Source organism: Robertmurraya korlensis (genome assembly GCF_023715225.1).
Lineage (GTDB): Bacteria > Bacillota > Bacilli > Bacillales > Cytobacillaceae > Robertmurraya_A.
The window spans coordinates 1-57,671 of the sequence record NZ_JAMBNS010000006.1 but is presented as its reverse complement, the minus strand read 5'-3'; the positions used below and the strand labels follow the sequence as shown (position 1 = coordinate 57,671).

General features: G+C 36.0%; 59 protein-coding genes and 2 other annotated features (1 of these 61 running past the window's edge). Of the genes, 23 read left to right on the top strand and 36 right to left on the bottom strand.

Going from position 1 to position 57,671, the window contains the following annotated elements; translation table 11 throughout:
* A protein-coding gene (locus M3175_RS12280; RefSeq protein WP_251519359.1) for a DUF2705 family protein crosses the window boundary here: on the bottom strand, nucleotides 1-894 show its 5' portion. It extends 54 nt beyond the left edge of the window; only the first 894 of its 948 coding nucleotides appear in the window; it begins with the start codon at nucleotides 892-894; its stop codon lies beyond the left edge, outside the window.
* Entirely contained in the window at nucleotides 891-1,829 is a 939-nt protein-coding gene (locus M3175_RS12275; RefSeq protein WP_251519358.1) for an ABC transporter ATP-binding protein, read from the bottom strand. Before M3175_RS12275 ends, M3175_RS12280 begins: the two co-directional genes overlap by 4 nt.
* A 256-nt stretch (nucleotides 1,830-2,085) precedes the next feature.
* On the opposite strand from M3175_RS12275, the gene M3175_RS12270 reads away from it, so the two are divergent.
* Nucleotides 2,086-3,441 carry a TrkH family potassium uptake protein gene (locus M3175_RS12270; protein ID WP_251519357.1) on the top strand — a complete coding sequence of 452 codons (1,356 nt, stop codon included), beginning with the start codon at nucleotides 2,086-2,088 and terminating at the stop codon, nucleotides 3,439-3,441.
* A 38-nt stretch (nucleotides 3,442-3,479) separates the two neighbouring features.
* Here M3175_RS12270 and M3175_RS12265 read toward each other — a convergent pair whose 3' ends face one another.
* Nucleotides 3,480-4,718: a hemolysin family protein gene (locus tag M3175_RS12265; protein WP_251519356.1), complete on the bottom strand. Its 1,239-nt coding sequence runs from the start codon at nucleotides 4,716-4,718 to the stop codon at nucleotides 3,480-3,482.
* Between the two features lie 281 nt (nucleotides 4,719-4,999).
* Nucleotides 5,000-6,361, bottom strand: coding sequence for an aspartate kinase (locus M3175_RS12260; RefSeq protein WP_251519355.1), 1,362 nt, complete (start codon nucleotides 6,359-6,361; stop codon nucleotides 5,000-5,002).
* Between the two features lie 189 nt (nucleotides 6,362-6,550).
* Between M3175_RS12260 and M3175_RS12255 the strand changes: the two genes are divergently transcribed.
* On the top strand, nucleotides 6,551-6,997 hold the full coding sequence (locus M3175_RS12255) for a YndM family protein (RefSeq protein ID WP_251519354.1): 447 nt from the start codon (nucleotides 6,551-6,553) through the stop codon (nucleotides 6,995-6,997).
* Between the two features lie 51 nt (nucleotides 6,998-7,048).
* Here M3175_RS12255 and M3175_RS12250 read toward each other — a convergent pair whose 3' ends face one another.
* From M3175_RS12250 to M3175_RS12230, 5 genes are all read right to left on the bottom strand, one after another.
* On the bottom strand, nucleotides 7,049-7,570 hold the full coding sequence (locus tag M3175_RS12250) for an RNA polymerase sigma factor (protein ID WP_251519353.1): 522 nt from the start codon (nucleotides 7,568-7,570) through the stop codon (nucleotides 7,049-7,051).
* A 29-nt stretch (nucleotides 7,571-7,599) separates the two neighbouring features.
* Nucleotides 7,600-9,591 (bottom strand): DUF6449 domain-containing protein, encoded by a 1,992-nt coding sequence (locus M3175_RS12245; RefSeq protein ID WP_251519352.1) that lies wholly within the window; start codon nucleotides 9,589-9,591, stop codon nucleotides 7,600-7,602.
* Entirely contained in the window at nucleotides 9,566-10,465 is a 900-nt protein-coding gene (locus M3175_RS12240) for an ABC transporter ATP-binding protein (RefSeq protein WP_251519351.1), read from the bottom strand. Before M3175_RS12240 ends, M3175_RS12245 begins: the two co-directional genes overlap by 26 nt.
* Nucleotides 10,449-10,847 carry a GntR family transcriptional regulator gene (locus tag M3175_RS12235; RefSeq protein ID WP_251519349.1) on the bottom strand — a complete coding sequence of 133 codons (399 nt, stop codon included), beginning with the start codon at nucleotides 10,845-10,847 and terminating at the stop codon, nucleotides 10,449-10,451. Before M3175_RS12235 ends, M3175_RS12240 begins: the two co-directional genes overlap by 17 nt.
* Nucleotides 10,848-11,012: 165 nt before the next feature.
* Nucleotides 11,013-11,993: a zinc-binding dehydrogenase gene (locus M3175_RS12230; protein ID WP_251519348.1), complete on the bottom strand. Its 981-nt coding sequence runs from the start codon at nucleotides 11,991-11,993 to the stop codon at nucleotides 11,013-11,015.
* 255 nt (nucleotides 11,994-12,248) lie between these two features.
* On the opposite strand from M3175_RS12230, the gene M3175_RS12225 reads away from it, so the two are divergent.
* Nucleotides 12,249-13,175 carry a MerR family transcriptional regulator gene (locus M3175_RS12225; protein WP_251519347.1) on the top strand — a complete coding sequence of 309 codons (927 nt, stop codon included), beginning with the start codon at nucleotides 12,249-12,251 and terminating at the stop codon, nucleotides 13,173-13,175.
* Between the two features lie 90 nt (nucleotides 13,176-13,265).
* Here M3175_RS12225 and M3175_RS12220 read toward each other — a convergent pair whose 3' ends face one another.
* A complete protein-coding gene (locus M3175_RS12220) occupies nucleotides 13,266-13,676 on the bottom strand; it encodes a GtrA family protein (RefSeq protein WP_251519346.1) in 411 nt (136 codons plus the stop codon).
* Between the two features lie 146 nt (nucleotides 13,677-13,822).
* Here M3175_RS12220 and M3175_RS12215 point away from each other — a divergent pair, with 146 nt between their 5' ends.
* Nucleotides 13,823-14,281, top strand: a complete 459-nt coding sequence (locus tag M3175_RS12215; RefSeq protein ID WP_251519345.1) for a DinB family protein — start codon at nucleotides 13,823-13,825, stop codon at nucleotides 14,279-14,281.
* Between the two features lie 48 nt (nucleotides 14,282-14,329).
* On the opposite strand, the gene M3175_RS12210 is transcribed toward M3175_RS12215, so the two are convergent.
* Both M3175_RS12210 and M3175_RS12205 read right to left on the bottom strand, forming a co-directional pair.
* Nucleotides 14,330-15,049: a YebC/PmpR family DNA-binding transcriptional regulator gene (locus M3175_RS12210; protein ID WP_119708731.1), complete on the bottom strand. Its 720-nt coding sequence runs from the start codon at nucleotides 15,047-15,049 to the stop codon at nucleotides 14,330-14,332.
* Nucleotides 15,050-15,296: 247 nt separating this feature from the next.
* Nucleotides 15,297-16,088 (bottom strand): TIGR00266 family protein, encoded by a 792-nt coding sequence (locus M3175_RS12205; protein ID WP_251519344.1) that lies wholly within the window; start codon nucleotides 16,086-16,088, stop codon nucleotides 15,297-15,299.
* Between the two features lie 423 nt (nucleotides 16,089-16,511).
* Here M3175_RS12205 and M3175_RS12200 point away from each other — a divergent pair, with 423 nt between their 5' ends.
* Nucleotides 16,512-16,865: a hypothetical protein gene (locus M3175_RS12200; RefSeq protein WP_285852267.1), complete on the top strand. Its 354-nt coding sequence runs from the start codon at nucleotides 16,512-16,514 to the stop codon at nucleotides 16,863-16,865.
* A 211-nt stretch (nucleotides 16,866-17,076) separates the two neighbouring features.
* A complete protein-coding gene (locus tag M3175_RS12195) occupies nucleotides 17,077-18,384 on the top strand; it encodes an ATP-binding protein (RefSeq protein WP_251519343.1) in 1,308 nt (435 codons plus the stop codon).
* A gap of 33 nt (nucleotides 18,385-18,417) precedes the next feature.
* Here M3175_RS12195 and M3175_RS12190 read toward each other — a convergent pair whose 3' ends face one another.
* The 3 genes from M3175_RS12190 to M3175_RS12180 are packed head-to-tail and all read right to left on the bottom strand — an operon-like array spanning nucleotide 18,418 to nucleotide 21,086.
* Entirely contained in the window at nucleotides 18,418-19,398 is a 981-nt protein-coding gene (locus M3175_RS12190; RefSeq protein ID WP_251519342.1) for an ABC transporter permease, read from the bottom strand.
* Nucleotides 19,391-20,299: an ABC transporter ATP-binding protein gene (locus M3175_RS12185; protein ID WP_251519341.1), complete on the bottom strand. Its 909-nt coding sequence runs from the start codon at nucleotides 20,297-20,299 to the stop codon at nucleotides 19,391-19,393. Before M3175_RS12185 ends, M3175_RS12190 begins: the two co-directional genes overlap by 8 nt.
* Nucleotides 20,300-20,309: 10 nt before the next feature.
* On the bottom strand, nucleotides 20,310-21,086 hold the full coding sequence (locus tag M3175_RS12180) for an SGNH/GDSL hydrolase family protein (protein WP_251519340.1): 777 nt from the start codon (nucleotides 21,084-21,086) through the stop codon (nucleotides 20,310-20,312).
* 170 nt (nucleotides 21,087-21,256) lie between these two features.
* Here M3175_RS12180 and M3175_RS12175 point away from each other — a divergent pair, with 170 nt between their 5' ends.
* The gene (locus tag M3175_RS12175) at nucleotides 21,257-21,475 is read left to right on the top strand and encodes a hypothetical protein (protein ID WP_251519339.1); all 219 of its coding nucleotides are present in this window, start codon (nucleotides 21,257-21,259) and stop codon (nucleotides 21,473-21,475) included.
* A gap of 216 nt (nucleotides 21,476-21,691) precedes the next feature.
* Here the strand turns inward: M3175_RS12175 and M3175_RS12170 are convergent, their stop codons facing one another.
* Both M3175_RS12170 and M3175_RS12165 read right to left on the bottom strand, forming a co-directional pair.
* A complete protein-coding gene (locus tag M3175_RS12170; protein ID WP_251519338.1) occupies nucleotides 21,692-22,450 on the bottom strand; it encodes a DUF2161 domain-containing phosphodiesterase in 759 nt (252 codons plus the stop codon).
* A 181-nt stretch (nucleotides 22,451-22,631) separates the two neighbouring features.
* On the bottom strand, nucleotides 22,632-24,125 hold the full coding sequence (locus M3175_RS12165; protein WP_251519337.1) for an alanine/glycine:cation symporter family protein: 1,494 nt from the start codon (nucleotides 24,123-24,125) through the stop codon (nucleotides 22,632-22,634).
* 298 nt (nucleotides 24,126-24,423) lie between these two features.
* Between M3175_RS12165 and M3175_RS12160 the strand changes: the two genes are divergently transcribed.
* Nucleotides 24,424-25,110 (top strand): TVP38/TMEM64 family protein, encoded by a 687-nt coding sequence (locus M3175_RS12160; protein WP_251519335.1) that lies wholly within the window; start codon nucleotides 24,424-24,426, stop codon nucleotides 25,108-25,110.
* Between the two features lie 149 nt (nucleotides 25,111-25,259).
* A complete protein-coding gene (gene purU, locus M3175_RS12155; RefSeq protein WP_251519333.1) occupies nucleotides 25,260-26,141 on the top strand; it encodes a formyltetrahydrofolate deformylase in 882 nt (293 codons plus the stop codon).
* 50 nt (nucleotides 26,142-26,191) lie between these two features.
* On the opposite strand, the gene M3175_RS12150 is transcribed toward purU, so the two are convergent.
* Complete coding sequence (locus M3175_RS12150; protein ID WP_251519331.1) at nucleotides 26,192-26,731, bottom strand: competence protein ComK; 540 nt, start codon at nucleotides 26,729-26,731, stop codon at nucleotides 26,192-26,194.
* A 387-nt stretch (nucleotides 26,732-27,118) separates the two neighbouring features.
* On the opposite strand from M3175_RS12150, the gene M3175_RS12145 reads away from it, so the two are divergent.
* Entirely contained in the window at nucleotides 27,119-27,493 is a 375-nt protein-coding gene (locus tag M3175_RS12145) for a nucleotide excision repair endonuclease (RefSeq protein WP_119708743.1), read from the top strand.
* A 46-nt stretch (nucleotides 27,494-27,539) separates the two neighbouring features.
* Here the strand turns inward: M3175_RS12145 and pssA are convergent, their stop codons facing one another.
* Nucleotides 27,540-28,238, bottom strand: a complete 699-nt coding sequence (pssA, locus tag M3175_RS12140) for a CDP-diacylglycerol--serine O-phosphatidyltransferase (RefSeq protein WP_251519665.1) — start codon at nucleotides 28,236-28,238, stop codon at nucleotides 27,540-27,542.
* 141 nt (nucleotides 28,239-28,379) lie between these two features.
* Entirely contained in the window at nucleotides 28,380-28,838 is a 459-nt protein-coding gene (locus M3175_RS12135) for a BsuPI-related putative proteinase inhibitor (protein ID WP_251519329.1), read from the bottom strand.
* 220 nt (nucleotides 28,839-29,058) lie between these two features.
* On the opposite strand from M3175_RS12135, the gene M3175_RS12130 reads away from it, so the two are divergent.
* The 8 genes from M3175_RS12130 (at nucleotide 29,059) to qoxD (ending at nucleotide 36,489) form a co-directional block, all read left to right on the top strand.
* Nucleotides 29,059-30,327 (top strand): ATP-binding protein, encoded by a 1,269-nt coding sequence (locus tag M3175_RS12130; RefSeq protein ID WP_251519327.1) that lies wholly within the window; start codon nucleotides 29,059-29,061, stop codon nucleotides 30,325-30,327.
* A gap of 77 nt (nucleotides 30,328-30,404) precedes the next feature.
* Nucleotides 30,405-30,587, top strand: coding sequence for an alpha/beta-type small acid-soluble spore protein (locus M3175_RS12125; RefSeq protein WP_119708747.1), 183 nt, complete (start codon nucleotides 30,405-30,407; stop codon nucleotides 30,585-30,587).
* 147 nt (nucleotides 30,588-30,734) lie between these two features.
* The gene (locus M3175_RS12120; protein ID WP_251519325.1) at nucleotides 30,735-31,520 is read left to right on the top strand and encodes a formate/nitrite transporter family protein; all 786 of its coding nucleotides are present in this window, start codon (nucleotides 30,735-30,737) and stop codon (nucleotides 31,518-31,520) included.
* Between the two features lie 41 nt (nucleotides 31,521-31,561).
* Complete coding sequence (locus tag M3175_RS12115; protein WP_251519323.1) at nucleotides 31,562-32,239, top strand: DUF421 domain-containing protein; 678 nt, start codon at nucleotides 31,562-31,564, stop codon at nucleotides 32,237-32,239.
* 414 nt (nucleotides 32,240-32,653) lie between these two features.
* Nucleotides 32,654-33,625 carry a cytochrome aa3 quinol oxidase subunit II gene (gene qoxA, locus M3175_RS12110; protein WP_251519321.1) on the top strand — a complete coding sequence of 324 codons (972 nt, stop codon included), beginning with the start codon at nucleotides 32,654-32,656 and terminating at the stop codon, nucleotides 33,623-33,625.
* Entirely contained in the window at nucleotides 33,615-35,591 is a 1,977-nt protein-coding gene (qoxB, locus tag M3175_RS12105; RefSeq protein WP_251519664.1) for a cytochrome aa3 quinol oxidase subunit I, read from the top strand. The genes qoxA and qoxB overlap by 11 nt, the downstream gene beginning before the upstream one ends.
* Entirely contained in the window at nucleotides 35,581-36,186 is a 606-nt protein-coding gene (qoxC, locus tag M3175_RS12100) for a cytochrome aa3 quinol oxidase subunit III (protein WP_119708751.1), read from the top strand. Before qoxB ends, qoxC begins: the two co-directional genes overlap by 11 nt.
* Nucleotides 36,187-36,489 (top strand): cytochrome aa3 quinol oxidase subunit IV, encoded by a 303-nt coding sequence (qoxD, locus tag M3175_RS12095; RefSeq protein WP_251519319.1) that lies wholly within the window; start codon nucleotides 36,187-36,189, stop codon nucleotides 36,487-36,489. It abuts the gene before it with no gap.
* A gap of 36 nt (nucleotides 36,490-36,525) precedes the next feature.
* Here qoxD and M3175_RS12090 read toward each other — a convergent pair whose 3' ends face one another.
* On the bottom strand, nucleotides 36,526-36,738 hold the full coding sequence (locus M3175_RS12090) for a hypothetical protein (RefSeq protein WP_119708753.1): 213 nt from the start codon (nucleotides 36,736-36,738) through the stop codon (nucleotides 36,526-36,528).
* Between the two features lie 137 nt (nucleotides 36,739-36,875).
* Between M3175_RS12090 and M3175_RS12085 the strand changes: the two genes are divergently transcribed.
* Together M3175_RS12085 and M3175_RS12080 are read left to right on the top strand one after the other, a co-directional pair.
* Entirely contained in the window at nucleotides 36,876-37,553 is a 678-nt protein-coding gene (locus M3175_RS12085; RefSeq protein ID WP_442638228.1) for a LysE family translocator, read from the top strand.
* A gap of 273 nt (nucleotides 37,554-37,826) precedes the next feature.
* Complete coding sequence (locus tag M3175_RS12080) at nucleotides 37,827-39,515, top strand: metallophosphoesterase family protein (protein WP_251519315.1); 1,689 nt, start codon at nucleotides 37,827-37,829, stop codon at nucleotides 39,513-39,515.
* A gap of 19 nt (nucleotides 39,516-39,534) precedes the next feature.
* Here the strand turns inward: M3175_RS12080 and M3175_RS12075 are convergent, their stop codons facing one another.
* Nucleotides 39,535-40,206 (bottom strand): GNAT family N-acetyltransferase, encoded by a 672-nt coding sequence (locus M3175_RS12075; RefSeq protein WP_251519313.1) that lies wholly within the window; start codon nucleotides 40,204-40,206, stop codon nucleotides 39,535-39,537.
* A gap of 22 nt (nucleotides 40,207-40,228) precedes the next feature.
* Complete coding sequence (locus tag M3175_RS12070; RefSeq protein ID WP_251519311.1) at nucleotides 40,229-41,086, bottom strand: carbon-nitrogen hydrolase family protein; 858 nt, start codon at nucleotides 41,084-41,086, stop codon at nucleotides 40,229-40,231.
* A 220-nt stretch (nucleotides 41,087-41,306) separates the two neighbouring features.
* On the opposite strand from M3175_RS12070, the gene M3175_RS12065 reads away from it, so the two are divergent.
* On the top strand, nucleotides 41,307-41,543 hold the full coding sequence (locus M3175_RS12065; RefSeq protein WP_251519309.1) for a helix-turn-helix domain-containing protein: 237 nt from the start codon (nucleotides 41,307-41,309) through the stop codon (nucleotides 41,541-41,543).
* Between the two features lie 43 nt (nucleotides 41,544-41,586).
* On the opposite strand, the gene M3175_RS12060 is transcribed toward M3175_RS12065, so the two are convergent.
* Together M3175_RS12060 and M3175_RS12055 are read right to left on the bottom strand one after the other, a co-directional pair.
* The gene (locus M3175_RS12060) at nucleotides 41,587-43,305 is read right to left on the bottom strand and encodes an ABC transporter ATP-binding protein (RefSeq protein WP_251519307.1); all 1,719 of its coding nucleotides are present in this window, start codon (nucleotides 43,303-43,305) and stop codon (nucleotides 41,587-41,589) included.
* A gap of 113 nt (nucleotides 43,306-43,418) precedes the next feature.
* Nucleotides 43,419-45,350: a beta-propeller domain-containing protein gene (locus M3175_RS12055; RefSeq protein WP_251519305.1), complete on the bottom strand. Its 1,932-nt coding sequence runs from the start codon at nucleotides 45,348-45,350 to the stop codon at nucleotides 43,419-43,421.
* A 193-nt stretch (nucleotides 45,351-45,543) separates the two neighbouring features.
* Here M3175_RS12055 and M3175_RS12050 point away from each other — a divergent pair, with 193 nt between their 5' ends.
* Entirely contained in the window at nucleotides 45,544-45,645 is a 102-nt protein-coding gene (locus M3175_RS12050; RefSeq protein WP_119708760.1) for a YjcZ family sporulation protein, read from the top strand.
* 64 nt (nucleotides 45,646-45,709) lie between these two features.
* Here the strand turns inward: M3175_RS12050 and M3175_RS12045 are convergent, their stop codons facing one another.
* From M3175_RS12045 to M3175_RS11995, 11 genes are all read right to left on the bottom strand, one after another.
* Entirely contained in the window at nucleotides 45,710-46,810 is a 1,101-nt protein-coding gene (locus tag M3175_RS12045; RefSeq protein WP_251519302.1) for an AI-2E family transporter, read from the bottom strand.
* A 74-nt stretch (nucleotides 46,811-46,884) separates the two neighbouring features.
* Nucleotides 46,885-47,481, bottom strand: coding sequence for a sporulation-specific diadenylate cyclase CdaS (gene cdaS, locus M3175_RS12040; RefSeq protein WP_285852265.1), 597 nt, complete (start codon nucleotides 47,479-47,481; stop codon nucleotides 46,885-46,887).
* A 67-nt stretch (nucleotides 47,482-47,548) separates the two neighbouring features.
* Nucleotides 47,549-48,346, bottom strand: a complete 798-nt coding sequence (locus tag M3175_RS12035) for an MBL fold metallo-hydrolase (protein ID WP_251519298.1) — start codon at nucleotides 48,344-48,346, stop codon at nucleotides 47,549-47,551.
* 64 nt (nucleotides 48,347-48,410) lie between these two features.
* Nucleotides 48,411-49,193: a tryptophan synthase subunit alpha gene (gene trpA, locus M3175_RS12030; protein ID WP_251519296.1), complete on the bottom strand. Its 783-nt coding sequence runs from the start codon at nucleotides 49,191-49,193 to the stop codon at nucleotides 48,411-48,413.
* 2 nt (nucleotides 49,194-49,195) lie between these two features.
* Nucleotides 49,196-50,395 carry a tryptophan synthase subunit beta gene (gene trpB, locus M3175_RS12025; RefSeq protein ID WP_251519294.1) on the bottom strand — a complete coding sequence of 400 codons (1,200 nt, stop codon included), beginning with the start codon at nucleotides 50,393-50,395 and terminating at the stop codon, nucleotides 49,196-49,198.
* A complete protein-coding gene (locus M3175_RS12020) occupies nucleotides 50,392-51,015 on the bottom strand; it encodes a phosphoribosylanthranilate isomerase (protein ID WP_251519292.1) in 624 nt (207 codons plus the stop codon). The genes trpB and M3175_RS12020 overlap by 4 nt, the downstream gene beginning before the upstream one ends.
* Entirely contained in the window at nucleotides 51,012-51,800 is a 789-nt protein-coding gene (gene trpC / locus M3175_RS12015; protein ID WP_251519290.1) for an indole-3-glycerol phosphate synthase TrpC, read from the bottom strand. Before trpC ends, M3175_RS12020 begins: the two co-directional genes overlap by 4 nt.
* 2 nt (nucleotides 51,801-51,802) lie before the next feature.
* Nucleotides 51,803-52,831, bottom strand: a complete 1,029-nt coding sequence (gene trpD / locus M3175_RS12010) for an anthranilate phosphoribosyltransferase (protein ID WP_251519287.1) — start codon at nucleotides 52,829-52,831, stop codon at nucleotides 51,803-51,805.
* The gene (locus M3175_RS12005) at nucleotides 52,803-53,414 is read right to left on the bottom strand and encodes an anthranilate synthase component II (protein ID WP_251519285.1); all 612 of its coding nucleotides are present in this window, start codon (nucleotides 53,412-53,414) and stop codon (nucleotides 52,803-52,805) included. The genes trpD and M3175_RS12005 overlap by 29 nt, the downstream gene beginning before the upstream one ends.
* Nucleotides 53,411-54,799: an anthranilate synthase component I gene (trpE, locus tag M3175_RS12000; RefSeq protein ID WP_251519284.1), complete on the bottom strand. Its 1,389-nt coding sequence runs from the start codon at nucleotides 54,797-54,799 to the stop codon at nucleotides 53,411-53,413. The genes M3175_RS12005 and trpE overlap by 4 nt, the downstream gene beginning before the upstream one ends.
* A 52-nt stretch (nucleotides 54,800-54,851) precedes the next feature.
* Nucleotides 54,852-55,062: a binding site (T-box leader), on the bottom strand.
* Between the two features lie 31 nt (nucleotides 55,063-55,093).
* Nucleotides 55,094-55,351: a binding site (T-box leader), on the bottom strand.
* A gap of 75 nt (nucleotides 55,352-55,426) precedes the next feature.
* Nucleotides 55,427-56,068 (bottom strand): MOSC domain-containing protein, encoded by a 642-nt coding sequence (locus M3175_RS11995; RefSeq protein ID WP_251519283.1) that lies wholly within the window; start codon nucleotides 56,066-56,068, stop codon nucleotides 55,427-55,429.
* A gap of 188 nt (nucleotides 56,069-56,256) precedes the next feature.
* Between M3175_RS11995 and bcbE the strand changes: the two genes are divergently transcribed.
* Nucleotides 56,257-57,522 carry a bacillibactin exporter BcbE gene (gene bcbE / locus M3175_RS11990; RefSeq protein ID WP_251519282.1) on the top strand — a complete coding sequence of 422 codons (1,266 nt, stop codon included), beginning with the start codon at nucleotides 56,257-56,259 and terminating at the stop codon, nucleotides 57,520-57,522.
* Nucleotides 57,523-57,671 lie beyond the last annotated feature (149 nt).

Genomic DNA, 57,671 nt, shown 5'->3' with positions numbered 1-57,671 from the left:
AATATAATATGCAGTAAGAATCAGTAGGGAACCTGTTAAGGTAATATTTTGCAAAATCTTATCTTGGAATGCAAACACGGTTAAGTCTAGATGAGGAAAAATAAGGAACTTTGCCCAAGTATACTCTTCGGCGAGCATGATAATAAGTCCACCTAATGTAGTTGAAACAAATAGAACAAAAATCCCTACCCCTACAGCTACAGCCTGGCTTTTAAAAAGAGTGGACAGCATAAAAGAAATCGTTGTGATCATTAGCAAACTAGGAAGAAAATAGACTGTCTTCAAAAGAAACTGTGTACCAAGTACGGCCTCTTTTTGTCCATCTAGCGTATATTCAAAAAATGGTGTATGAAAGTCTCCTAGACCAAAAAATACAATCCCTACTATGAGTCCTGAGACAAATAATGTGGCCATTAATATAATTGCGTAAAATAAAACCGCAACATATTTTGACAATAAGATTTTCCATCTTTTATGTGGTCTAATGAGCAGCTGTTTTATTGTTCCATCTGAAAACTCTGCAGCGACTACCGCACTTGCTACAATAACAGAAAACAAGGTGACAAGAGTTGTTACACCTATCACGACATCGTTCATAAAATGCCAATTGGATTTTGTCGTTGGATTTATATTTTTCTCAAGAAATCTCTCATTTTGTTTAATTTGATCTTTTAGCCATGTTGGATCTTGGTCGGCGGGAGTTTGTTCAATTTCTTGTCTATACTGAGCATTCAGTACTTCTAAATTTTCACGCCAATTTTCATCGGCTTCTCCATTAATTCTTTGATAAATAAATCCACCAATCAGCATTGCAACAATTAGTATGGCCATATAAATCCAGCTTGCACGTTTCTCGAAGATTTTTATCATTTCATTTTGAATCAATCCGATCATATCGATTGCTCCTTCTTTTCTTTATTTGTAATCTCAAGGAAGCGATCTTCAAGCGATGCTTTTAAATAAGAAATTTCATATACTTGTAATCCGTTAGAGACGAATAGCTGATTTGCCTTAGCAACTGTTTCCCGATCCATAGATGCATAAATAAAACCAGCCTCTATGTTCCAGCCTTCTCCCAAATTTTGATTTACTAGTAGGTTAAATGCCTGCTCAGCGTTATCAACCTCAAACATCACATGTTGCTTTGTTTGACTGCCTAGTTGGACTGTTTCATCCATACGGGAGATATGAGTCAGCCTACCTTTTTCTATAATGGCAAACCGATCACACATCAGTTCCATTTCTGAGAGCAAATGGGAGGAGACTAATACAGAAATACCTTGATTCACTAATAATCTTAAATAATCACGAAATTCTCTTATTCCTTGTGGGTCAAGCCCATTTGTTGGTTCATCAAGAATGAGAATACTTGGACTATGTAACAAAGCCTGAGCTACACCAAGTCTTTGTCTCATACCTAGCGAATACGTTCTTACTTTCTGATGGATTGCTTGTTCCAGACCAACCAAACGTATGACCTCTTCAAGCCGTTCAACCGAAACATCCTTTGTGGCCATTCTCATATAATGCTTAAGATTTTTCATCCCACTCATATATTTATAAAATTCAGGATTTTCTACAATGGCCCCTATTTCTCCCAATGCTTCTTTGAAGGATTGATCTAAATCATATCCATTTATCATGACTTTTCCTTCTGTGCGATTAATTAAGTGGACAATCATCCGAATGATGGTTGTTTTCCCCGCTCCATTTGGTCCTAGTAAACCAAAGATTTCTCCTTTTTCAATTTGAAAAGTTACATTTTCAACAATCAATTTTTTTCCTATTTTCTTTGTAAGGTTATGAACTTCTAGAGCATATTGAGTCATTTTCGCCCTTCTTTCTTTCCTTATTTAGCACTTGTAGTAAACTATACGATTAGAATTGGATAAAGTTACAAATAATATGATATTTACCATTATTTCTATATATACTCTGTTAAAATAATAATAGATTCATATATTAGGAGGTTCCTTACCTATGATGGGGTATTAAACAAACTACTTCCCGATTACCCATATCTTTTGTATAATTGGAACTTATGGGAACAACAATAAGTTTAGAATATTTTTAAAGAGGTTTATTATGAAAATTAGCTCGAAAATCTTTATGGAAAAGCTATCATCTGTTCAAATCATTGTGTTATTTTACGTACTTGCAGTGGTTATCTCAACTGTACTATTAATGCTTCCAGTTACATTGAAACCCGGAGAGGACATTTCCTTTATAGATGCATTGTTTACCTCCGCTAGTGCGGTAAGTGTTACAGGACTTTCTACCATTTCTATCTCAGAAAAGCTAAGTGTGACAGGTACATTCATTTTTGCTTTCATCCTTCAATTCGGTGGAATTGGGATTATGACACTAGGCACATTTATTTGGCTTCTAATGGGAAAGAAAATTGGACTTCGTGAACGAAAGTTAATTATGACAGATCAAAATCAGTCTACTCTGTCAGGTCTGGTTCAACTGATGAGACAAATTCTTTATCTTATTATCTTTATCGAGATCATTGGAAGTGTAATACTCGGCATTTACTTAGTTAATTATTATCCTAATTGGCAGGAAGCTTTTTTACATGGCTTTTTCATGAGTGTCAGTGCGACCACGAACGCTGGATTTGATATTACCGGTCAGTCCCTACTTCCATATGCTAATGATTATTTTGTTCAACTCGTTAACATCATCCTTTTAATTCTTGGTGCTATCGGTTTTCCTGTTCTAATTGAGGTTCGACACTTTTTATTTCGTAGAGGAGATAGCCTTTTTCGATTTAGTTTATTTTCAAAAGTTACATCCACAACTTTTTTCCTTCTAGTTATTGGTGGAACTTTACTCATTATTCTTTTTGAGTATAACCATTTTTTCTCAGGGAAATCTTGGCATGAATCATTTTTTTACGCATTGTTCCAATCGGTTACGACTAGAAATGGTGGTTTAGCGACCATGGATGTAAGTGAATTTACAACACCTACCCTCCTAGTTTTATGTATTCTCATGTTTATCGGTGCCTCACCAAGCAGTGTAGGTGGAGGGATTCGAACTACCACTTTTGCAATAATGATGTTAAGTATATTTACATATGCAAAAGGTCGAGATACGATAAAAGTGTTTAAAAAAGAAATATTGCAAGAAGACATTCTTAAATCATATATTGTTATCACAACGGCAGTAATGATTTGTTCAGCTTCTGTCATTATATTGGCTATTCTAGAGCCTTCAATTGGTTTAATGGAAATTATTTTTGAAGTTAGCTCAGCTTTTGGTACAACGGGATTATCAATGGGGATCACAGCTGATTTAAGTACCGCCAGTAAGCTAGTCATCATTTTGGTCATGTTTATTGGTCGTATCGGCATTTTCTCCTTCTTATTTATCATTCGTGGAAACCCTGTTAAAGAAAAATTCCATTATCCTAAAGAACGTATTATTATTGGTTAGTTATAGTAAAAACTCCGTTGCTAAGGCAACGGAGTTTTTTACACTAATGGGGGAGTTTTCTTTTTAATTTCAATTTGCTTGATTTTATTATCCTCTACTACAAGCATTTCAAAGTGGAGGTGATGGTATTCAAATGTTTCCCCTTCTTCTGGGAAATGTCCCATCTCTTTTAATAAAAATCCAGTTAATACATCTTCATCTTCAGGAATTTTGGTTTTGAACACTTCATTTAATCTTCTTAATGCTAGTTTTCCATTACAAATAATATGAGAGTCCGTTAATTCATCGATTAATATTTCTTCATTTTCATCCGTCTCATCTTTAATTTCAAGGCCAATCATGGCTTCTATAATATCCTCGTTTGTAATAATACCCTTGGTTCCCCCGTATTCATCAAGCACAATTGCAAGATGCTTGCGTTCCTTTAGCATCATTTTAAATATCTTTTCTATTGAGTGAAACTCAAATACAAATAATGGGGAATTATCAGTGAAATCCTCTAATGGTTTATCTGGTTCAACAGACCAAGATAATAAGCCCTTTGAATGAAAGACTCCTACAATATTATCCATATTTTCTTTGTAAACCGGATATCTCGTATATTGATTGTTTATTACTACTTCTCTCGCTTCCTCAAAAGTTGAGTCAAAAGGTATCCCTTGAATTTCCATTCGTGGGGTTTTTAATGCATCTCTAACATCTAAGCTATAAAAATCAATAACTCCTTTTATACTTTTCGTCTCATCATTTTGAAACGTACCTTCTGTCGCTGCAATGTCTACCATAGTAATTAGCTCTTCTTTTGAAATAGACACTCCATCCTTATCTTCCTTTTCTAAAAGCTTAATGACAGTTCTTGTAAAACGTGACAATAGAAACGTTAATGGTTTTAGTATGATCATAATAGAATGAATGACTGGAAATACGAGAAAGGCAATTTTATCAGCAAAACTAGCAGCAATCGACTTTGGCAATACTTCAGCAAATACAATTAATACAACCGTTAAAATTCCTGTCACAATCCCCACGTTCCAACCGTACTCAATTGCAATAATGGTAACCAATGTAGGAAGCATAATATTAGCTATATTGTTACCTATTAATATCGCTGTAATTAGTTCGTCTAAATTAGACACAAGTGTTAAAAGCTTTTGCGCCTTTTTGTCGCCGCCTTCTGCCTTTGTCTTTAGTTTCATTTTATTCACCGCAGTTAGTGCCGTTTCACTTCCTGATAGAAAAAAAGACATGAGCAGAAAAAATATGATAGCTATAAACACAAACCATCCTCCAAACAAATATGATGAGTATAACATTACCAAATTCCTATTCATTTTGCCACTATCATGTTATCTCTCATGCCAATGATTTAGTGTATTCTTTCGTAAGATTACTAATACTCCGATAGCAGTAAGGATAAATACACTAATTAATATGACCCAATGAATTCCCGTTTGTTCGAGCATATCTGACCTCTTGATTTTCATTTATTTTAAACTAAAACAAGAATATTATTTCAAAAAAAGAAGCATGAATATTCATGCTTCTCTCGTGCCTTACTTTATACCGGTACACCGACAAAGAATTCATTATAAAGTGCCTTAACTGCATGCTTTTCATCGGCTTCTTTTACCCCAAACATCATGCTCACTTCAGACGACCCTTGGTTAATCATCTCAATATTCACACCAGCATCGGCGAGTGCCTTAGCAGCTCTTGCCGTTGTTCCAACATTTTGTCTCATACCTTCTCCAACAATCATGATTAAAGCCAAGTCGTGTTCAACCTTCACTTCATCTGCATGCAACTCTGTGAGAATAAGGTTAACAATACGTTGTTCTGTTTCGTAATCCATTTGGTCCTGACGTAAAATAACAGAAATATCATCAATTCCTGATGGTGTGTGCTCATAAGACATACCATGTTCTTCTAATATTCTTAATAATCTACTTCCAAAGCCAATTTCTCTGTTCATTAAATATTTTCCTACATAAATGCTACAAAAGCCTTTATCACTTGCAATTCCTGTTACAGGACCATTTTGAACACTGCGCTCATGAACAATTAAAGTCCCTGGTGAGAGCGGGTTATTCGTGTTTTTCACCTGCACTGGAATTCCTGCCCTAAAAGCTGGAATTAATGCTTCATCGTGAAAAACAGAAAAGCCAGCGTAAGAAAGTTCTCTCATTTCACGGTAAGTTAGTTCTTTTATTTCTTTTGGGTCTTGGACAAGATTGGGATTTACTGAATAAACAGCATCTACGTCTGTAAAGTTTTCATACAAATCTGCTTTTATACCATTCGCTAAGATTGAACCTGTAATGTCGGAACCGCTTCTCGAAAAGGTTACAACATTTCCATCTTTTGTATACCCGAAAAATCCAGGGAAGATTAAAATCCCCTCTTCTTCTCGTAGTTTATATAAATTGTCATAAGATTCCTGTAGTACTTGAGCATTTCCTGTCTCATCAGTAACAAACAATCCAGCGTCCTTTGGATTGATGTATTTTGCCTGCACTCCTTTTGATTGAAAGAACTTCGCAACTAATTTTGCATTATTGTCTTCACCAGCTGCTTTCAGAGCCTCCATATAATGGTCTGGATTGGACTTATCTGCAGATAATAAAGAGTGTAGTGTGTCTGTAATCTCTTCTGTAATATCTAATGAGAGATGGAGTTCCTTAACAATACTATCGTAACGATCAATTATTTGCTCAAGTGTAGCACTTGTATCTTCACCATTTAATCCCTGCTCTGCGCAATGTATCAACAAGTCGGTCACTTTTATATCATCTGATTTTCTCTTACCTGGTGCTGATACAACAATTACCTTTCGGCTAGGATCAGCTGTGACGATTTGAAATACTTTTTGTAACTGCTCTCCATTTGCTAAAGATGATCCTCCGAATTTTGCTACCTTCATGTAAACATCCCCTGATAAATAAAATTTATATTTATTATCGCTTCAAAGTAGTAAAGAATCAAGCATTTTTTCCTCATTAGATGGACAAATGTATTTTTAGAGAGGACATATCCGTTTTTTCATGTTTCTTTTCCTCTGGCGCATGGAATATGAACTTACGTTTACAATATGTAAAAAGGAGTGAAAGCTATGCGTACAAATTTTCGAATCATTCTTCTTAAGTTCATTGTCTGTATAATTATATTTACCGTTGCCTTTGACCTGTTCTTTGAAGCAGGAGTAACTGAAGTCTTGTCATTCAGTATTTTGGTTACTATAGTTTCTTATTTCATTGGAGATAAAATAATCTTGCCAAGGGTTGGTAACCGTGCCGCTGTTATCATCGATTTTTTCACTGTCTATGGAATTGTGTGGATTTTTGGAAATATTCTTCTACACAGCTATGAACAGATTGCATGGGGAAGTATTATAGCAGCAACATTGATTGGAATATCTGAAGTGTTTGTCCATTTATTTCTTTTAGGGCGGTTTGAAGCACCGACTACTACAGAGAGGAAAAGACCTCTACGTACGTCTCAGAAGCTAGCGTTTGGTACAGAATTTGCGGAAGAGTCAGATCCTCGAAAGAAAAACTAAAAACGTTACTGCTATAGGGCAGTAACGTTCCTTCTTAATATTTCTTGCATGCTATGCATAGTTTTTTTCTTCTAAATACATGGATAATTTTTTTCTCGCTCGATATAACACGGTTTTGACATTGTTTTGATTAAGATGCAAGGCTTCGGCAATTTCTTTTTCCTTCATTCCTTCGACAACTTTTAAATGAAGCACAGATTTTTGATTGGCATTAAGTACATCAAAGGCTTTTGTAATCTCATTCTGTAATAACAAGGAATTCACTTCTTCTTCCACATTTTTATGAGATGCAACCTCTTGGTAAGTGGTTTCCGTTTCAAGTACTTCTTTTCTTCTTTTTTCTTTTCTTACAAAATCAATTGCTGTTCTTGAAGTAATTGAGGCTAACCATGAGCGGAGCTTTGCCTCATCAACAATGGTATCTATTTTCCGAAATGCTTTTAAAAACGTTTCTTGTACTACGTCTTGTGCTAAGTGGTAATCTCTTGTGATACCGAAGGCGATATGAAAGAGAAGTTTTTGATGACTAAAACAAATCGTCATCATATCTTCCTTCGATAATTCCTCATTCATGATCACTCCCTCCCTTTCCTCGTAATCCATTATTTAAACATTTCATTTACAAATGCAGGAGCATCGCTTTTATCAAACGTTCCTAAATATGGGTCCTGTTGACCTTTAAATTTATAGGCGACTACATATGTCTTTTTACTGTCTGGTAAATAAGCATCTTCTGTAATATCCATCATTTCTTTTATTTCCTCTTTCGTTTTGAAAGTTCTCACGTTTGAATGATTATTCATATTAGTAAAAACTTCATGGTTCGAATATCCCTCATGATTAATTTCAAGATCCTCTTTTTCTAGAACCACAGCATAATCAATGTCCTCCTCCGAAATAAAGGCATTATCATGCAGTTCTTTCTCGACTAACCAATTTTCAAGCCTTTTGTAGGTAGCTAAGGCAGGTATATCTGCGTATCCATAGTATTCCTTACTATTATTCAAGGAAAAGGAAATATGAGACTGAAAAGAGTTTGAGCTGTACATCTCCTCATAAGTGGAGGCTAATATATCTTCCTTTATAATAGATAAAACTTCCTTGATATCAGCTTTCTCAGCAATGACCGCACGATCATTTTTATACCCCATTGACTCAATTGTTATCATGTTAATTTCATCCGTTGTTAAATTGAACACTGGATAGCTTACTTCTTTATATTCTTTTGATTCATGAATAGGTTTGTAAAATGCCAAATAATCATCCTTGTTTATATCGTATTCACGAACCAATTTCTTTCCGTTCTTTAACTCATACACAAAAAAGGCGGTTTCGTATGGTTCATCTAATGTTTTTTTACTATCTTTATTAGAAATAATTTGTTTATGCAAATCATGAACTAATTGAATATTGTTGTTTTCATTTAAGTAGAAGGTATCTTTTGTGAAGCCACTTTGCTCAGGATTCAAATAAAGATACGGCCCATCGCTTAAATGCACTCTTTGAATATCCTCTATCTCTGGGATTCGGTTCTCATAGTTAGTGAGATCAAACTGAAAAATAGCAATGATAACTATTAAAATACCACCATAGTATAGATAGCCTTTAAGATGACCAAAGACCCTCCATGTTTTATGGAGTAGGATTTCAGCTAGTACATAACCAAAAAAGGATCCAAAAAGATAACCGAAAAATATCCAGGCTTCCGATAACCCACGATAGTCGTCACCGAAGTAAGCTGCTGCCAATAATGCACAGCAAACAGTCATACCAAATTTCAAAATTGGTTTTAAAATTGGGAAAATAACCGCTTGGGACACAGACTCCGGCTTTCTCTTTTTATAAAGCACTAAACTAAGAAAATACAATAATACAGAAATACCAGTATAAATCCCTAAAAGCATTCCATTAGAAATATCTTGTATTCCTTCTATCAGGGTTAACGGAGATAAATATTGCACTTTTCCATTTAAATGATAACTATCAGGAAAACCAAACATAAAAAACTGAAGATTAAATGCGCTTAATACAAATAACCCAGCTGGCAGAAGCAAAAATATATACGATAGAATTCCCTGAACAATCGAAATACCTGTGATCATGCCGATAAACACTGTACTAATATATATGATCGTATTAAAAAGAATTGTCATCCCTAACCAATAAAAAATAGAGTCAATTACTAAAATAGATTGGAGATCCAAAACACTTCGCTGAACGAGAACAATCATTGCAATCACAACGACTGGTAAATTTACCATTAACCAACCAAAAAGGGTGTATTGATGGAATAACGTTTCTCTTTTTATTGGTAAACTATGAATAAGATCTGAACTTTGTTTTGATTGCATAAAGTGGAATAAGAACAATGGCAATAAAACAGGAACGGATCCTAGTAAAATATATTGAAGTTCCATATTGTATTGAAATACATTCATGGCTTCAAACGTCAAACGTTCTTGTGTAGTCCTGGCTAATATTTCAAATGGGATAGCAAACAACAATACAATAAAATAAATAATAGATACCCAGCCTGAGCTTCTAAGCATTAACTTTAATATCTCAGGGTTAAGCAAAGATGTTTTTAATGGCATATCCGACACCCTCCATTTCATAAATAAAAATTTCTTCTAATGTTAGTGGGAGAATATCGAGAATTACAGGTTGATATTTCATGACTTTATCTACTATTTCCGCTTCTTTTCCTTTAACAATACAGATAAAGACACTTCCTCTTTTCTCTTGATGCAAAAGTTTAACACCAGTAAATAGATTCTCCGGGACATTTTCCTTGAATGCTACTTGGATTTTATGTGTGTCGGACTTTAAGTCATCTAGTTCCTTCTCAATCAATAGCTCTCCTTTATGCAAAATGCCAATATAATCACATATGTCTTCTACCTCGCGCAAATTATGGGAAGAGATAAGAACAGTCATTTCCCTTGAAGCGACATCTTCAATTATTAAACTTTTAATATTTTTCCGTACCACTGGATCGAGTCCATCCATAGGCTCATCTAAAAGAAGGATATCAGGCATGGAGGACAAAGCTAGAATAAACGCTGCTTGCCTTTGGACACCTTTTGAAAATTTATGAAGTTTTCTTTTTTCATCAATTTTAAATGCATCCACTAGTAATTTATATCTCTCTTGATTCCAGTTATGGTAAATTTTCTGATAAAACTTCGCAATATCAGCAAGGGAATATTGTGAAAAGAAGAATGGTTGGTCAGGAATAAAAAATACTCTCTGTTTTATGTAACTATTTTCAAATACGGAGCTCTCCTCAACCAATACAGATCCGTTGTCAGGAACATAAATTCCAGCTAAAAGCTTTAATAAAGTAGTTTTCCCCGCTCCATTTGTTCCCAGCAAACCATATATTGATCCCTTTTGAATATGGAGGCTTATATTTTCAACTGCATCGGTTCCTTCAAAGGATTTACTTACCTTACTGAATTGAATCACTCTTACTGCCTCCCCCTATTGTGGATTCCACTTCCTTAATGATCTCAACGAGTTGATCACTTGTGATTCCAAGATACATAGCTTCTGACAAAAGTTTTATTAACTCAGTTTTAATTGTCTTCATTTTTTCACTGTTTTGCTTTGGAGTATCCGGACTCACAAAGCTCCCCTTTCCTTTGATTGAATAAATATATCCTTGAACCTCAAGCTCTCGATAAGCTTTTTGAATGGTATTCGGGTTTATCGTCAGTTGCTGTGCCATTACCCGAACGGACGGTAGCTGTTCATCCGCTTTCATAACTTCACTTATAATAAGCTCTTTTAACTTGTCTACCAGCTGCTCATATATCGGCTTTCGACTTCTTATATCTAGCTCAAACATGGTCATCCTCCAATCTGTACCTAGTGTACTATTAATCGTAATACAGATGGTACAGTTGAATTATATTTTAAATGCCCAAAAATTAGAAGAGTTTTTTAAAAAAAATAAAAAAATACTCTCATTTTGTTAAAATGAGAGTATTTCTTATGCAAAAATAGCTATAACTTAACTGGATATCTTCAACACAACTTTTCCAAAATTGCTCCCTTTTTCTATTCGATCTTGGGCTTGTTGTATTTCTTCTAAAGAATAAACCGAATCTATAGCCGGGCGTAATTGATAGTCTTCATACAGTTTCAGCATATTCGTAAAATCTTTTGGTGAACCCATGGTGGAACCAAGTATATCCAAGTGTTTAAAAAATATTTTTGGCATGACGATTTCTGGGATTGGTCCAGCAGTTGCTCCGAAGCTTACAATTCTTCCACCATTACTTACTACATTGATTAGTTTAGAAAAACTAGAGCCTCCCACACTATCAACAATAAGATCTGCCGAATCTTTCATTTTTTCCTTAAGTAGCCGATCCCAACCTTCTTCTTTATAATTTACACCACCAGTAGCTCCCATGCTTATCGCATTTCTAATCTTCTCGTTGCTACTAGACGTAACAAATACTTTTGCTTTTACAGCAACAGCCATTTGTAGAAGAAAGGTTGCCACTCCACCACCAATCCCAGGAATTAATACAGTCTCACCTTCTTGAAGTTTTCCTCTAGTAAATAATGCACGGTAGGCTGTTAACCCTCCTAATGGGAGCGCTGCAGCTTCTTCCCAGCTAAGGTATGCGGGCTTGGGGAATATATTTTCTTTAGGTACTTTTATGTATTCAGCAAAGGTTCCATCTGAAGGAACACCAATAATATGAAACCCTTTTGAATAGAAGTTTTCATTTTCTCCCCAATTTAATGCAGGATAGATTATGACTTCAGAACCGTCTTCTAACACCCCAGCCCCATCAGCTCCTGGTATTGCAGGTATCTTAATTCCTGGATATTGTCCCATTCGAACATATATATCACGACGGTTCAAAGCTGACGCCTTTAACTTTACAAGAACTTCATGAGTATTCGGTATCGGCTTCTCTACTTCCTCTAGTCGAAATTGCTCTGGTCCGCCTTGCTCACGTAATACGATCGCTTTCATCCCTTACCCTCCCCGTTTTTCTTTGACTCTACTTTTAGTTTAGCGATTGACCCTTACAGTTTCTACCTTCTTTTTTCGAGGTTTTTTATTCATTTCGACTCTCTAATCGCAAAATACCAAACTTTCCCTCAGCTTTTAGGGAAAGAACACTAGTTTTGATAGCTTTTGTCTTATGGCAGGAATCTAACTAGTTTCATAGAGAATAACAGTTAATAATAGCACCTCACTAAATTTTTATAAGAAAGGAACGTCACTATGATAAATCATGAAATTACAAGAGCCTATTCCATCCAAGAGGTATCAAAACTACTTGGAATTCCTTCTGGAACAATTAGACAGTGGGAAAAAGATTTAAGTGGACTTTTAGTCATTCCGCGTACAAAGCAAGGTGCGCGATACTATACAAGTGTTGAAATTAAACTATTAGAAAAAATTTCAGCTATGAGAGCTCAAAATGTGGGCAAGGGAATGATTCGAACCCTTCTAGAGAAACACTTACAATCACCTTCAGAACCTGCCTCCGAGTCATTCGAAATGATGTTGGCAACGACAGATGTAGCAGAAACAGAAAAAACAAACGAGTACTCGTTACAATTAACTGACATTCAAGCTAGCCTTCAAATCTTAAAAGATGGTGTGATTCACGAAGTAAGGCGAGAGATGTTAGAGCAACGTTCGATCCTTATGGATGAAATCAAACACGAGTTAGCAAATTCATCTTTACAAACAGTCATTGACCTTTCAAAGTCTATTCAAAGATCAAACGATAAGCGAAAAGCTGACATGCAAGTATTGACTGAAGCGATTCATTCTAATTCGAAATATACCTCTGAAACCTTCGGAACATTATCAGAAACCATTGCGAAACATTCGAAAGCAACCTCTGAGACCATTGAACAAAAAATTGAACAAATGAACCATGCTGTACAAACCGAAAATGATCAGCTTCTATCAGCAGTGTCGCAAACCGTAGCAGACGTTAAAAATGATGTTCGAACAGTTGCCTTTTCTTTGCATGAGGATCAACAGCAGCTCAGAGAGTCTATTCACGAGCTCCAAGAATTCACTAGTCATATTCATCAACGTGAAGAAGGATTTCAAGATTTGGTTTCAGCTTTCCGTGAAGCGGCCGCAGCAAAAACCTCAAAAAAGCGCAGCTGGTGGAGACTTTGGGGAGATTAATATGTGGTTAAAAGACAAAGTATGGGTGGATCCCGCTTTGTCTTTTTTGCGGATGGAAACACGCTACCATATTCACAACGATATTTTGAATCACTCGTACCCCCTACTTCTCTCGATTCTCTGAAACACCCAGAACTTACTACTAATAAAGTTCATTCCCATCCCAATCGCTGTACATATGACCTTCGCAATTAAAACAGGAAGATGAAGCAGGTTGATAAAAAGAAGAATCAGTACGGACACTAAAATTAAGGTAGCTACATTGGCTACTACATATTTTAAGGGCTCAGAGTTATTCTCCATTCTTTTATTCTCCTTAAAGGTCCATGAACGATTCATTATAAAACTATTTAACATTCCACATCCATATGAGAGGATTTGAGACAATAGAATTGGACAACCATTTGTAAGTAACAGGCTAAACACACCAAAATCAACTACTGTGTTAATTGCTCCAACAAATGAAAACTTGATAAATTCAATAAGTGTCTGATTTCTCATAATCTCACTACTTTTCCTATTTTTTATCCAGACATAGTATGTTTCAATACAAGTCAAAATATTTATATTTAGTTAAAAATTGTTAGAAATACGTTCCTATCATATAATTACCTTGGTGGTTATATTTCAATTGAGGAGGAAATTGAATGAGTAAATTATCTGGTTACATCAACGGTTGGTTGTCGCATAGAAAGGCATTACTTGAATTACTAAAAGTGGTTGGCGATGAGCAACTCACCTTTAAACCATGGGAAAATGGAATGTCTTTGTCCGAGCTTGCCATTCATATCTCGGGTTCCACTTCAATGTTCGTAAATACAGTAAAAACTGGAGTGTTTACACCTCCAACAGGAAAGAAGGAAGTCTCTACTGTAAAAGAACTGATCGACTTTGTAGAGACTCAAACTGAATTTGCTAAAGAAGAGCTGGAAAAATTAACTGACGAACAATTAAATAGCATCATTGCTTTTGCTGGAATGGACTTACCAGGAAAAGCGATTTTGGAGCTCGCTAAAGATCACGAAATTCATCATAAAGGACAACTTTTTACATATGTTCGTCTTTTAGGAATTGAAGAGGTTCCTTTCTTCATCTATCGTCCATAAAAAAATATAAAAAAACAGGCCTTTTTCCATGCAAGGCCTGTTTCTCTTTTACTCTCCTAAATCAACGTTATGATACACACGTTGTACATCTTCTAAATCTTCTAATGCATCAATTAATTTTTCAAATTGTGCTTGAGCTTCTGGGTCTAAGCTAATATCGTTTTGCGCGAGCATTGTTAGCTCAGCAACCGTAAATTCTGTAATTCCAGCATCTTTAAAAGCAACCTGTACAGCGTGGAACTGATCAGGTTCAGCATATACAATTACAGTATCTTCTTCCTCAATAATGTCACGAACATCAAGATCTGCTTCCATTAATAACTCAAGTACCTCATCAGACGTTTTACCCTCAATACCAAAAACAGCAGTATTATCAAACATATAAGCAACAGATCCGCTTACTCCCATGTTTCCACCGTTTTTGCCAAACGCAGCGCGAACGGTAGAGGCAGTGCGGTTCACGTTATTAGTAAGTGCATCAACAATGATCATTGATCCGCTTGGTCCAAAGCCTTCGTATCGAAGTTCATCATAGTTTTCTTCTGCTCCACCTTTAGCTTTATCAATCGCACGGTCAATAATAACTCTTGGTACGTTATACGTTTTCGCACGCTCTAAAACGAATTTAAGCGCCTGGTTTGATTCCGGATCAGGCTCACCTTGTTTAGCTGCTACATAAATTTCTAACGCAAATTTGGAGTAAACTCTACTCGTATTTGCATCCTTAGATGCCTTTTTTTCCTTAATATTGTTCCACTTACGACCCATAATGAACACTCTCTTTCAACATTATATCTACCTGCCTACTAACTAGGCTTATACTTATACACATGACATATTATACCGCAACAACTCCATTTACGAAAGAATTATCACGATGACTATCACGGTGATATCAAGGTGACAGACACCCTGCGTGGACACTTTCCCTGATTTTGTCCATCTCAGGTGGACAGTGTACCCTTTGGACAATAAAAAAAGCTGCCGTAGCAGCTTTTTTTAATATAGTATCTTATTAATCTCCATCCAACATTCTAAATACGCCACCCAATAGACTACCTTCGTCTCTTCCATTTCCTCCAGCCTGAGGAGCTGCGGCAAACACACGACTCGCTAAACGGCTGAATGGTAGAGATTGAATCCAAACGGTTCCCGGTCCGCGTAATGTAGCAAAAAACAACCCTTCTCCTCCGAATAAAGCTGTTTTCACGCCTTTAACCATTTCAATATTATAATCAACATCCTTCGTCATAGCGACTAAGCAGCCAGTATCGACACGGAGAACTTCCCCTGGAGCAAGCGTTTTTTGATAGATGGTCCCACCAGCATGAACAAAGGCCATTCCATCACCTTCAAGCTTCTGCATAATAAATCCTTCTCCACCGAAAAATCCTGCTCCAATTTTTCTCTGAAATTCAACACCAACAGATACCCCTTTTGCAGCTGCTAAAAATGCATCTTTTTGACAAATAATTTTCCCCCCAAGCTCACTCAGGTCCATCGGTACTATTTTTCCCGGATATGGAGAGGCAAAGGAAACATGTTTTTTTCCAGTTCCTTGATTTGTGAATGTGGTCATAAACAAGCTTTCGCCAGTAATCATTCTTTTTCCGGCTCCTAGCAATTTCCCCATCAGACCTCCGCCACCGGAAGAACCATCACCAAAGATCGTTTCCATATGAATGTGGTCCTCCATCATCATTAAACTCCCTGCTTCAGCGATTACCGTTTCACCAGGATCAAGCTCCACTTCAACAAACTGCATGTCATCTCCATAAATCTTAAAATCAATTTCATGATTATTCATTTACATTTCCTCCAAATTTATCTGTTTGGTATTTTCTTCCTCGTTCTTATTAAACTACTAGACATTGTATATACGAAGAAATTTTATAGAAGTTTCCCTTACATACAATTTTTTTCGACTTCCTTATGTAACACAAATTTCCTGCTAGCAATTGATAGCGTTATGCTAAAAACAAATTTCTTCTTTAAGAAAAATAATATTACACTAACTGACAGATTGCACGTGTTATTTATTATAATTTTCTGACAACAATTGTCTCTAAAATACAATTTCCGACACAGAGTTTGCAATAAATGTCAAGTCTTGCGCTTTCCCGAGAAATAATGTATGTCATGACAAAAATCTACACTAGGCTACTGCCCTGTCAAATATTTGTGTTATTCATAAATTATACCGACAAAGTTTAAAGGAGAGCTGCCCCAAATGTATCACTACCCTACTTATTTTACAAATGATTATGTAGTTCCCGCAACACCCATTCATGACTATTATCGGCAACCACCTCAAATTCAAGGATTTGAAAGAAGATTATCAACATTAGAGAGAAAAAATGAAAACCAATCGAAAGAAATTGACCGCCTGAATAGAGAATTAACACGTCAAATTCAAGAAATAGCAAGAATAAATAAAGAAATTGGCAGAATCAATCAAGAAATTATTCGACTGAACCAAAACGATGAAAAACATACTCGTCGCCTAAGTCGATTGAATCAACGACTAAGAACAGTTGAAAAACGGCTAAATATACCATTTTCCACTCAAGATGATGACTTTTAATAGACTGCAGGGAAGAATCTATTTGGTGATTTCTTCCCCCTTCTCATTCCTCTTAATTTCACCTTATTATTTCAAATTACGAAATAAGTAGTTTGAATTTTAAAAATTATTCTTCGAACCAAAGGAAATTCTATTCCAAGGATAACAAAATTAGGTTATATTAGGTTATATTAGGAATAATCAAAAGTATTTATGAGATGGAGTTGGGCCAATGTTTGAACGCTACAAAGGTAGATTGATTTCAACTATTGCGTTTTTGATTGGAATGACTACATGGAATATGGTTTTCTATGTAGCAAAAAATTATGAGTATGATCCATGGCTAGATCTTCCTTTCACTTTTACCTTTGCAATTACCGCATGGTGCCTTGGTTCGTATTTTGACAAATCAAAAGTACTTTTTAAAAAGCTTTCAAATAGTGAAGAAAACTACAAAAAACTGTTAGAAACAAATACATACTTATTTAACAATTTGAATCAAGTAGTCTACCAAACGGATCACTTGGGTTGTTTTACTGTGTTGAATCCAGCCTGGGAGAGTGTTACTGGCTATTCTCCCATCGAAAGTATTGGGCGCTCCCTATTATTTTATGTGTACCATGAAGACCAAGAATGGATGAACCAACGAGCCATTGATACGATTAAGCATTCCACTCAGATTGTTCAAGAAGAAGTACGTTTACGTAAGAAAGATGGAGGCTTTGTTTGGATAGAAGTCAACTCTAAATTTAATTTTAACGAAAAAGGTAAGCTTATTTCTACGGTTGGAACATTAACGGATATTACCGAATGGAAGCTTTCTGAGTTAAAGTTGCTTCAATTAAACGAGGACTTAGCCATACACTCTGACAAGTTAAGTGTGGTTGCAAATATGTCTGCTGCCATTGCCCATGAGGTTAGAAACCCGCTTACCTCCATTTCAGGATTTATTCAGTTACTGAAAGAGCAACGACATCTTCAAAAAGAGTATATTGATGTCATATTTTCAGAGATTGAAAGAATCGAACTTGTATTAAGCGAGATGCTGCTTTTATCTAAGCCACAAGTTGTCAATCTTAAAAAGTTTGATATCATAAAAACTTTAGACTATGTTATTGCACTTATCAGCACTAAAGCCAATATGAATAGCATTGAAATAATGCTAAAAAAAGATGATAAGCCTATCTGGGTGTATGGAGAAGAAAACCAGATTAAACAAGTTTTTATAAATATTATCAAAAATGCGATTGAAGCCATGCAAAATGGTGGAAAAGTCCACGTAAGTCTTGTGGATGACTGTCAGTTTGTTTCCATTTATTTTTCCGATACAGGATGTGGAATTCCTAAAGATACGCTTGAAAAGATTGGACAACCGTTTTACACGACCAAGGAAAAAGGAACCGGCTTAGGACTTACGACTTGCTTTAAAATCATTGAAAATCACAAAGGTAAAATACATATATCTAGTCAAGTTGGTATCGGAACAACTTTCGAAGTGATTCTCCCACTAACCGAGGCTGAAGTTTCTGCTGCTATATAAAGAAGTACCACTAATAAAGTGGTACTTCTTTTATTAATATACATCTTGTCGAACAAAGACAGAAAAAGAAACAAACAATGCAATAACTGCCCAAACGGCTAGTACCCCAATAGAAAATAAAAGTGTCATCCCGGGTACTGGTGGAGAGCTCCCTGCTAAATATCCTGTTAAATCAAGATTAATCATAAACAAATATTTCGCTGATTGCCAGGAGGATACAAGATTGCTCAAAATTAACCCAGCAATTAAAGCAGCAAGCATGACCCCCATGCTAGCTGACGTACTCTTTAATAAAACGGATAACATAAAACTAAGGGTCCCGACGACAATGGCAACAAACCAGACTAGGCCAAACTCCATTAAAATGTACTGCCACTGATCAATTAATTGAACATGTGAAGTATTAAGTTCTCCTCCTATACTCGTGAAACCTGTTAAAATCGGTGCCTTCCAACCTCCGAATCCAAACACCACTCCTGAAATCACATACGCCAGTAATCCCATAAGGACAACAATAATAGAAATGGACAATAATAATGCAACATATTTACTTAATAGAATCTTCCACCTCTTAACCGGCCTCGTTAATAAGAGCTTTACCGTACCCGCACTCCTCTCTGAAGACACTATGTCTGCAGCAACGATCATAATTAATAATGGAACAAAGAGGGTAATCGATTCTTGCGCAAAACTTCGAACAAATGTAGGAGCACCTGGCTCGGCTGGATTAATATTATTATCGAGATAGTATTGTTGCTGCTGGACACGAATTTGTAATTGAGCTTTCCATTCATCTGAAATACCACTGCTTGTTAATCGGTTTTGTGTATCTACGATTTGTTGCTGTAAAGTGGTTCTCCAATCAACGTCTCCTAATTTTTCAATTTGCCTTTGAACCTCTCGAAATTGTGCATAGGTAAATAGACTAATTAAAACGGCCATAATCGCTATAACAACAATCAGTTTTCTCTTCCTGATAATCTTTAGCATTTCATTATGTATAAGCTTATTCAACGGATTCTCCTCCTGTTAATTCGAGGAATAGGTCTTCAAGTGTAGGCACTTTTCTTTGGATCTCGTGGACCTCTACTCCATTTTCTACAAGCATTCGATTCCACACAGAAGAGTTCTCTGATAACGGAGTTACCAACTGTTTCTCTTCATCCAGTATGACCGACGTAGCCGTCTGCAGAAGCTTCCTTCCCTTTTCAACTGGGGTCACCTTCCAAACTAATTGCTCTTGAAAATTTAATAAATTGCTTACCGTATCAACTTTAATTACTCTTCCTTTTGAAATAACAGCCACCCTATCACACATCAATTGTATTTCACTAAGCAAATGACTGGATACTAGCACGGTTAAGCCTTCTTTTTCAGCTAAAAAGCGGATGAATTCTCTCATTTCACGTATTCCCATCGGATCTAATCCGTTTGTGGGCTCGTCCAAAATCAACACCTTGGGCCTTCCAAGCAGCGCCTGAGCAATTCCTAATCTTTGTCTCATTCCGAGTGAATAGGTTTTTACAGGGTCATTGATTCGGTCTTGAAGTCTGACTAATTTAACAACATATTCTAAATGTTTGGAATCGAAATCTGGTATCATCCTAGAAAAATGTTGAAGATTTTCCATTCCTGTTAAATATGGATAAAGTTCCGGATTTTCTACAATGCATCCTAGGTGACTCATAGCTTTAACAAAATCCCTTTTTACATCATATCCACAAACATGAATGCTACCTGCAGTTGGACGGATTAATCCCACTAACATACGAATGGTTGTTGTTTTTCCTGCTCCATTGGGTCCTAAAAATCCAAATACTTCACCGCTTTTTAGTTCAAAGTCTAGGCCTTTAATAATTTCTCTTTTCCCTATTCTTTTTCGTAATCCTTTAATTGATAATGTTATCTCCGTCATTATAAAACTCCTACCATGTTATTAGTGAAGCTACTCTCTCCGCAATTAATTGATAGCCTTTACTATTTGGATGAAACTTGTCTGAAAACAAGTAATCATTCACCTTAAGTTGAAATAAGTCAAAGGTTGGTACAAAAACTGTATTCGGGTATTGATCAAGAAGAAGGTTGGTTGAATAATTCCAATCTCTAACAACAGCCGTTGTCGTAGCAGCATCCTCAAGGTCAATAAAAGGATTGTATAAGCCCACTAGAAATATGACGGCATCTTGATTGATTGATTTAATCAACTCCATGGTTTCTTTGAGGTTTCTTACATATTGGTCTTTTAATAGGGATATCTCGTCTTGCTTTGGACTAACCAGCGTTTGTCCGCCTTGAAACAAGTCATTTCCACCGATGGTCATTATAATGACATCTGCATCTTTGATTTGATTTTGAATCGTATCCCCTTTTACTTGATTTAGGAGTTGTTCTGAACGGTACCCTTTCACTCCATAATTATGAAGAGTAAGCTTTTCATCTGTCTTTTCTTCTAATTCCTCAACTAGATAACCAATATATCCTTTTCCTTCTTCATCACCTGTTCCCCTAGTAAGAGAATCGCCAAGTGCAACAATGGTTTTTCCTTCCTTTTCGTTTACAATTTCCTCAACTTGCGGTTGTTCCCTCACCGTAGATTTTTCTTTACTCAATTGATTTTGAATGGTCCACGAAAACCCAAATAGCAAAACCAGGAATGCTCCAATCGATAGGAACGAAACAATGGTAACGTACGTTTTATTCATAATTTTTCTCCTAATAGCAGTATCGGTCTATACTCATATTTTACTGACTGAAACCGCTTTGTTCAAATTTGACCTTCTAATTATAAAAAATCCTTACTAAATAATGGATATAATATCTAAATTTGGACAAATTAAAAAGGAAAGAAAGTTACCATTAAGGAGTATGAGAAATGGATTTAATGAACAATATGTCATTTGAAATGACAAAGAGTTTCATCCCAAATATCAGCAAATCTGACAAACTTAAAATTGTAGAGTTAACAAGAGATGGAGTCGTAATTCAAATGGAAAACTCTAATTGTAGGGGTGTTTTTCCACTTGATAGCTTTCAATATTGGATAAAAAAAGGTTCCCTTATCCATTTAGAGGAACAACAAAAATCATCTTAAGAATTAAAAAAACACTGCATTTAAGGATTATCACTATCCTTTCGATTGTCTCCTAACCATCGTTAGAATAGGAAAAAGCCGAAAAAACTCATGGGAGTTAACCAATATACTCCCACTGTTTTAACGGCTTCTCCCATTCTCATAGCCTAATAATATTATGTTGTATCTTCATCTTAGCAAAAATACGTAAAATAAAAGTTAGTTAGGTTGACAATTTTATGAATTTTCATTTAGGTACTCATCATTTGTCTTTTTCTCTTCAGCAACAAGGAAATGATTAACTACTTCTGGATAATCCTTCAACTCTTTTTTCCCTGTATCAGTAATGGTATACACACCCCTGCTGACTTTTTCAAACCAACCATAATAATTTTTAGAGAGAATCGATAGTGTCTTCTCACCCGTCCCTTTTTGTCGAAGTGCTTTTGGAGTCATCGAGCCGTTTCTAACTAACAAACTGGCAATTTGTATACAGTTCTCTTTGTATGCGGTCATAATTTTTGTCTTTGAACTGCCACCCACATTGTAATTAACGTTTCTTCCCTTCATTTCCTCAATCAACTTTTTCCGGTTCCTTACATGATAATTTTTACTTCTCTGTCTGTTAAATGGTTTTGGGGAAAAACAGACTTCCATTTTTGCACCGCTTTTTAAAAAAGAAACAACAATTAACCCTAATTCAAGTCTTTTTAATAAGTGACAAAGATCATGCCATTTCTTTGAGTTCATCTTATATTTTGGTTTAGGAATTGCTATATACACTTGATCCGTTAGCTTTTGCCTTTTTGTTGCCTGCATAAGGAGGTCAACCGTTAATGATAATTTCAACTCGACAACGATTAATTCATCATCCTTTAGCGCCACTACATCACAATGATGAACTTCTCCCTGTACCTCGTAGCCCAGCTTAGAAAAAAACTTTTGTATCGGTTTATATAAATCTACTTCGTAGAGCTTCTTTTCCTTACTTACCATTCCTGTTCCCCTTCTAGCCCTTTTTCCAAAAAGTATACCACACCGGGTAGGTGTCAGACACCCTTCGTGGACACTTTTCGTATTTTTGTCCTCCTCAGGTGGACAGTCAACTTAATAAAAAAGCTCATATCAATTTGGTGTAATGAACCTCTACCAAATTGATATGAGCTTAAGTAACAGCTTATTTACTTATTGTTTTACTATTTTCAAAATCTTTTCTAGTTTCCTCGTGATCTCCAAGGTACACGTATTCCTTTTCCCAGAATTCGGCGTTTTCAATTCCAACTTTAACTGGGTCGAATACAGGATCTTTTCCAGCTTTCTTTTGTTCTTCGTAGTCACGAAGAAGTTTTAATGCTGGCTTCGTTAGTAGAACGATCGCTATAATATTAAGCCACGCCATACTTCCTACCCCAATATCACCTAGTGTCCAAGCAAGACCAGCTGTCTTCACACTTCCGTAGAACACCATAAATAAGAACACAACACGTAATACATAGTCCATCCATTTTCGGCTCTTCTTGCTATTTATGTAAGCAAGATTCGTTTCTGCCATGTAATAGTACGCCATGATTGTTGTAAATGCAAAGAACAATAAAGCAATTGCAACAAATGGACCGCCAAATCCTGGCATTACTGACTCAACCGCAGATTGAGTATATTGAGGACCAGGTTCTATTCCTTCTAAATTCGTACGAATTGGGTCAGCCCCTTCAGGAGTAACATTGTACATACCTGTAATTAAAATCATAAACGCTGTTGCTGAACAAACGAATAATGTATCAATGTACACAGAGAAAGCTTGAACAATCCCCTGTTTCGCTGGATGCGAAACTTCAGCTGCTGATGCAGCATGAGGTGCTGTACCTTGACCCGCTTCGTTTGAATAAATTCCACGCTTTACCCCCCAAGCGATAGCAGATCCAAGTATTCCACCAAAAGCAGCGTCTTGGCCAAAAGCACTTGAGAAGATTAATGAAATAACTCCTGGTAATTGAGAAATATTTAATACAATAATTGCTAAAGCTACAATAATATATCCAACCGCCATAAATGGTACGATAATCTCTGCTGTTCGAGCAATACGCTTAACGCCACCAAAGATGATAACAGCTAGGACGAAAACAACAATTGTTCCCGTAATTGCCGGACTAATACCGAATGCGTTGTCCATTCCTGCGGCGATGCTATTTGCTTGAACTCCTGGAAGCAAAGCACCCGTAGCAAGCACTGTAACAAATGCGAATAAAACTGCGTACCATTTCATTTTCAAACCTTTTTCAATATAGAAAGCAGGTCCCCCACGGTATTGACCGTTTTGTTTTACTTTATATACTTGACCAAGAGCAGCCTCAACAAACGCAGATCCCGCTCCTAAAAACGCAATTAACCACATCCAAAAAACAGCACCAGGTCCACCGTAAGCAATCGCTGTTGCAACCCCTGCGATATTACCTGTACCAACACGTCCAGATAGAGCTAATGATAAAGCCTGAAAAGAAGTAATACCATTTTCTGAAGAATGCTTTTGGAACATTAACTTCCCTACATCACCCAAATGACGAACCTGTAAAAATCTAGTCGCAAGTGAAAAATACAATCCTACTCCTAAGCATAAATAAATAAGTGCTGGACTCCATATAATTCCATTTAACCAGTTCACGAAATCTTCCAAATAAATTCCCCCTTTAGTATATTATTTTCTAATTATAATAAGAGATGTCACAATTGAAAAGAATTATTTTTAATTTTTTAAATATTTCGATTTACTTTGTAAGATTATTTTACAATAAAGTTTCTATTCACTGTCCATTCCAGACGGACAAATATGACCTTTTTGTCTTTTTAGGGTGTCTGACACCCTCTCTGTGGTACACTATTGGCGTAGAGTTAATATGATAACGAAGGGGTAAATACTTTAGATAAAGGGGAAGTAGTGGTTGAATATTGTGTCACCCACTATTGTAACTTATATGAAAAATCGAACTATAACGAGGTTATTGTTAAATTGGAGAAATGTAGTTTTTGTTCTTATTATTTTAGGTGTATTTATTTTCCTAAAAAATACACCTTTGTTTGAAGCAATCCTAAAGGGTGACTTACAGAAGATAAAAACATTTGTTGGGAATAATCGAATCAGTATTTTACTATTTTCAACATTTATCATGATCATTCAAAACTCATTCACTATCATCCCGTTACTATTAGTAATAACCATTAATATAACTTTTTTTGGCTTTTTGTTAGGATTTTTATGGAGCTGGTTAACAAGTATTCTTGCCGCCATCCTTATCTTCTTCCTTGTTCGCTATTTATTTCAAGGCTGGCTTCTCAGCAAAGTTGATGAAAAACTAGTAGAAAAAGTTGAAAATAAAGGATTTATTTATGTGTTTGAAGCAAGAATATTTCCTTTTATTCCAACTAGCTTGGTAAATATACTAGCGGGGGTTAGTTCTATTAAGTTTTCTAGTTTTCTTCTCGGAACCCTATTTGGAAATTTTATTTACTTTTTCGTTTTAGCACTTATTCCTGTTGGTTTTTTATCATCCACTGTTAACGAATATATACTTGGTGGGATATTACTCCTATGTCTTATCTTTTACTATGTTTACAGTAAAAAAAGAGCAACAAGAAAAGTCTCTTCTAAGATGGGGGAATAAAAAAGTCTATTCAAAAATCCTAGTGGAACTACTAGGATTTTTTCTGTGTTTTGAAAATTATCAAATTTCACATAAAAAATTATTTATGTACAAAACTACTCTAGTGTGTAGTATGATTGGACAATATTATTACAACGAGGGGGATTACCTTGCAACACGGCTTAAAAGAAAAAAGAGAAAATCGTGGAATCCTACTAATCAGCTGCCCTGATAGACCAGGTATCGTTTCGAAGGTTTCAACAACATTATTTGAGCATGACTGCAATATTATCGATTCAAATCAACATTCAACTGACCCAGAAGCCGGGCATTTTTTCTTAAGAATTGAATTCGAATGTTCAGATTTAGAAAATAAAAAACCATCTATTGAAAAGTCATTTGAACTTCTATCGGAAACATTTGCTATGAAGTATTCCTTTAATTATGGAAGTGAATTACAAAACTTAGCCATTTTTGTTTCAAAGGAGAATCATTGTCTCCTCGAATTATTATTAGAATGGCAACGTGGTGATTTATTAGGTGATATTAAATTAGTTGTTGGTAATCATGAGGATCTAAGAGAATATGTTGAGAATGTTAATATTCCTTTTTACTATCTTCCAGTTACTCGAGAAACAAAAGAAGAAGTTGAAAAAAAACAATTGGAACTTTTGAAGGAATATAAAATAGATACTATTGTTTTAGCAAGATACATGCAAATTTTGTCTCCAGCATTTATTGAGCATTATCCATATCAAATTATTAATATTCACCACTCTTTCCTTCCTGCATTTATAGGAGCAAATCCTTATAAGCGTGCCTATGAAAGAGGCGTTAAATTAATTGGTGCAACAGCCCATTATGTTACGGATGATCTAGACGAAGGACCTATTATTGAGCAAGATATCGAGCGAGTCAAACATCATCATGAACTTTCTGATTTAAAGAAAATTGGAAGTCAAGTTGAAAGGAAGGTACTATTAAAGGCGGTAAAATGGCATAATAGTCATAGAATTATTCCCTTTGGAAACAAAACAATCGTCTTTGACTAAAACACTTCATCAAAAAACCGGCATATATTTACATATGCCGGTTTTTTCGCTTATTCTACCAATGGATTTTCTTCTCTCTGAACACCGCTATATTTATTATGTAGAATAAAGTAGGAATCCTTTTTGACAAGTCTCTGTTCTGTTCGTACTTTTAAAATGGCCGTTTGCTGCTGCTTGTTTATTAATCTAGCGGCTTTCTTGTTAATGATAATGGACATGCCTGTTTTAAAAGAAACAAGGGACTGCAGATAGCTATATTGTACAATGTCCTCAATATGTACTAGTGAAATCCATATACAGTGGTCACTAGAGGGAGATTGGGTTGGAAACCAATACATGTTTAAAGGAGCACTAATAACTATTGGAACCATATGATAATTTCCTAATACTGCTTTTGCTCCATTAATTGCCCCTTCTAAGGTAAATCCATAGTATTTCATCGTTTCCTCTAAAATTCGTTTAGGAGATTTGGAAACAAAAAAGGATTTCTTGCCTTCCTGAATCAGTGTGCATACATTCTCGTTTGAATCGATTTCAGGAATCATAAATAGTGTTTCACTTGTTAAAATATAGCTATCAATTAGCTTCATCAAGCACTCCTCCATACGGTCTCATCATACATAATGAGTTATTTATAGCAATATTATCCATAGTCGGTTCGAGCTCTTCAATAGTTGTTTCAACAGTTAAAAAATTCGCCTCATTTCATGTCACATTTCCTAACATGAGCAATTTGACAAAACCAATTTTTCCATTATAATATACTTTTTTCCCACTACTAAATGCTCCCTTCTTCCCAAACAGTACGTAAAAGAATGGATCATCTTAATAAGAGGAAAAGATTGGAACTATTCACAAAATGTTCATAATTTCTCTTTTTGATAAATTGGTGATAATACTCACAACATTAGTAATTACAAAGTAGATTTTTACCTATAATAATGGTAGTATCAATGGAAGATAGGAAGTGAATACATATGATAAAAATCGAAATACCTAACCCAGATGTCGTAATTACTAAGAAGCGACAAGTTGGAGAACCAGTTGAAGCAGTAATAAGCAGCGAATACGGTTTTACTGATTATCACAAAATTCCAAGAGATAAAGGTGGAATCATCCTTTTCTTTAATGCTAGCGATGATTTACTGTTTGTTGGTAAAGCAAGAAAGCTTCGCCCAAGAGTGAAAAAACATTTTGAGGATCAAGTTTCTCCTATTAAAAAACATCGGGATGAAGTTTACAAAATTGCCGTTATTACTGTTGAAGATGCGATGGAAAGAGAAATTTATGAAACATATATTATCAATACGGAACAAGCAAAATATAATATTGATAAAGTTTTCTTTAAGTAAAATAAGCAAATTAAACCCCTCCATTTTAAAAATGAAGGGGTTTTTTCTACTCAAGTTCTTCCTTATTGTTTTTCTTTTTTACAAAGCGATAGGCTAAATAAGCAACGTAAAGCGGTGTTGCTATGTAGATTAAATAGGGGAATTGCTTATATGTACCTTTATAGATAACAAATAATAAACACCCGATAAAGAGAGTAACAATCGTCCCGTATTTCGGTAAAGGAATTTCCTTAAAACTCGGAATTCTTATCCGGCTTACCATTAAGAAACATAATCCTGTAAAAACAACAGTTGTTATTATGTTCGGTATATAATTTCCAAACAATGTTAATAAGGCCAAAATTCCACCAGCTGCAGTAATTGGTACACCTATAAAATAATTTAAGCTTGATTTCGAACTACTAATATTAAATCTGGCTAGTCGATAAGCACCAAACAACGGGAATAAACCAGCAACCATTATCCCTAGCTTACCAAGTTGATTTAAATATGTATAATACACTAAAAATGATGGAGCGACTCCAAACGTTACAATATCTGCTAATGAATCCAGCTCTTTTCCCAGTGAGCTATCTGCTTTAAGCATTCTCGCTAAGCGTCCGTCCATGCTATCTAACATCATACCGATTAGTATTAAAATGGCCGCATTATTATATTCACCTTCTGCTGCAAAACCGATGGATAAAAAGCCACAAAATAAATTTCCTAAAGTAAACATATTAGGAATACTTTTTGTAAAACGCACTAGCTCCTTCAACCTCCTTTTGAGCCTCTAAATACATCCCTACCCTATTATACCATTTTCTTCACCTATTCCTAGCGACTATAAAAAGATAATGCCTAACCTTCCCATTGGATGTTAGGCATTTCAACAAATAATAGTTATTTACTCAACTGTAAATTCTATTGACGAGCTATATGCCTTCCCCGTCCTTGGTGTCATCCAAGCATGTAACGAATATTTACCTTTACTTAATTCAACATCTTTCACGTTAATGTCATAAGTTAGTTGGTCCCCGGGAGCGAGTACCTCTTTTCCTATCACTTGTAAAAAGGAGCTAACACTAGAAAATAAAAACACCTCTTCTCCATTTGAATTTACTATTGAATAATCAAACCTTTGAGAGGAAGTAAAATCGAGTGTAATTTCCTTACCTGAGTCATTTTTCACATGATACTGAAACAAAAGTGGACTAATTTCTTTAAGCTTTGATACCACTTCCCCTTGTACTGTATCCATGTTTCCCTCCACTTTACCTGATGATATTACTGGTTCTGCTTCCCTTTCAGCAGCACATCCACCTAATACAAAAACAGCTATTATAAATACTAAAATTTTCTTCATATAAACACCTCATTTTGTTATTCCTTCACCATATTTGTCGTTTGGAATTGAATTGAAGTTACAAACGAACCATGTAGGAATTAAATTATCTGTAGCTTGAATCTATGTATTCCTCTTCCTTTTTTGAAAAAAACGTGGTACTTTTACAGATAGAACTATGTTGAAATTTTATTAGTGCTTTTTTACTATTTTTTATGTAGAAAGAACAGGAGAACACTCATTGAAAAAAAATTTAGTTATTGTCTATATCCTTTTTTGTTTTATTTATATTTTAGCTTCCGTTTATATAACAGGTGATGTTACTCCTAATAAGTTTTCACACCTTTTAAAAGATATTCTATTCGTTATTTTTAATTTGTTCTTTTTCTTTTTGATCGTTAAGAAAAGCCCTAAATTAAAAACGGTAGAAAAAGAAGAACAACAATTATCTACTTTAATTAACTCAATGGTAGACTTTGTTTGTTTCAAAGATGGAGAAGGACGTTGGTTAAAAACAAATACCTTCGGACTTGAACTTTTTCAATTAGAACATGTGAATTATAAAGGAAAAACGGACACAGAGTTAGCTGAATACAGTGAGTTTTACCGTGATGCACTCATATACTGTGAAGAATATTCAGACCGTATCGCATGGGAAAGCCGAACAGTTACTAGATGCGAAGAAGTCATTCCCCTTCCTGATGGAGGGACAAAAACATTTGATACCATTAAACATCCTCTATTTTATGAGGATGGCTCGAGAAAGGGTCTAGTAGTTATTGGACGAGATATTACTGAAAAAAAACTTGCTGAAGAAAGATTAGTACGCTCGGAAAAACTATCTGTAATCGGGGAGCTAGCTGCTAGTGTTGCACATGAAATACGAAACCCCTTAACTTCTCTCAAGGGATTTGTTCAATTTATTCGCCCAGCTGATCAGAAAAACGACCGATATTACGAAATTATGCTAAGTGAACTAGAAAGAATAAATGATATCGTTAGTGAGCTATTGCTATTAGCAAAACCTCAAAAAGTAAATTTTTCAAAAACTGATATTGGTAAAACAATTGAACATGTTATTTCATTATTAGAAACTCAAGCAAATATGGTGAATGTAAATATAAACTTTTATAAAGCTCACACTCCTACTATTAATTGTGAAGAAAATCAAATTAAACAATTGCTCATTAATATCATTAAAAATGCTGTTGAAGCGTCTAGTAACGGTGGTACAGTGGATGTCATACTTGATGTAAATTCTGATGGGATGACAGTTATTCGAGTGATTGATAGTGGAGAAGGAATTTCTGAGCAAGCAAAAAACCGTCTTGGTGAACCTTTTTATAGTTCAAAAGAGAATGGAACGGGTCTTGGTTTAACCGTTAGCTTTAAAATTATTGAGCAGCATGGTGGAGATATTTCCTACAGTAGTGAACCAAATAAAGGTACAACTGCAACCATTCTTTTACCTAGTTTTCCTTCCCAGGTAGAAAATGCTATGACATCTTAGTATATATTTTAATACATCCACTCAAACTAAATTTGAGCATGACAAATGCTCAAAACTTGTGCTGGGAGTGGATAGCCATGAGTAGAAACAAGCTATTGGTACCTGGGTCAGAAAATGCGCTGAATCAGATGAAAGAAGAGATTGCCAATGAGTTTGGAGTTCAACTTGGAGCAGATACAACCGCACGTGCAAATGGCTCTGTTGGAGGAGAAATGACTAAACGCCTCATCCAAATGGCAGAGCAACAATTACGATCTTAATCGAAGAGAAGCTCAGGAAAAATATCCCTGAGCTTCTCTTTTTATAACTTTATAATGAAACTTCAGGAATGTTATGATAGTACATAGTCACGCAAAATTTAGAAATAATAACTTTTATTGGAGAAGTTTGATGTTCGGGAGGAAATGATGGAAAATTATCCACTTTTAGAAGTTGAAAAGCTCGCCTTAAAAAAATTAAAAACATATAAACAAAGCATCCTTCGTTATCTTTTACGCAGTATGCTTGCAAGTATGTTCATTGGATTTGGTGTAATTGTTGCCTTTAAAACAGGGGGCTATTTTTACAATGAGCATTCTCCAGTTGCCTATCCAATGGCAGCTTTTACATTTGGAGCAGCAATTATCCTAATTGCCTATGGTGGTGGGGATTTATTTACAGGTAATACCTTTTATTTTACCTACACAGCACTCAGAAAAAAAATGAGTTGGAATCATGTTTGGAGACTCTGGGGGTTAAGTTACATAGGAAATATATTAGGTGCAACTGCATTTGCTTTATTAATTTATGTGACAGGTTTATTTGCGGAGGCATCGGTAAATAGTTTTTTGTTAAGTGTTGTTGAGAAAAAAATGCATGTTCCAACAACGGAACTTTTCTTTAGAGCTATTCTTTGTAACTGGCTTGTTTGTCTAGCCTTCTTTATTCCTATGGGAATGAAAGAGAATGGAGCAAAGTTATTTGTAATGATACTATTTGTCTTTTGCTTCTTCATCTCTGGATATGAACACAGTATTGCTAATATGTGTACCTTTGCTATCGCTCTTGTTCTGAATCATCCAGGTACAATCTCTTTTTCAGGAGTTATTCACAATCTCATTCCGGTGACCATAGGGAATCTTATTGGAGGAAGTATCCTCATGGGGGCCATGTATTATTACGTTAACCTTCCTTTTCTTGATGATGAACAATAGTCTCAAGCTAAAACCTACTGTTTGAATAGGAGTTATATGATATGACACATTATTTAACTGTTGGCTCGGAATTGTTTCTTGGATTTTTTTTGCTATTTCTATTAGCTAAAACGCTTGGGAAAACTCAACTATCACAAATTACACCATTTGACTTTATTTCAGCTCTTATCCTTGGTGAATTAATTGGAAACGCCATTTATGACCATGAAACAAGCTGGATGGAAATTGTGTTCAGCACAGCTGTTTGGGGCGGTTTAATTTATGGAGTCGAGATCATCACACAGAAATTTAAAAAGACTCGAAAAGCACTTGAAGGTGAACCAAATATCGTTATTCGAAATGGAATAATAAAATATGAAACGTTAAAAAAAGCTAAACTTGACATCAATCAATTGCAAAGTTTAGTTCGTCAACAAGGCTATTTTTCTCTACAGGAGGTTCAGTATGCAATCCTTGAGACCAATGGAATTGTAAGTGTACTACCGAAATCCCAGAATAGACCACCCACTTTAGATGATTTAAATATCCAAGCAGAGCAAGCTTCTATTCCTACAACATTAATCCTTGATGGCGAAGTGCTGTATGGGAATCTCCAAGAAGCAGGTCTAAATGAACAGTGGTTAAAAATCGAACTATCGAAACAAAACTTTCAATCGTATGAAGAAGTTTTATATGCTGAGTGGAAAAAAAATCAGAAACTATTTGTCATATCGTATTAATAAATCAGGCTTTGGTGGCCTGATTTTTGTTTTGTCATTATCCCTTTTTGGTTTATCTTATGTAATCGTTTTCCAATAAATATGAAGGAAATGTGACATCCTGTCACAAAATTGTCGAAATTTACAACGGATAAAAATATATTAAAAAAACCTTGATATATCAACATTTCCCCTCACTTTTCCACACTAACATTATTTTCCTTACCTTTTTTGTCACAAATTAATCTCTTTTAACATGTTATTATCATCTACATAGTGGTAATTAGGAAGTAGAGAGAATTTCACCTTAAGAAAAACTAACAAAATGCCCATTGTGAAAAAACGAACATTTTGTTATACAAAAATATCTTTTTGTGGTAAACTCTAATTTTCCTTGTGAAACAAAACACAAACATGATTTCATATAAGAAGGAGATGAAACAATTGAAGTTGAAAATGCTATCTCTATCCCTTGTAACAGCCGTATCATTAATATTTTTAAGCGGTTGTGAAATGGTTGTATTTCAGCCTCAAGGGCCAGTAGCTAGAAGTATCATGGAGCTAATTAATTGGTCTTTAATGTGGATGCTTTTAGTAGTAGTAGTCGTATTTGGCTTATTTGGCTATATTGTTTGGAAATATAGAGAAAAGCCAGAAAACATGGGTTATGAGCCTCCAGAAGAACACGGTAGTACCGTATTAGAAATTGTCTGGACTGCTATTCCTATTTTGATCGTTATCGCTTTAACAATCCCTACAGTTACAACACTATATGACTTAGAAGATGTTCCTGCGGGGTATGAAGAGAAGGAACCGATCGTTATTCACGTCACGTCTGCAGACTGGAAATGGATCTTCTCTTATCCAGAAGAAGGAATTGAAACCATTAACTACGTGAACATTCCAGAAGATACTCCTGTACTGTTTAAATTAACATCGGCTGGAACAATGCAATCTTTCTGGGTGCCAGCTTTAGGTGGACAAAAATACTCAATGAATAAAATGGAAACAGAACTATATTTAGTTGCTGACAATCCTGGTTCATATATGGGTAGAAACACAAACTTCAACGGACGAGGATACGCTCAAATGGAATTTGAAGTACTTGCTCAGACCGACGAAGAGTATAATGCATGGGTAAAAGAAGTAAAAGAAACAGCTCCAGAGCTTACTGAAGAGAAGTACATGGAACTACTGAAACCAACACATCTTGGTCGTTTAACTTATTCCAACACACACTTAGCTTGGATCAACCATGCAGAACACGATTCTGAACTTGTGACAGACCCTGAAGACTATCGTTACCATGGGTACCAAGGAAAGATCTTTGATCAGGAAGAAGAAAAAGATACTACTGATGTAGAAAATAATGAAGAAGACCATGGAGGTGACCATAGTGGGCATTAAGTGGGATGAAATTCTGATTACGGGAGATCCAATTATCCTAGGTTCACAGATTGCTATTTTATTAACTACTCTAGGAATTATTGGTGGTCTTACGTATCTGAAAAAATGGACTTGGCTATGGCGTGAATGGATCACTACCGTTGACCATAAACGTATCGGAATAATGTATATTGTAGCCGCTGTGCTAATGTTCTTCCGTGGTGGTATGGATGGACTAATGATGAAAGCTCAAACATCTCGTCCAGAAATGAGCTTTTTAGATGCGCAGCATTATAATGAAGTATTTACAGCGCATGGTGTTATCATGATTTTATTCATGGCTATGCCATTCTTAATCGGTTTAATGAACGTTGTTATTCCGCTTCAAATTGGTGCAAGAGACGTTGCTTTCCCTCAGTTGAATGCATTAAGTTTCTGGTTATTCTTCAGCGGTGCGATGCTATTTAATATCGCATTCGTTGTCGGTGGTGCTCCAGATGCAGGATGGACTTCTTACTTCCCTCTTGCAGGTAAAGAATTCAGCCCAGGAATCGGGAATAACTACTATGCAATCTCATTACAGATTGCTGGTCTAGGAACTTTAATGACTGGTATTAACTTTATCGTAACGATTTTAAAAATGCGTACAAAAGGCATGACATTAATGAGAATGCCTATGTTCACATGGACAACACTAATTACTTCCGTTATTATCGTTGCTGCATTCCCTATTTTTACGGTTGCGCTAGCGTTAATGACATTTGACCGCTTGTACGGAACACACTTCTTTACAGTAGCTGCTGGTGGATCTGACATGCTTTGGGCTAACTTGTTCTGGTTATGGGGACACCCTGAAGTATATATCGTTATCCTCCCTGCTTTCGGAATGTTTTCTGAAATTATTTCGACATTCTCTCGCAAACAGCTTTACGGTTACAAATCGATGGTCGTTTCAATTGTTGCCATCGCAGTTCTAAGTATGCTTGTATGGGTTCACCATTTCTACACAATGGGATCTGGCGCTCTAGTCAACTCATTCTTCTCTATCACAACGATGATGATTGCCGTTCCGACGGGTGTAAAAATGTTTAACTGGCTGTTTACGATGCGTAAAGGTCGAATTAAAATGACTACTGCTATGCTTTGGTCTTTAGCATTTGTTCCTAATTTTGTTATTGGTGGAGTAACAGGTGTTATGCTTGCGATGGGTGCTGCTGATTATCAATACCATAATACCTTATTCTTAGTAGCTCACTTCCACTATGTATTAATTCCAGGTGTGGTATTTGCCGTATTCGCAGGACTTTATTACTGGTGGCCAAAAATGTTTGGCTTTATGTTAAATGAAAAATTAGGAAAATGGCATTTCTGGTTATTTGTAATCGGATTTAATGTAACGTTTATGCCAATGTTCTTCCTAGGTCTAAATGGTGCTGTTAGACGTGCTTATACCTTCTCTGCTGAGTCTGGATTTGCACCTCTATTCCTATTATCTGCAATTGGATCAGTAATCCTAGCAGCTGGTTTTGCCGTGTTCTGCTACAATATTTATTGGAGCATTCGTTATGCGGACCGCAACATTTCAAGTGATCCATGGGATGCTAGAACACTTGAATGGGCAACAGCTTCACCTGTTCAACACTATAACTTTGCTAAACTACCAGAAGTCAAATCATTAGATGCATTCTGGTATATGAAAAAGGATAATGAAGGTCTTACGTTAAAAGACGAAGAAATAGAAGAAATTCATATGCCAAGCAACTCTGGTCTACCTTTCTTAATGTGCGTCGCTTTCGGAATTGTTGGGTTCTTCCTCATATTCGAATGGCATTTATTAGCTGCAATTTCTGCTGTACTTATTATTGCAGGATTGATCTATCGTTCATTTGATTACAATGATGGTTACCACATTCATAAAGACGAAATTAAAAAGACAGAAGGCGCTTGGAGAAAAATGGAAGGCAAGGTGAATAATCATGTCAGCTAATGTGAACACTTCCCTCCCATTAGAATATCAAACAGAACAAAGCCGTATGAATATTTTAGGGTTCTGGATATTCCTCGGGGCCGAAATTGTATTATTTGCTACCCTTTTTAGTGTTTATGGCGTACTCTATAAAAACTACGCAGGTGGCCCAACTCATCAAGATATTTTTATGATTAAAGAAGTAATGATTCAGACAGTCCTACTTTTAACAAGTAGTTTTACAATGGGTGTTGCCATTTGGGAAATGCGTCGAAACAATAAGAAGGGCTTAATTGGTTGGTTTATATTAACTCTCCTATTAGGTGCTGGATTCCTATTCATGGAGATTAATGAGTTTATTCATTACGTTCATGAAGGTGCAACTATGCAGACAAGTGCCTTTCTTTCTAGCTTGTTTGTACTTTTAGGAACTCACGGTGCTCACGTAACTTTCGGGATTTTCTGGGCAACGATGGTTATCATTCAAATTGCCAAGCGTGGATTAACACCTGTTACTGCTAGAAAGACATTTATTATTGGTCTTTACTGGCACTTCCTTGATGTTGTTTGGATCTTTATCTTCACGTTTGTTTATTTAAAAGGGATGGTGTTATAGATGGAAAAAAGTACAGAACGTTTTCCGCTAGCTCACGTCTTTGGATTCGTATTGTCACTAGTACTCACATTCGTTGCTGCATGGGTAGCACTTGAGATGAACTTGTCCTTTACAATTGTCATGTGGATTATTGGAACGCTAGCAATCATTCAAGCTGGTCTTCAATTGTTTATGTTTATGCATATGACAGAAGGAGAAGACGGCAAAGTAAATATAATAAATATCGCGTTTATGGTATTCTGTGCAGTTGTTATCGTTGTTGGTTCTATCTGGGTATTAACATCAGGACATGCGGCACATTAATAAAAATTAAAAATCCGGCTATTAAGCCGGATTTTTTTATTTGCGTACTTCCCCCATCAAGGAAATAAATAAACCAAAACCGAACACTAACATGGATGAAGCCATAATACTAATGCTAATAGAAAGTGTATAACTCATTGTGATACCGCTTTCAAAAAAGCTGTATAAAAATAACAATGCCCCTAATACTAATCCAAATTTTGCAATGGTACTAATTGGACCTAACGCTCTACGTTGCATTTCATTCATATTATTTCATCCCCTTTACTTATATTTTAATAAAGTTCACAAATTTGTCAAATATTTTTTGAAAATTAGACACATTTAAGGCTTGTCATACTTAAAATTTCATTCTGATGAATGTTTCTCACCTCCACCCGCATAAGATGTACAAGTTATCCCCTTTGGACAATCCTAGTGAGTGGAGTGATCATGTGATTTACCTAAGTTATATCGTTCTTGGCTTAACACTGGCTGCCCCAATTGGACCTGTAAATGCAGCAAGATTAGATAAAGGTTTAAAAAATGGATTTTGGCATTCATGGGCGGTTGGAGCTGGTTCAATGATTGCGGATGGAATATTTATGTTAACCGTGTATATGGGCATTGTACATTTTCTTGACAATCCCCTCATCCAGATTTTTTTATGGCTTTTTGGAGGATTTATTCTAATTTACAGCGGGATTGAAAGTATTGTGACAGCTAACAAGTTCACCTTTGATTATCAGCGTAAAAATGAATCCATTTTTCGTTGCTTTTTGATCGGATTTGTCATGTCTATATCAAGCCCTCTTTCTATTTTGTTTTGGCTTGGTATTTACGGATCGGTCCTAGCAAAAACAGCAACAAGCTTCGGAACAACTGATTTACTTCTTTATAGTTCCATGATATTTCTCGGACTTGCTCTATGGGATATATTTGTAGCTGGTCTTACTAGCCTTTTCCGGAAGTGGCTAAGTTTGAAATACATCATTCTTACCTCAATCTTATCAGGCGTATCATTATTAGGGTTCGGTCTTTATTTTGCGTTCCAAGGGATAAAGGTATTATTTTTTCAGGAATGATTACATATGATTTCGAAATACGGAATCAAAGGAAATTAACACGTAGGAAGGACGGTGAATTATTTGAATTTCCCTCCTATTTTATCCGGACCGATTTTGAGAAGGGTAGATGAATATCAAATTACCATATGGATAGCAACCTCTACAAACTATGACATAAATGCAAGTCTATATATCACTGATCAAAATCATAGAATCCTTCCCATTTCAGTCAATAACAAAAAACTACCATTAGGAAAATACCTTTATATTCACCTAATAACAATTAATCCATTGAAAAATGGCTTCCCCACCGACCAATTATTAGGCTATAATTTATTTTTTTCAAAGGACAATCATACATTTGACCTACAACAGCTTGGATATCTAGATTATAAAAGTCCTTCCGGGATCGTTTATTCGTCTTTAAAATACCCATCCTTTTTTATAACAAGTACAGATTCCTCCTCTTTTTTGTATGGCTCATGCAGAAAAATACATGGTAAGGGCGAAGATTTCCTTCTTTTAGGAGATCAACTACTGGAAAAACACCAATCAGATTCTACCAAACGTCCTTCAGCTCTTTTTTTAACAGGTGACCAAATTTATGCTGATGATGTTTCAGAACATATTTTTCCATTTATAAATAAAATCGCAGGGGTATTGATGGGATACGAGGAAGACTTACCTTCTATTGATGAACGAGTAACAAACTACACGAATAGAAAACAGATTTCTAAATACGTATGTAAATTTACGTCAAGAAAATCTACTAACCACTTATTTACTCTCGGAGAATATGCAACTATGTATTTGTTATGCTTTGGTCCAGCACTATGGAAAGACATTCTGCCTCAATTAAGTAATACACCAGAAAATGTAGACATAATAAACTTTGCTAACTCTACATGTTCAACCCAAAGACTACTAGCAAATATACCAACGTATATGATATGTGATGACCACGATATTACAGATGATTGGAATATAACGAAAAGATGGAAGGAAAATGTGGAGAACTCTCCACTAGGAAGACATGTCCTTGCCAATGCCTTAACAGCCTACTTTGCCTTCCAAGGCTGGGGAAATGACCCCTCGCGTTTTTCAAGTGAATTCTTCGACCCTTTAATTGAGTATGTTAATTGCACTCCATCCAACTCACATTCTTATAAAAGGTGGAGCAACTCCATAATTGGCTTTAGTCCTTGGACATATGTAGCACCTACTAAACCTATAGTGTTATGTTTAGATACACGCACAAGCCGAGAATGGAGTTATTGTAAGAAGCAATCATGGAAGTGGATACCTCCTTCTACTTCTGGACCTGAACTAGTCAATGAGAAGGGTTGGACCTTTGCTATAACCAAATTACTTGAATGTGGTTGGCAAAAGAACGATCCATTAGTCATCGTTTCCCCTGCCCCTCTGTATGGCATGGAGGTAATCGAATCTTTCCTTGAAAAGTATATTTCCCCTTTAAGAAATAAAGGGATACCAGTGACAACTTCCTTTGATTTAGAGGCATGGAGAATGAATGGAGAAGGCGTGTATCATTTTTATGAAGTCCTTGTAAAATTGGATCCCTCTGAAATAACGATTCTATCTGGAGATTCTCATATGGCATCTGCGATAGAAGTATGGGCACAATTCGGTAAACACGAGAAAATCAAACTACTCCAACTTACAAGTAGTCCATTAAAAAATGAATCCTTTAGAGGGGTGTCTGGATTAGCACTAAAAGCAGCTATTGTCTTCTATAACATTTTTCAAACAGAAGACAGGATTGTCCGTGTTTGTGACGAGAATCAGTATTTCCATTACAATTCAATTGCTGAAAATAAAGCAGTAATGTTAACTGAAAGTATTCATTACCAATATGTAAATAAAAAAAGCATTACAGAATTAACGAATAATCTAGGTTTGGTGAAATTTTCAAGAGAGCAAACATATCATCAACTTTTAACAAAAAAAGATGAAGCATAACCGCTTCATCTTTTTTTGATTATAGGGGAAGTAACTCAATTGTTTCTCTTGTCTTCAGATCTTCTACCATTTGAACCCATTGAGCAGGCTTATTGGATAACACACTGTAATAAGTAGTAATGAAATCAACAACTAAATTTGAAGAAATCTCTTCCAGCTGATCATCTAATGGCATAAAGCATAAATCAAGACCGGCTACCGCTTCTCCATCGTTTTTCCAAGATGGGTGCACATAAGTAAAGTTTAACTTTTTGTATCCAAGATGGGAAAGCACTTCCCTTCTAACAAACGGATCCATGGCTTTTACTCCGCCAAATTCAAAATCACCACGTTGATAAGGATCATAAATCTCAGCAAACATACCGAACAGTTCTTTTTCATTTTCTTTCGCTAATGCAGATAAATCCCTCAAACGGTTCTGAGCTAGAAAGCGACCTAAACTAAGACCTTGGCGACCAATAATTGTAAAGTCTGTCATTGCAATGTTCCAGTTCGGATAGTAACGGTATTCTGTTGAACCTACCACATCACCGTTATGTACCGCAACAAACACACGAATACTAGGGTCTTCTAAAGGCTCCTTCCATAATTCAAACTCTAACACCTCTTCAGGTGGGAAAACTTCCTTCATTAACTCATGCATTTTAACAAACAAAGGGTCTTCACTGCTTGTAATTCGAACGTAATCCATTTCTATCACTCCTTTTAAGAATTTATTTCCAGTCAGTATAAAGATCAGTTCTACGATCGCGCCATGTTGTCACTGAACCCTTTTCCCTCACTTCATATAGAAGGTCTAAATCAAGGTCAGCAGTAACGATCATGTCGTCATTAATTTCTCCCTGAACCATTATGCCTTGTGGTGGAAAAGGAACATCATTTGGTGTAATAACAACTGCTTGACCGAAATTACCACGCATAAAGTCAACTGTTGGCAACGATCCAACTGTACCAGTAAGGACGACATAGATTTGATTTTCGATGGCTCTTGCATGGCTTGTATAGCGTACACGATGAAAACCATGACGGTCGTCTGTACATGACGGGCAAAAAATTACATCAGCCCCTTTTGCTTTTGCCATTCGAACGATTTCAGGAAACTCTATATCATAGCAGGTCAGCATTGCGATCCTACCTTTATCTGTATCAAACACACGCAGTCCATCCCCAGCAGACATATTCCATTCTTCCACTTCAGTAGGAGTAATATGAAGCTTCGCTTGTTCTTCTACACGTCCATCAGGGTAAAACAGGTGAGCAACATTATAGAGCTTACCCATTCTTTCTAATACATGAGTTCCCCCAATGATATACATTCCTGAATCTGAGGCAAAATTCTTAAATAAATCTAGATATTTTTCTGTAAACTTTGGCAGGTCATTTATGGATAAAGCTTTCCCACTTTCATCACCGATGGATAATAGCTGGGTTGTAAAAAACTCCGGAAAGAGAATAAAATCCGAACCGAATTCCTGTGCTGTTTTTATGTAGTGCTCACACTGAGCGGCAAATTCTTCAAATGATGAAATCGTATGTAAGTGATATTGAACAGCAGACACTCGATATTTCAAAAAGCAGCAGCTCCTTTACTGTTTACATATCAATTAGTATGTATGAAATCCAACAAAATCACAACTTTCTTGCTCTTTTTATAGTTATTATTTATTAATCTTAAAAAGCATCTTTACAGACTTTCATGAAAGTGCTAATTTATTAATAGTTTTATAAAGACAGTGTATACAAGAAAAATATAGGTGATTAGGAGTTTCGTAAAGAAGAAGAGGTGAATCTATGGACAGCCAAATCATTCGTTTTATTAGGGAAAGCTACAGCATGACCCAAAGAGACTTTGCAAAACTTGTTAACTGTAGCTACTCACTTATCGCCTTAGTTGAACTAGGAAAACGCAATGTTACTAAAAATCTCGAAAATAAAATATCAGAGGCACTTGATCTCGATCAAAAACAAATTGAATCCATATCATTAATTGTAAAAGAAATGGGTAACGGTCTTCCTCCATTTATGTAATACACAAAGAGATACAGTGGCTTCCAACGAGAAGCCACTGTTTTTATTGTTGTTGAAATTGTACTTGGTGCAAATTCGCAAATATCCCACCTTTTTCAATTAATTCATCATGAGTACCTTGTTCAGCAATTCCTTCTTCTGTAACAACAACGATTCGATTTGCATTTCGAATCGTTGCTAATCTGTGGGCAATAATGAGGGTCGTGCGATTTTTTGCAAGCTCCGATAGGGCAGTTTGAATAATCATTTCTGTTTCAGTATCTAGTGCTGAAGTTGCTTCATCTAAAATTAAGATAGGTGGATTCTTTAAAAACATTCTTGCAATTGCAAGTCGCTGTTTTTGTCCTCCTGAAAGCTTCAAGCCTCTTTCGCCAATCTGCGTTTCGTATCCATTTGGCAAAGATGCAATAAAGTCTTGAAGATGAGCGCGTCTCGCTGCCTCTTCAATTTCTTCCTGACTGGCATGTAATTTTCCATAAGCAATATTTTCTCGTATTGTACCTGTGAAAAGAAACACGTCCTGTTGAACAATACCAATATTAGATCGAAGAGACTTTTTCGTTATAGATCGAATATCAATACCGTCTATTGTGATTGCCCCACTGACTACATCATAAAAGCGGGGAATCAGTGAACAAATCGTTGTTTTCCCTGCTCCTGAAGGACCAACAAATGCAACCGTTTCTCCTTCATTTATTTGTAAATTGATGCCTTGTAAAATAGATTTTGAGCTGTCATAGTGGAAATTTACATTATTGAAGAGAATATTTCCCTTTAATGCATCCATCTCAATAGCATCATCTTGATCCAAAACATCTGGTGTTGTGTCAATCAGTTCTAAAAAGCGCTTAAACCCTGCCATTCCCTTTGGATAAAGCTCCATAATCGCGCTAATTTTATCAATTGGCTTAAATAGAACATTCACATATAAAATAAAACCTACAAGCTCTCCATACGTCAGTTCACCTGAAAAGCTAAGCCATGCCCCATAAACTAACACAATAAGTATAAAGAAACGAGTCATCATATATATGCCTGATAAACTAAAAGACATCACTTTATAGGCTGATAGTTTTGATAAACGAAAGCGTTCATTATTCGACTTAAAACGTTTAATTTCAAAAGCTTCATTGGTAAATGATTGCACCACTCTAGCTCCTGAAACACTATCCTCTACCCTTGAGTTTACATCAGCAATATCACTATACATATTACTCCACGCTCTATTCATGCGAAGATTACAAAATGTAATTAACCAGATTAATAGAGGCACCATAAACACAGCAATTAGCGCCAGTTTGACATTAATGGTTAACATAATCCAAAACGCACCAATAAATGTCATACACGCAATAAAGATATCTTCTGGTCCATGATGAGCTAGCTCTCCAAGGTCGAATAAATCGTTTGTTATTCTACTCATGATATGACCTGTCTTTGTATTATCAAAGAACCGGAACGACTGTCTCTGAACATGGGTAAACAGCTGCTGTCTCATATCTGTCTCAATATTAATTCCTAACATATGACCTAAGTAGTTGACGATGTACTGTAAAAAAGTGGAGATAATATAAAACGCTAACAATCCTAGACTGACAGAAACAATCATTGACCAGTTTCCACTAGGCAATAGAGAATCAATAAACCATTGAACAGCGAGAGGAAATGCTAGCTCTAATACTGCAACAATAACAGCCGCAGTAAAGTCAATCGTAAACAACTTTTTATGTGGCCCATAATAAGTAAAAAAACGGCGAATCATAGATCGTCTCCTTATACAAAAGCTTTTGGTTATTATTTCTAGATACGAATTATTATAGAATAAGACTATTTACATAGCAACAGAAAAGGGAGCATAGTAGCTCCCTTTCACATTTACTTTAATTCTAATTCTGAAATGATCTGATAGTTTTCTAAACTGTATGAACTTATTTTCGAATGAGATAGGGCATAAAGTTGTTCATCAATATATACCAAGCGTTGAATTTCATTTTCCCATTCTTCATACAGTTCTTTTCCCTTCATATGAGAGATCTTTGACTTTAAGGAGAACCCTTTATCAAGGCTTACATTATACACATATGCACCTTGGAAAATAAATTTTTGCTCGTACTCATTTCCTTTCACACTCTCATACACATTGATTGGAAAAGCAAAGAGGCCATTTTCCGTATTATAAAGCAATGCTTTATGATCGTAATTTAAAGGCGAATATGTTCCTCTTCCCCCAATAATCTCAGTAAACTTTTCTTTTGGATTTCTAACATCGCTTATATCAAACAAGGAAAGTTTTACTCCCTCCGTTAAAATTCTTGGCTCCTTCTCTCCCTCCATGGTAACTAGCTTTGTATCGTAACCAAAACCAATTATATGATTCTCGTCATAAGGATGTAGATAATTACTGAATCCTGGAATTTTTAGTTCTCCAAGGATCGTTAGGTTACTTGGTTCTGACGCATCTATAACAAACAAAGGGTCTGTTTCTTTAAAAGTTACAATATATATGCGATCCCCCATAAATCTTGCTGAGTAGATTCTTTCTCCTTTTGCAAGATCAGAAAGCCTACCTACCTGCTTTAAATCTTTATCAAATACGATCAAGTGGTTTTTTGAAGGTTTGCTTTCATCCCAACTATTTCCTTCGGTTGTTGCTACTCGGAAAAAACCATTATGCTCATCCATGGAGAATTGATTTAGAACTGTTCCAACCACCTCTGTATTGCCTTGAAAAGTAACATCTAACTGATTTACCCTAAATTTATATATCATTGTATTAGGTGTAAACGCTTCTTCTCGCTGTTCATCCGACGATCTCCAGTTTGTAAGAGCTAAGTAGAGGTTCTCTTTCGACATATATAGCTGACCTCCACTCCCCAAATACGTTGTAATTTTCGCTTCCTGTGTAGGTAAAGAAAGGTCAAAAGCAGCTATAGTGGTATAATTTGCTTCCTTTGATCCGGGAATGTATTGTATTTCATCATATGATACAGAGGTTGCTTCCTCTTTATTTACAGAGTCTGAGTATCTCGGACGTAAATCAACTCCATCATCATCTTCCAATAACCAATATTGCGGAAAATGATTTGCGATTAAATATACCTTACTTCCTATCTTTCTAGCACTTGAAAGATATCCTTCTAGAGATATTTCTCTTTCTAAAGTTGGCCTTGATGGATCCTTTACATCGTAAACAAGTGCCCTCGTCATTTCATTCATAGGTGCATATAAACTATCTACCGCTATTTTCTTTTCGGCTGCATTGTTTTCATAACTATAACTATAGCCGATTATTAATAACTGTCCTTTGTCTAGAAACAATTGTGAAGGTGAAAAATTCTTTTGAAATTGTATGGACGCCACATGTTCCATTTTTTCAGCTGATTTGGCAGAGATAATATTTACCCTACCATCTACTACTTGATATATATATTCACCGTCCGTTTTAACAATATCCGCTTCATCAATTCCTTGAACTTGAACATTTGTACTTGACACCTCTTGGCCACTTGCTTTTGAACTCGTGTCAGAAGCAGAATTTTCCATCGAGGTCTCCTCTGAAGCTTTATCTTCCTTAGTAAGAGTGAAAAATTTTTGATTTTGTTTTTCTTCTTTGATGATTTGATAAAAATACTTATTTAACTGCGCTTTATCTTCAATAACGGGTAGAGCACCGTTAACCATCTCACCCTCGAGTTCATTTCCTAATCCATAATTTGCTGCCAGACGAGTTTCTTTTGTGTACATGACAATTGATGCCAATAACAATCCAAATAAAATAGAAAGTCCAATAACCCATTTTCTTTTCATAGCAACCACCTTTCTGAAAAACGATTTCTTATTTGATTGGACTCAAATGGTTACAAAAAGGTTACAAATTTAAAAATATGAAACAAAAAAGTGTGTTTGACCCAGGTTACTTGTCCAACCACCATGACCTTTTCTTCATATGATAAATAGACAGTAATACAAGCTGTTCACTTATTAAGTGGAGGTGAAAAGAATGGGCGAAAGCTATAACGGAGGATTTAACAACGGATTTGCTCTACTTGTTGTATTGTTTATCTTGTTGATCATTGTCGGTGCTTCTTATTTTAACTACTAAAAATTTACTAAAGGATACCTTTGCTTAACAGGTTTGCTTCTAAACAAAAAGACCTTTCTTCAATTTAAGAAGCAAGGTCTTTGTTATTTAATCTATAAATTTTAATTATATGTGTAACGAGTACTTTAACAATGGAATACACGGGGATAACAAAAATAATCCCTAACAACCCCATTAAATTTCCTGCAGTTAAAATCAGAACAATAATCGTTAAAGGATGGATATTCAAGCTTTTCCCCATTACTTGTGGTGAGATCACATTGCCTTCTACTTGCTGTGCAATCACTGTTATAATGGCAACATAGACGAGCATGATGGGATCTTGAAATAACGCAACAAATAGGGCTGGAATTACAGCTAAAAATGGGCCTAAAAAAGGGATGACATTCATTAACATGGCAAACAGAGCTAAAACTAATGAGTAATCAAGACCAATAATTAAATATCCGATATACAGTAAAATCCCGACACATAAACTTACAATCAATTGTCCTTGAATATATGTAGAGATGGTTCTATCTGTTTCTTTTAATATTTGTAATACATCTTGTTGTAAATCTTTTTTAAAGAAGGTTGCCACTCTTGGTGCAAAATTATTGCTATCCTTTAACATGTAAAACAGGATAAATGGAACTAGCACCAAGTAGAAGATGGTATTAATAAAACCACCAATAAATCCAAAAATAGAAAAAATCCCATTTGCAATGTTACCGGTATTGTTTTTTAGTTGTGTCTCTAATTGATTGCTTCCATCAATAATAGCTTGTTGAATAAATTCAGGAAACGTATCACGATTTTCTTGAATATATTTGATTCCGTCAACAACCGAAGAAACCATATTAGGTATATTGTTGATAAAAAGGTCTAATTGATTAGATATTATTGGTCCAATTAACCGAATGACGCCATAAATAACTAGTGTAATAGCTAAATAAGCAGAAAGAATTGCCATCCATTTTGGAACCTTTTTCTTCACTAACCAAAAAATTAGTGGTCTACAAAGGTAAAATAATATTCCTGCCATGACAAATGGCAAAAATATCGTTTGCAACAATACGATAAGAGGTTGGAATAAGAAAGCATTTTCCCTTACTAATAAAGAAATAATTAGTATGAAGATAATAGCGATCATCGCCTGAAACCATTTTTTATTTGTTAACGACATTTTACACTTCCCCATAATATAGATATATATTTGATGATATCAGGAAATGAAATAAATGCCAAACTTTTCAATCCTTATGTTTTGACTACATGTAAATTTCCATTAATAGCAAATGTAATACGGCCTGTTTCCTCTGATACTACAATCATTATTGCGTCAGTTAACTCAGATAATCCTAATGCGGCTCTATGTCTCGTTCCGAGCTTTTTACTTTGAAATGTTTGATTACTGACAGGTAAAATATTTCCCGCTGAGTGAATAAAATCATTTTGTATTAAAACTGCCCCGTCATGCAGTGGGTTCCCAGGATAAAATATAGTTTCTAGAAGAGTTTGACTAAATTTTGCACCTATTGTGACACCATTGTGTAAAATATCTGTTAATGGCTGCTTTCTTTCAACAACAATTAATGCTCCGTGTCGCTTTTCTGAAAGTGTAGATGCAGCTTTTGCAATTTGGTTATATTCTGTTGTATATGGTGATAAGTATGACTCTAAATAATATGAGGATGCAACATTTTGAGCGTCAGAAACCAGCTTAAGTAAAAGATCAAACTCAGAAAGAATACAACAATCTTCTTCTGAAATTGTGTCTTGAATTGATTTTGTTTTCTCCTGTATCGTAGATAACATGAGCTTTACATCCTGTTGAAATCTTTTTTGTTCATACAATCTTCCCACCTCCTACAACTACTTGTGAAATAAGAGACGCCCTAGTAATTTTTACTAAGGCTAACCTTTAATGCACATATTTTTCATTCCCTACCATATCTCTTTCGAAACGTCGTATTAGAAGGTCCATCCCTTTTTTCAGTTCTATTCCCTCCATTGGCTTTCCATGGCCAGTATAAATTAGCGAAGGGTCAAGGTTCTGTATTTTCTTTATCGAATCAAAAGATTGATCCCAATCTTGAGTAAAATATGCTGGTGGAGCATGAATCTCTTTCTTTTGAGTTACAACGGCTAATGCTGACTCCTGCTTCACAGTAATCAATGCGTCACCCGCAATTACGACATGATCCTTTTCGCGAAACAACGAAATATGGCCTTCTGTGTGCCCAGGTGTATGAATCCATTTCCAACCAGGCATTTCCGAAATGGAGCCATCCGTTGAAAGCAACCGTATATATGAATGAATATTTATCGCCTTTCTTGGATATAGGGGTGATAAAAACGCCATTAGCCCTTTTTCTATGAACGGATGGGGTGGTGGATAATCTTTTATACCAGTTACATGCTCTTGTTCCTGCTCATGGATATATACAGGGATTTGCCATTCATTTAATAAGTAAGAAAGACCTCCAACATGGTCAAAATGAGCATGAGTCAAGACGATAGCTATTGGTTTCTTTCCAGAACCTAATACTTGTTCAGTAAAATGCTTAATATAACTCCCTGAGAAAGGAACGCCAGCATCAATTAATACCCAATCTCTCCCCTCAGCTCCACATCCACCTACCAGTACTATGTTTGCAATCACTGTACGATAGCCGTAAATATCTTTCGTTATCTGATTTCTTCGTACATCCAAGTTCATTCGCCTCCTATGAATAGGATGTAATAGTTTCACCCTATTCATGTTAGGAGATTGATTACAATTTTTATGATACGTCAGCAGTTTTCGATGCTTGAATTAAATGTTCAATTTCAGATAATTTCTTTTCATGAAAATATTGGACAATTTTACTACCAACCACTACTCCATCACAATATGAACCTAATTCTACCACCTGTTCAGGTGTGGATATCCCAAATCCAGCAAGCACAGGAATAGGACTTACGCTCTTTATATCCTTTAAGTATTTGGAAACACTATCATTAAATTCTGTACGAGCTCCTGTTATTCCTGTAACAGTTACAGCATATAAAAAGCCTCGACCCTTTTTTGCGATTTCTTCTATTCTTTCAAGTGGGCTTGTAAGGGTAACTAGACGAATTAACTCAATATTTGCATCTTGTAAGTAGGGAGCAATTAATTCTTCCTCTTCAATAGGTAAGTCTGGAATAATACAGCCGTCTATTCCAGCTTTAACTGCATCATGAATAAATGAACCAATTCCATAAGCATAAATTGGATTCATATAAGTCATTAAAATAAGTGGGGTAGATACAATCGGACGGATCGTTTGAATCGCTACCAAGACGTCCTTTAAGGATGTACCCGATTGTAAAGCCCTTATCCCAGCTTCTTGGATAGCTGGTCCATCTGCTACTGGATCTGAAAAGGGGATGCCAATTTCTATTGCTGTTGCTCCGCAATTCTCTAAAAAGATCAATTGATCCATTAACTGATCTAATCCTCCGTCCCCTGCCATCAGATACGGCACAAATGCCTTTCTATTGTTCTCCTTTAGGCTATGGAACGCTTTTTCAATGCGATTCATTATTACAATGCCTCCTTCATATTTGCTTGAATAGTTTGTACATCTTTATCTCCACGACCTGAAAGACAAACAACAATTGATTCATTTTCTGTCATTGTTTGCGCATGTTTTATGGCATATGCGACTGCATGTGCGCTTTCAAGAGCAGGAATAATTCCTTCAAGCCTGCACAACAACTTTAAGGCTTCTAGAGCTTCCTCATCCGTAATACTTTCGTACTGTACTCTTCCGATATCTTTTAAGTAACTATGTTCTGGACCCACTCCCGGATAATCTAAACCAGCAGAAATAGAATGTGCCTCTTGGATTTGGCCAGCATGATCTTGTAACAAATACATAAGAGCACCATGTAATACTCCTGGCTTTCCTTTTGTTAGCGAAGCTGCATGCTGCTCTGTATCAATCCCATGACCAGCAGCTTCTACACCAATTAGCTGTACTTCACTATCCTCAATAAATGGATAAAACATTCCCATTGAGTTACTACCACCACCAATACAAGCTACAATTGCTTCTGGGTTTTTACCAAATTTCTCATTATATTGCTGCTTCGTTTCCTTTCCGATCACACTTTGAAAATCTCTTACCATCATTGGAAACGGATGTGGTCCCATTACAGACCCTAAAATATAATGAGTATCTGTCACATTTGAAACCCAGTAACGTAGTGCTTCATTACATGCATCCTTCAGCGTTCGGCTTCCTGAGGTAACAGATACTACCTTTGCACCTAGCAACTCCATTCTAAATACATTCAGTTGCTGTCTCTTAATATCTTCCTCTCCCATAAATATAACGCACTCCAGATTTAATAGTGCACAAACCGTTGCGGTAGCTACCCCATGCTGACCAGCACCAGTTTCAGCAACAATTTTCTTTTTTCCCATTCTTACTGCTAACAGCGCTTGACCGACCGTGTTATTAATTTTATGAGCACCTGTATGATTTAAATCCTCTCTCTTTAGATAGATTTTTGCACCATTCGCATGCTTTGATAAATTTTCAGCATAATATAAAGGTGTTTCTCTTCCTACATACTCTTTTAGTAAGTAGGCTAGATCCTGTTGGAAGTTTTTGTCGTTTTTTGCCTTCTCATAAGCTTTACCTAGCTCTAGAACTGCTTGCATTAACGTTTCTGGTACAAATCTACCACCGTATATACCAAAATGGCCTTTTTCATCCGGCATTACATATGTCGTCATTTACAAATCTCCCCTGTTCCCATTTTCGCTTGCTTAAGAAAATGAATGATTTTCTCATCGTCCTTTTTTCCGTTCGTCTCCACTCCGCTACTAACATCCACCATATATGGCTGAAGTGACTGAATTGCTAAAGTGACATTATTGATATTAAGCCCACCAGCTACAATAAGTTTTTTCCCCCTGATAGCCATTGGATCCACAACCTCCCATGGAAACGTCTCCCCATTACCACCTCGATATTTTCCTTTAGGACTATCTAAAAGAATATATTCACATGGATATTCCTGAATTTTCTCACAATCTTTCTTTGATGATACACCTAATGCCTTGATGACTGGTACTGAAAATTTTTTACAAACATCAGGATTTTCATCACCATGGAGCTGAACCATTGTTAATCCTGTCTTCTCAACTATATCTTGGATGGTATCTACATCCTCATTAGCAAACACACCAACTTTTATTACATGTGCTGGAAGAGTGTTAATAATGGTTTTTGCTTGTTCGATCGTCACCTTTCGTTTACTTTCTGCAAAAACAAAACCAATTGCATCTGCTCCTGCTTCCACAGCAACCTTTGCTGCATGTATGTCAGTAATTCCACATATTTTTACTTTCAATTAGAAGCCACCCTTCTTAACGGAAGCTTCATCGACCGTAATGCTTCTTCCGGCTTTTCCTGCCTCATAAACGTTTCACCTACTAAAATACCTGAAGCACCAGCTGCTACAACTCTTCTTACATCCTCTGTAGTAGCGATTCCACTCTCACTTATTAAGTATCTATTTGACTCAACAATCTTAGAAGCTAATCTTTCTGTTGTCGCTAAATCAACTTCAAATGTTTTTAAGTTCCGATTGTTTACACCAATTAAGATGTTTTCAGTAGTTAACACTTTTTCTAATTCTTCCTCATTGTGTACCTCCATGAGTACCTCAAGATCTTTACTGATAGCATAATGATATAACGAATGCAAAGTCTCTAGATCTAACGCAGCAGCTATTAACAAAATAAGATTAGCACCTGCATGCTTTGCGTAATCAATTTGAATCGGATCAATAATAAAATCTTTGCAAAGAATAGGTGCCGCAATCGTCTTTCTCACTTCTTCCAAGTCTCGGAAATCGCCTTTAAAAAAAGTACGATCTGTCAAAACACTTACAGCATCAGCACCGGCTTGAACATATTGTAGAGTTTGTTCAGACGGATCACACTCTAAATTAATTGCTCCTTTGGAGGGAGATGCTCTTTTAAACTCTGCAATAATCTTCACTTCTTCCGCTAGTCGTAATTTTTGAATAAAAGACACTTGCTGCCGGTCAACTTCCTTAAGCATTGGTCGTTCTTTTAAACTAAGTACTTCCTTCTGTTTCTCCGCAATAATCCTGTCAAGAATCGTCTCCATACTTACACGACTCCTTCCTTTTTAAATTTTTTTCCTTTTGAAATTAGACTTTCAAGTTTCTGTTTCGCCGAACCGCTATCAATACTCTCTTTTGCTTTTGCAATCCCGTCTACAATGGAATTCACTTTTCCACTGGCAAAAATTCCAATTCCTGCATTGAACAACACGGTATCTCGGCAGGCTCCTTTTTCTCCATTTAGAACCGATAATAAGATTTCCCCATTTCTTATGGCATTTCCACCGATAATTGCTTCGTTAGGGTATGAAGATAAACCAATCTCTTCAGGGCTTATTTTCTTTTCTGAAATCGAACCGTTTTCAACAATAATTAAATGATTTTCCCCTTGTAACGATGCTTCATCCATAAATCCTGCACCGTTAATTACAACGGCCCTTTTTCTTCCAAGGGTATTAAGTACCTCACCAAAGGTCTGAAGCAAATCTCTTCTATATATTCCGAGTAATTGATAATCAAGTTCCATTGGGTTGGTTAATGGTCCAATTAAATTAAATATTGTAGGTATTTTTAACTCTTTTCTTACTTTCATAATGTTTTTTATTTTTGGATGTACATGTGGAGCAAATAAAAAGCTAATCCCCACCTCTTCTAAACATTCTTCTGCTTCCTCAGGGGTTAAAGTTAAATTTATTCCTAAATACTCCAGCACATCTGCACTTCCTGTTTTACTTGAAATACTTCTGTTTCCATGCTTTGCAACAGTGATACCAGCGCCAGCAATAACAAATGCAGAGGTAGTACTTACATTGAAGCTTTTTGAACCATCTCCACCTGTTCCACAATTGTCCATTACATTCTCCATCTTTTTGGTGAAAGTGAGTGATTTTTCTCGTACCGCTTGAACTAAACCTACAATTTCCTCCACCGTTTCTCCCTTTGTCTTCAACCCGATAAGAAATGCAGCAATTTCACTATCAGTTACTTCATCGGAAAAAAGTTTCCTAACTGCATCTTCCATTTCTATTTGTGACAATGACTTGTTTTCAGACAGTTTTTGTAGATACTCTCTCATTTAGAAACTCCTCTCCTATTGATGTTAAGAATGCTTGAATTAGTTTTTTCCCGCTTTCCGTCCCTACTGATTCTGGATGAAATTGAAATCCATATAATGGTGCCTCTTTGTGTTTAATCGCCATAATCTCACCATCATCAATGGAAGTAGCAAGAACTTGTATCGTGCTTGGAAGTGTCGCTTTTTCAATAACAAGGGAATGATATCTCATTACTTCCAAAGGTTCCTCAAAACCTTTAAAAAGCTCTATCTTTTCATGAGAAATCTTCGAAATTTTACCGTGCATTATTTCTTTTGCTTTTGAAACCGTTGCTCCAAAGGCATGACCAATTGCTTGATGCCCTAGACATATACCAAGGATAGGTATCCTTGTATATAACTGTTGAATAACCTCAATACAAATTCCAGCATGTTCAGGGCGTCCTGGTCCAGGAGAAATCACAATTGCTTTTGGAGATAGCTCAATAATGTCTTCTACTGTAAGACTATCATTTCTTTTCACAACTATTTGTTCTCCAAGTTCACCTAAATATTGATATAGATTGAAGGTAAAGGAATCATAATTATCAATTAGTAAAATCATTTTTCAACCTCCAAGAAAGCTTTCATTTTGTGAATGGTTTCTTCGTATTCTTTTTCTGGAACCGAATCATACACAATTCCTGCCCCAGCTTGGATATATGCTTTTGAATCCTTAACCACCATTGTTCGAATAGCAAGAGCAAAGTCGATATTTCCGTTAGCAGAGTAATAACCGACTGCTCCTGAGTAAATGCCCCTCTTGACATCTTCAAGTTCATTAATGATTTCCATCGCTCGAATTTTTGGTGCTCCAGATACGGTACCAGCCGGTAGACATGCAATTAGTGCATCAATTGGGTGAAACTCTCTCTTCAACGTTCCTTTTACTTCTGACACAATATGCATGACATGCTTGTATTTCTCGATATCCATGTACTTGCTGATCTCCACACTACCAAATTCACAAACTCTACCTAAATCATTTCGACCCAGGTCAACTAGCATTCGGTGCTCAGCTAATTCTTTTTCATCATGAATCAATTCCACACTCAGTTTCTCATCTTCCTCCAGAGTTTTCCCTCTAGGCCTCGTTCCTGCAATTGGATTCGTATAGACGGTTTCCCCGACTGCTTTCATCAAGCTTTCAGGTGATGCCCCTGCAACCACATAATCTCCAAAATCGAAATAATACATATAAGGAGAAGGATTTTGAACTCTAAGCTTACGATAAAAAGAGAATGGATCACCCTGTATATTTGCTTTCATCCTTTGAGAAAGGACGACTTGGAATATATCGCCTTCTACAATGTACTCCTTTGCTTTTTTCACTTTGTCCATGAACTCTTCTTTTGAGATTGATGCTTCATAGGAAGAAATAGAAACAGGTGAAGGTGCTTCTTCTCTTTCGTTTAGAATCTGATTCTTAGTTTCTTTGACCAAACCTTTAATATCCTCCAAAGAAGATTGATCACTGATCGGAATACCCACAATAAACACCTTTTGAGTTAAATGGTCAAAAACAACGATTGTTTCGAATAATAGAAAATGAACTTCTGGGACGATCATTTCGTCTCTCGGTATTTCACCGATTTCCTCGTAATAACGAACGATGTCATAGCTTACAAAACCTGCAGCTCCCCCAATAAAAGGGATTTCTTTCATAAAATCATTTTCAATACTTGGTACAATTTCTTTCAGCACCTCAAGAGGGTTAGCTCGAAGGGTTTCACTGCTTCTCTTTTTAATAAGTAATGTGTTATTTCCACTTCCCTTTAGCTCTACTGCAGGATTAGCCGCTATAAAGGAATATCTTCCTGAATGCTCGTGCTTTAACGAGCTTTCTAATAAACATTTCTTTACACCTTTAAGTCGCTGAAATATTGAAATGGGTGTTAACGTATCACCTAGAATTTCTTCAATAATGATGCTTTGAACATTTGCGTTCATGGTTTTCCCTCCTTATAAATAAAAAAAGTCCCCTATACGTAGAAAACTACGTATAGAGGACGATTTTGATCGTGGTGCCACCTCAGGTTCAGAGCATATATGCTCCCTTTAGTTCCTTTTAACGGTGGAATTCCGTTGGTCCCTACTTCACGTTCAAGACCACTCTCATAAGTCCATTCAGCCAAGGGTTTGATCGGTTCTCAGCAATCCCGACTCTCTGTGTCAAACAAACTAGGCTTACTACTCTTAATCGACGATTTTCTTTTATTAAATACAAAAAGGGCTTCTCTCCTGAAAAAGGACGAGAAACCCGTGGTGCCACCTTTATTAGCTAATTATATTAGCTCACTTTACAGATATCTTTGCTTTCCATGAAGCAATAAATATCTGTCTCTTGTAACGATGAGACTTTCGCCAAGGCCTACTACTTTTTATAAAGGTTCGGTTTGGAGGCTCCGAAGTCCATTCCCTAATACTTCCACACTGATTTGCACCAACCATCAGCTCTCTAAAGTTTCTGTAATAGGTACTACTCTTCATCAACACCGTAGTCTTTAATTGTTTATTATGATATAAGATTTACCTAAAAAAGTCAACGATAAAAACTGAAAATTTTTAAAAGTGAAATTAAACTGTTTTAGCTAACAGTTTTTCTACATTTTCTTTCCATACATGTGCCAATTCATTTACATTTAATAAGGCTTTCAGACCTTCTCTATTTTTCTTATCATGAAGGAAAATTTGATTTGCGTAAAGGATAGAAACTTTTTCTTGAGTTCTTTCTAACAATTCAAGCTTCCCTTCACTATTTACAGTTCCTTCCTGCAGCACCTTAAAGAAATAACCAGTATAGTTTGTCTCGACAATTCTTTTTAAAAACAGATCAATTTCATTGAACTTCGAAATTTTGGAGCAAGGAACACGACCTTGTGTGACTTGAACAACAGTATTCCCAAGGGAATATACATCTCCTATGTAAACATCCTTTTCAAGCATACCTGTTACACAAAGGTTTTCTCCTAGGGCTGGTGGAGAAAGCTTTACACCAAACTCCTTTTCCCATTGCTTATAATGTTCAAAAGAGTACACACATACCGCACGTTCTGGTCCTCCATGGTATTCTAAACTTGCAACACCATCTCCTACAAAGCCATCTTTTGTTAACTCGGCTACCGATACCTTTTCTTTTCCAATTCCTGAACTTTCGTTTTTCCCTTTCCAATTAAAAGCTTTTGGTTTACCAACACTAAGAGTTATTATTTCTGCCATTATTTCACCCCATACCCTTCATCTGATGATTCATATTTTAGCCTACCATGTTTGGAAAATCCATTTTTATGTAAAGAAAAAAACTAATGAGTTTTGATTCTTAGGTCCATATTATAGTTATGCGAGTAAATACCTAATTAGGTGATAAGGTCCCTTTCTTATAAAAAATGAAATGAAGGCGGGTCGGAATGTCAAATTCTTATAAATCTAGAAACGGGAAAAAATATAAGGAAAACAAAAAGAAGGGTGATGGTAAACACCATAATCAAAGGTGGGCTGTACTCTCACTATCATCTATTCCTCTAGTTATGACACTTGGTAACTCTATGCTGATACCGGTACTTCCCGTTATGGAAAAGAAAATTAATATTTCTCCCTTCCAAACAAGCATGATCATTACAGTTTATTCAATTGTTGCGATCTTACTGATTCCAATAGCTGGTTATCTTTCTGACCATATTGGGAGAAAAAAGGTTATCATCCCAAGTCTTTTCATTGCAGGAATCGGGGGGCTTATTTCTGGATGGGCCTCTTGGAAGATGGAAGATCCTTATTGGATTATTCTAATCGGCAGGGCTTTACAAGGCGTTGGTGCTGCAGGAGCATTCCCTATTGTTATGCCACTGATTGGAGATATGTTTAAAAGTGAGGAAGAGGTTAGTAGCTCTCTTGGCGTCATTGAAACATCTAACACTTTGGGAAAAGTATTAAGCCCTATCCTTGGTGCATTTTTAGCAAGTTTTTTCTGGCACCTTCCGTTCTGGGCTATCCCTGCATTTTGTATCATATCTATTCTTCTTACTCTCTTTCTCGTTCAAAATCCGAAGAAGAGAACCGAGCCCATTCCATTTAAGAAGTTTTTCCAAAAGGTAAAAAAAATCTTTGTTCAAAATGGCCGTTGGCTCTATACCGTATTTATTGTCGGAGTTATTCTCATGTTTGTATTATTTGGAGTACTATTTTACCTTTCAGATATATTAGAGAAGCAATATGACATTAAAGATGTGAAAAAAGGATTGTTTTTGACAATCCCACTTGGAGCACTTTGCCTTGCATCGTATATTACAGGAAAAATGATTAAAGAAAATAAAGTTTTGATGAAGTGGATTACCTTCGTCGGAATCGTTTTACTAGCCATTAGTACGGCTTCTCTAAGCTTTTCTGATAATTTATGGTTCATGATATCGATGTTCACCATAGGTGGCATTGGAATAGGTGTTGGACTTCCTTGCTTAGATGCGTACATTACAGAAGGAATCGAGATGGAGGAGAGAGGCACTATTTCCTCTATCTATAGTTCGATGAGATTTATTGGTGTAGCAGCTGGTCCACCTGTAATGGCCATTCTTCAAAAGAATCTCCAAACTTCCTTATTCTATATACTGGCTGGCATAAGTGCAGTTGGTTTACTTGTGATACTATTTGGTATAAAACCGGAGAAAAAAAGTGCATAAAAAGAAGTCGTACTGCCCTGAGTGAACTATACCCCGAATAACGGACACTATTAAAAAAGGTGCCCCTTATTCGGGGTTTTTTATGTCTTAAGAAAAAATCCCGTTTATAATGAATTCATACGAAAACGGGGGATTTATCATGGCCAAGA

Coding starts and splice junctions, on each gene's coding strand:
- M3175_RS12135 (WP_251519329.1), bottom strand. CDS start 28,838: ATGAAGAAAATTTTAGTATTTATAATAGCTGTTTTTGTATTAGGTGGA.
- trpD (WP_251519287.1), bottom strand. CDS start 52,831: ATGAGAGAGTATCTACAAAAACTGTCTGAAAACAAGTCATTGTCACAA.
- M3175_RS12170 (WP_251519338.1), bottom strand. CDS start 22,450: ATGGTAAGTAAGGAAAAGAAGCTCTACGAAGTAGATTTATATAAACCG.
- M3175_RS11995 (WP_251519283.1), bottom strand. CDS start 56,068: ATGGCAGAAATAATAACTCTTAGTGTTGGTAAACCAAAAGCTTTTAAT.
- M3175_RS12230 (WP_251519348.1), bottom strand. CDS start 11,993: ATGAAAGCGATCGTATTACGTGAGCAAGGCGGACCAGAGCAATTTCGA.
- M3175_RS12145 (WP_119708743.1), top strand. CDS start 27,119: ATGATAAAAATCGAAATACCTAACCCAGATGTCGTAATTACTAAGAAG.
- M3175_RS12175 (WP_251519339.1), top strand. CDS start 21,257: ATGGATTTAATGAACAATATGTCATTTGAAATGACAAAGAGTTTCATC.
- M3175_RS12235 (WP_251519349.1), bottom strand. CDS start 10,847: ATGTTTGAGCTAGATATAAGAAGTCGAAAGCCGATATATGAGCAGCTG.
- M3175_RS12275 (WP_251519358.1), bottom strand. CDS start 1,829: ATGACTCAATATGCTCTAGAAGTTCATAACCTTACAAAGAAAATAGGA.
- trpB (WP_251519294.1), bottom strand. CDS start 50,395: ATGACGACATATGTAATGCCGGATGAAAAAGGCCATTTTGGTATATAC.
- M3175_RS12045 (WP_251519302.1), bottom strand. CDS start 46,810: ATGTCGTTAACAAATAAAAAATGGTTTCAGGCGATGATCGCTATTATC.
- trpE (WP_251519284.1), bottom strand. CDS start 54,799: ATGAACGCAAATGTTCAAAGCATCATTATTGAAGAAATTCTAGGTGAT.
- M3175_RS12180 (WP_251519340.1), bottom strand. CDS start 21,086: ATGAATAAAACGTACGTTACCATTGTTTCGTTCCTATCGATTGGAGCA.
- qoxC (WP_119708751.1), top strand. CDS start 35,581: ATGTCAGCTAATGTGAACACTTCCCTCCCATTAGAATATCAAACAGAA.
- M3175_RS12210 (WP_119708731.1), bottom strand. CDS start 15,049: ATGGGTCGTAAGTGGAACAATATTAAGGAAAAAAAGGCATCTAAGGAT.
- M3175_RS12060 (WP_251519307.1), bottom strand. CDS start 43,305: ATGATTCGCCGTTTTTTTACTTATTATGGGCCACATAAAAAGTTGTTT.
- M3175_RS12150 (WP_251519331.1), bottom strand. CDS start 26,731: ATGAAGCTAATTGATAGCTATATTTTAACAAGTGAAACACTATTTATG.
- M3175_RS12035 (WP_251519298.1), bottom strand. CDS start 48,346: ATGAACTTGGATGTACGAAGAAATCAGATAACGAAAGATATTTACGGC.
- M3175_RS12220 (WP_251519346.1), bottom strand. CDS start 13,676: ATGAGAAATCAGACACTTATTGAATTTATCAAGTTTTCATTTGTTGGA.
- M3175_RS12120 (WP_251519325.1), top strand. CDS start 30,735: ATGGAAAATTATCCACTTTTAGAAGTTGAAAAGCTCGCCTTAAAAAAA.
- M3175_RS12090 (WP_119708753.1), bottom strand. CDS start 36,738: ATGAATGAAATGCAACGTAGAGCGTTAGGTCCAATTAGTACCATTGCA.
- M3175_RS12225 (WP_251519347.1), top strand. CDS start 12,249: ATGATAAATCATGAAATTACAAGAGCCTATTCCATCCAAGAGGTATCA.
- M3175_RS12250 (WP_251519353.1), bottom strand. CDS start 7,570: ATGAATGAGGAATTATCGAAGGAAGATATGATGACGATTTGTTTTAGT.
- qoxD (WP_251519319.1), top strand. CDS start 36,187: ATGGAAAAAAGTACAGAACGTTTTCCGCTAGCTCACGTCTTTGGATTC.
- M3175_RS12160 (WP_251519335.1), top strand. CDS start 24,424: ATGAAAAATCGAACTATAACGAGGTTATTGTTAAATTGGAGAAATGTA.
- M3175_RS12115 (WP_251519323.1), top strand. CDS start 31,562: ATGACACATTATTTAACTGTTGGCTCGGAATTGTTTCTTGGATTTTTT.
- M3175_RS12185 (WP_251519341.1), bottom strand. CDS start 20,299: ATGACGGAGATAACATTATCAATTAAAGGATTACGAAAAAGAATAGGG.
- trpA (WP_251519296.1), bottom strand. CDS start 49,193: ATGAATCGCATTGAAAAAGCGTTCCATAGCCTAAAGGAGAACAATAGA.
- M3175_RS12050 (WP_119708760.1), top strand. CDS start 45,544: ATGGGCGAAAGCTATAACGGAGGATTTAACAACGGATTTGCTCTACTT.
- M3175_RS12270 (WP_251519357.1), top strand. CDS start 2,086: ATGAAAATTAGCTCGAAAATCTTTATGGAAAAGCTATCATCTGTTCAA.
- M3175_RS12260 (WP_251519355.1), bottom strand. CDS start 6,361: ATGAAGGTAGCAAAATTCGGAGGATCATCTTTAGCAAATGGAGAGCAG.
- bcbE (WP_251519282.1), top strand. CDS start 56,257: ATGTCAAATTCTTATAAATCTAGAAACGGGAAAAAATATAAGGAAAAC.
- trpC (WP_251519290.1), bottom strand. CDS start 51,800: ATGGAGACGATTCTTGACAGGATTATTGCGGAGAAACAGAAGGAAGTA.
- M3175_RS12125 (WP_119708747.1), top strand. CDS start 30,405: ATGAGTAGAAACAAGCTATTGGTACCTGGGTCAGAAAATGCGCTGAAT.
- qoxA (WP_251519321.1), top strand. CDS start 32,654: ATGAAACAATTGAAGTTGAAAATGCTATCTCTATCCCTTGTAACAGCC.
- M3175_RS12005 (WP_251519285.1), bottom strand. CDS start 53,414: ATGATTTTACTAATTGATAATTATGATTCCTTTACCTTCAATCTATAT.
- M3175_RS12085 (WP_442638228.1), top strand. CDS start 36,876: ATGTACAAGTTATCCCCTTTGGACAATCCTAGTGAGTGGAGTGATCAT.
- M3175_RS12195 (WP_251519343.1), top strand. CDS start 17,077: ATGTTTGAACGCTACAAAGGTAGATTGATTTCAACTATTGCGTTTTTG.
- M3175_RS12255 (WP_251519354.1), top strand. CDS start 6,551: ATGCGTACAAATTTTCGAATCATTCTTCTTAAGTTCATTGTCTGTATA.
- M3175_RS12055 (WP_251519305.1), bottom strand. CDS start 45,350: ATGAAAAGAAAATGGGTTATTGGACTTTCTATTTTATTTGGATTGTTA.
- M3175_RS12245 (WP_251519352.1), bottom strand. CDS start 9,591: ATGCCATTAAAAACATCTTTGCTTAACCCTGAGATATTAAAGTTAATG.
- M3175_RS12065 (WP_251519309.1), top strand. CDS start 41,307: ATGGACAGCCAAATCATTCGTTTTATTAGGGAAAGCTACAGCATGACC.
- M3175_RS12200 (WP_285852267.1), top strand. CDS start 16,512: ATGTATCACTACCCTACTTATTTTACAAATGATTATGTAGTTCCCGCA.
- M3175_RS12215 (WP_251519345.1), top strand. CDS start 13,823: ATGAGTAAATTATCTGGTTACATCAACGGTTGGTTGTCGCATAGAAAG.
- M3175_RS12075 (WP_251519313.1), bottom strand. CDS start 40,206: ATGGATTACGTTCGAATTACAAGCAGTGAAGACCCTTTGTTTGTTAAA.
- M3175_RS12205 (WP_251519344.1), bottom strand. CDS start 16,088: ATGAATAATCATGAAATTGATTTTAAGATTTATGGAGATGACATGCAG.